This is a genomic window from Bradyrhizobium sp. SPXBL-02, assembly GCF_051853065.1.
Lineage (GTDB): Bacteria > Pseudomonadota > Alphaproteobacteria > Rhizobiales > Xanthobacteraceae > Bradyrhizobium.
Genome location: NZ_CP182474.1, coordinates 6,257,191 through 6,314,547, shown reverse-complemented (window position 1 = coordinate 6,314,547; position 57,357 = coordinate 6,257,191). Strand labels below are relative to the sequence as shown.

46 protein-coding genes and 2 pseudogenes (2 of these 48 cut by a window edge) are annotated in these 57,357 nt (G+C 64.6%); 25 read left to right on the top strand and 23 right to left on the bottom strand.

The window, feature by feature from the left end; genetic code table 11:
* The 10 genes from ACNJYD_RS29520 to pqqA all read right to left on the bottom strand — a co-directional run.
* Positions 1–475: the 5' portion of a 2-oxoacid:ferredoxin oxidoreductase subunit beta gene (locus ACNJYD_RS29520; RefSeq protein ID WP_025034408.1), read on the bottom strand. It extends 581 nt beyond the left edge of the window; 475 of the gene's 1,056 nt are visible here — the first part of the coding sequence; the start codon lies at positions 473–475; its stop codon lies off the left edge, out of view.
* A 186-nt stretch (positions 476–661) separates the two neighbouring features.
* Complete coding sequence (locus ACNJYD_RS29515; RefSeq protein ID WP_172786867.1) at positions 662–2,509, bottom strand: 2-oxoacid:acceptor oxidoreductase subunit alpha; 1,848 nt, start codon at positions 2,507–2,509, stop codon at positions 662–664.
* Complete coding sequence (locus ACNJYD_RS29510) at positions 2,479–4,278, bottom strand: FAD-dependent oxidoreductase (protein ID WP_439364098.1); 1,800 nt, start codon at positions 4,276–4,278, stop codon at positions 2,479–2,481. The genes ACNJYD_RS29515 and ACNJYD_RS29510 overlap by 31 nt, the downstream gene beginning before the upstream one ends.
* Positions 4,279–4,633: 355 nt before the next feature.
* The gene (locus ACNJYD_RS29505) at positions 4,634–5,311 is read right to left on the bottom strand and encodes a hypothetical protein (protein WP_439364097.1); all 678 of its coding nucleotides are present in this window, start codon (positions 5,309–5,311) and stop codon (positions 4,634–4,636) included.
* Between the two features lie 13 nt (positions 5,312–5,324).
* On the bottom strand, positions 5,325–6,311 hold the full coding sequence (pip, locus tag ACNJYD_RS29500) for a prolyl aminopeptidase (protein WP_439364096.1): 987 nt from the start codon (positions 6,309–6,311) through the stop codon (positions 5,325–5,327).
* The gene (pqqE, locus tag ACNJYD_RS29495; RefSeq protein WP_439364095.1) at positions 6,301–7,482 is read right to left on the bottom strand and encodes a pyrroloquinoline quinone biosynthesis protein PqqE; all 1,182 of its coding nucleotides are present in this window, start codon (positions 7,480–7,482) and stop codon (positions 6,301–6,303) included. The genes pip and pqqE overlap by 11 nt, the downstream gene beginning before the upstream one ends.
* On the bottom strand, positions 7,479–7,790 hold the full coding sequence (gene pqqD / locus ACNJYD_RS29490; protein ID WP_172786862.1) for a pyrroloquinoline quinone biosynthesis peptide chaperone PqqD: 312 nt from the start codon (positions 7,788–7,790) through the stop codon (positions 7,479–7,481). Before pqqD ends, pqqE begins: the two co-directional genes overlap by 4 nt.
* A gap of 11 nt (positions 7,791–7,801) precedes the next feature.
* A complete protein-coding gene (gene pqqC / locus ACNJYD_RS29485) occupies positions 7,802–8,557 on the bottom strand; it encodes a pyrroloquinoline-quinone synthase PqqC (protein ID WP_439367528.1) in 756 nt (251 codons plus the stop codon).
* Positions 8,558–8,577: 20 nt separating this feature from the next.
* Positions 8,578–9,507, bottom strand: a complete 930-nt coding sequence (gene pqqB, locus ACNJYD_RS29480; RefSeq protein ID WP_439364094.1) for a pyrroloquinoline quinone biosynthesis protein PqqB — start codon at positions 9,505–9,507, stop codon at positions 8,578–8,580.
* A gap of 127 nt (positions 9,508–9,634) precedes the next feature.
* Entirely contained in the window at positions 9,635–9,715 is an 81-nt protein-coding gene (gene pqqA, locus ACNJYD_RS29475; RefSeq protein ID WP_007595659.1) for a pyrroloquinoline quinone precursor peptide PqqA, read from the bottom strand.
* A 260-nt stretch (positions 9,716–9,975) separates the two neighbouring features.
* Here pqqA and ACNJYD_RS29470 point away from each other — a divergent pair, with 260 nt between their 5' ends.
* The 6 genes from ACNJYD_RS29470 (at position 9,976) to ACNJYD_RS29445 (ending at position 14,554) form a co-directional block, all read left to right on the top strand.
* Positions 9,976–10,233 (top strand): DUF6894 family protein, encoded by a 258-nt coding sequence (locus ACNJYD_RS29470; RefSeq protein WP_036007354.1) that lies wholly within the window; start codon positions 9,976–9,978, stop codon positions 10,231–10,233.
* 231 nt (positions 10,234–10,464) lie between these two features.
* Complete coding sequence (locus tag ACNJYD_RS29465; protein WP_439364093.1) at positions 10,465–11,865, top strand: amidase family protein; 1,401 nt, start codon at positions 10,465–10,467, stop codon at positions 11,863–11,865.
* A 2-nt stretch (positions 11,866–11,867) separates the two neighbouring features.
* Entirely contained in the window at positions 11,868–12,344 is a 477-nt protein-coding gene (locus ACNJYD_RS29460; RefSeq protein WP_439364092.1) for a glutathione peroxidase, read from the top strand.
* An 11-nt stretch (positions 12,345–12,355) separates the two neighbouring features.
* Positions 12,356–12,598, top strand: a complete 243-nt coding sequence (locus ACNJYD_RS29455; protein WP_029674077.1) for a DUF3297 family protein — start codon at positions 12,356–12,358, stop codon at positions 12,596–12,598.
* Between the two features lie 196 nt (positions 12,599–12,794).
* Positions 12,795–13,964, top strand: a complete 1,170-nt coding sequence (gene tarD, locus ACNJYD_RS29450) for a D(-)-tartrate dehydratase (RefSeq protein ID WP_439364091.1) — start codon at positions 12,795–12,797, stop codon at positions 13,962–13,964.
* Positions 13,965–14,266: 302 nt separating this feature from the next.
* A complete protein-coding gene (locus ACNJYD_RS29445) occupies positions 14,267–14,554 on the top strand; it encodes a GIY-YIG nuclease family protein (RefSeq protein ID WP_212254521.1) in 288 nt (95 codons plus the stop codon).
* A 145-nt stretch (positions 14,555–14,699) separates the two neighbouring features.
* Here ACNJYD_RS29445 and ACNJYD_RS29440 read toward each other — a convergent pair whose 3' ends face one another.
* Both ACNJYD_RS29440 and ACNJYD_RS29435 read right to left on the bottom strand, forming a co-directional pair.
* The gene (locus ACNJYD_RS29440; RefSeq protein WP_271499723.1) at positions 14,700–16,052 is read right to left on the bottom strand and encodes a malonyl-CoA decarboxylase; all 1,353 of its coding nucleotides are present in this window, start codon (positions 16,050–16,052) and stop codon (positions 14,700–14,702) included.
* 282 nt (positions 16,053–16,334) lie between these two features.
* Complete coding sequence (locus tag ACNJYD_RS29435; RefSeq protein ID WP_212254523.1) at positions 16,335–17,135, bottom strand: AraC family transcriptional regulator; 801 nt, start codon at positions 17,133–17,135, stop codon at positions 16,335–16,337.
* Between the two features lie 61 nt (positions 17,136–17,196).
* On the opposite strand from ACNJYD_RS29435, the gene ACNJYD_RS29430 reads away from it, so the two are divergent.
* Positions 17,197–18,369 (top strand): MFS transporter, encoded by a 1,173-nt coding sequence (locus ACNJYD_RS29430; protein ID WP_439364090.1) that lies wholly within the window; start codon positions 17,197–17,199, stop codon positions 18,367–18,369.
* A 303-nt stretch (positions 18,370–18,672) separates the two neighbouring features.
* Here the strand turns inward: ACNJYD_RS29430 and ACNJYD_RS29425 are convergent, their stop codons facing one another.
* From ACNJYD_RS29425 to ACNJYD_RS29400, 6 genes are all read right to left on the bottom strand, one after another.
* A complete protein-coding gene (locus ACNJYD_RS29425; protein WP_439364089.1) occupies positions 18,673–21,825 on the bottom strand; it encodes an efflux RND transporter permease subunit in 3,153 nt (1,050 codons plus the stop codon).
* 12 nt (positions 21,826–21,837) lie between these two features.
* Positions 21,838–23,031, bottom strand: coding sequence for an efflux RND transporter periplasmic adaptor subunit (locus ACNJYD_RS29420; protein ID WP_439364088.1), 1,194 nt, complete (start codon positions 23,029–23,031; stop codon positions 21,838–21,840).
* Between the two features lie 174 nt (positions 23,032–23,205).
* Positions 23,206–24,186 (bottom strand): NAD-dependent epimerase/dehydratase family protein, encoded by a 981-nt coding sequence (locus ACNJYD_RS29415; protein WP_439364087.1) that lies wholly within the window; start codon positions 24,184–24,186, stop codon positions 23,206–23,208.
* Positions 24,187–24,253: 67 nt separating this feature from the next.
* The gene (locus tag ACNJYD_RS29410) at positions 24,254–25,327 is read right to left on the bottom strand and encodes a hypothetical protein (protein WP_439364086.1); all 1,074 of its coding nucleotides are present in this window, start codon (positions 25,325–25,327) and stop codon (positions 24,254–24,256) included.
* A gap of 82 nt (positions 25,328–25,409) precedes the next feature.
* Positions 25,410–26,900, bottom strand: coding sequence for a flavin-containing monooxygenase (locus ACNJYD_RS29405; protein WP_439364085.1), 1,491 nt, complete (start codon positions 26,898–26,900; stop codon positions 25,410–25,412).
* A gap of 99 nt (positions 26,901–26,999) precedes the next feature.
* Positions 27,000–27,449: a cupin domain-containing protein gene (locus ACNJYD_RS29400; RefSeq protein ID WP_024339447.1), complete on the bottom strand. Its 450-nt coding sequence runs from the start codon at positions 27,447–27,449 to the stop codon at positions 27,000–27,002.
* Positions 27,450–27,636: 187 nt separating this feature from the next.
* Here ACNJYD_RS29400 and ACNJYD_RS29395 point away from each other — a divergent pair, with 187 nt between their 5' ends.
* Positions 27,637–28,662, top strand: coding sequence for an AraC family transcriptional regulator (locus tag ACNJYD_RS29395; protein WP_439364084.1), 1,026 nt, complete (start codon positions 27,637–27,639; stop codon positions 28,660–28,662).
* 8 nt (positions 28,663–28,670) lie between these two features.
* Here ACNJYD_RS29395 and ACNJYD_RS29390 read toward each other — a convergent pair whose 3' ends face one another.
* Both ACNJYD_RS29390 and ACNJYD_RS29385 read right to left on the bottom strand, forming a co-directional pair.
* Positions 28,671–30,530, bottom strand: a complete 1,860-nt coding sequence (locus ACNJYD_RS29390; RefSeq protein WP_439364083.1) for an ATP-binding protein — start codon at positions 30,528–30,530, stop codon at positions 28,671–28,673.
* 121 nt (positions 30,531–30,651) lie between these two features.
* Positions 30,652–31,284: a cupin domain-containing protein gene (locus tag ACNJYD_RS29385; RefSeq protein WP_172786844.1), complete on the bottom strand. Its 633-nt coding sequence runs from the start codon at positions 31,282–31,284 to the stop codon at positions 30,652–30,654.
* A gap of 219 nt (positions 31,285–31,503) precedes the next feature.
* Between ACNJYD_RS29385 and ACNJYD_RS29380 the strand changes: the two genes are divergently transcribed.
* From ACNJYD_RS29380 to ACNJYD_RS29330, 11 genes and pseudogenes are all read left to right on the top strand, one after another.
* Positions 31,504–33,195, top strand: a complete 1,692-nt coding sequence (locus ACNJYD_RS29380) for a peptide ABC transporter substrate-binding protein (RefSeq protein WP_439364082.1) — start codon at positions 31,504–31,506, stop codon at positions 33,193–33,195.
* Between the two features lie 27 nt (positions 33,196–33,222).
* A pseudogene (locus ACNJYD_RS29375) lies at positions 33,223–34,172 on the top strand (ABC transporter permease).
* Between the two features lie 4 nt (positions 34,173–34,176).
* Positions 34,177–35,052, top strand: coding sequence for an ABC transporter permease (locus tag ACNJYD_RS29370; protein WP_212254534.1), 876 nt, complete (start codon positions 34,177–34,179; stop codon positions 35,050–35,052).
* 53 nt (positions 35,053–35,105) lie between these two features.
* Entirely contained in the window at positions 35,106–36,434 is a 1,329-nt protein-coding gene (locus tag ACNJYD_RS29365; RefSeq protein WP_439364081.1) for an NAD(P)/FAD-dependent oxidoreductase, read from the top strand.
* Between the two features lie 7 nt (positions 36,435–36,441).
* Entirely contained in the window at positions 36,442–37,368 is a 927-nt protein-coding gene (locus ACNJYD_RS29360; RefSeq protein ID WP_439364080.1) for a 2-hydroxyacid dehydrogenase, read from the top strand.
* A 195-nt stretch (positions 37,369–37,563) separates the two neighbouring features.
* Complete coding sequence (locus ACNJYD_RS29355; protein WP_439364079.1) at positions 37,564–39,420, top strand: ABC transporter ATP-binding protein; 1,857 nt, start codon at positions 37,564–37,566, stop codon at positions 39,418–39,420.
* Positions 39,421–39,864: 444 nt separating this feature from the next.
* Positions 39,865–40,380, top strand: a complete 516-nt coding sequence (locus ACNJYD_RS29350) for a hypothetical protein (protein ID WP_172786837.1) — start codon at positions 39,865–39,867, stop codon at positions 40,378–40,380.
* Positions 40,381–40,682: 302 nt separating this feature from the next.
* A complete protein-coding gene (locus ACNJYD_RS29345) occupies positions 40,683–44,012 on the top strand; it encodes an adenylate/guanylate cyclase domain-containing protein (RefSeq protein WP_439364078.1) in 3,330 nt (1,109 codons plus the stop codon).
* 241 nt (positions 44,013–44,253) lie between these two features.
* On the top strand, positions 44,254–45,534 hold the full coding sequence (locus tag ACNJYD_RS29340; RefSeq protein ID WP_257187566.1) for an HlyD family efflux transporter periplasmic adaptor subunit: 1,281 nt from the start codon (positions 44,254–44,256) through the stop codon (positions 45,532–45,534).
* Between the two features lie 12 nt (positions 45,535–45,546).
* Complete coding sequence (locus ACNJYD_RS29335) at positions 45,547–47,730, top strand: glycosyltransferase (protein ID WP_439364077.1); 2,184 nt, start codon at positions 45,547–45,549, stop codon at positions 47,728–47,730.
* A gap of 171 nt (positions 47,731–47,901) precedes the next feature.
* A pseudogene (locus tag ACNJYD_RS29330) lies at positions 47,902–49,805 on the top strand (diguanylate cyclase domain-containing protein).
* Between the two features lie 31 nt (positions 49,806–49,836).
* Here the strand turns inward: ACNJYD_RS29330 and ACNJYD_RS29325 are convergent.
* The gene (locus tag ACNJYD_RS29325; protein ID WP_172786833.1) at positions 49,837–51,060 is read right to left on the bottom strand and encodes a polyhydroxyalkanoate depolymerase; all 1,224 of its coding nucleotides are present in this window, start codon (positions 51,058–51,060) and stop codon (positions 49,837–49,839) included.
* Positions 51,061–51,215: 155 nt separating this feature from the next.
* Here ACNJYD_RS29325 and ACNJYD_RS29320 point away from each other — a divergent pair, with 155 nt between their 5' ends.
* Complete coding sequence (locus tag ACNJYD_RS29320) at positions 51,216–51,872, top strand: glutathione S-transferase family protein (protein ID WP_212254542.1); 657 nt, start codon at positions 51,216–51,218, stop codon at positions 51,870–51,872.
* A 281-nt stretch (positions 51,873–52,153) separates the two neighbouring features.
* Here the strand turns inward: ACNJYD_RS29320 and ACNJYD_RS29315 are convergent, their stop codons facing one another.
* Positions 52,154–52,378: a hypothetical protein gene (locus tag ACNJYD_RS29315; RefSeq protein WP_172786831.1), complete on the bottom strand. Its 225-nt coding sequence runs from the start codon at positions 52,376–52,378 to the stop codon at positions 52,154–52,156.
* Between the two features lie 182 nt (positions 52,379–52,560).
* On the opposite strand from ACNJYD_RS29315, the gene ACNJYD_RS29310 reads away from it, so the two are divergent.
* Positions 52,561–52,917 (top strand): hypothetical protein, encoded by a 357-nt coding sequence (locus ACNJYD_RS29310; protein ID WP_439364076.1) that lies wholly within the window; start codon positions 52,561–52,563, stop codon positions 52,915–52,917.
* Between the two features lie 9 nt (positions 52,918–52,926).
* Here the strand turns inward: ACNJYD_RS29310 and ACNJYD_RS29305 are convergent, their stop codons facing one another.
* On the bottom strand, positions 52,927–54,030 hold the full coding sequence (locus tag ACNJYD_RS29305) for a mandelate racemase/muconate lactonizing enzyme family protein (protein WP_439364075.1): 1,104 nt from the start codon (positions 54,028–54,030) through the stop codon (positions 52,927–52,929).
* A gap of 173 nt (positions 54,031–54,203) precedes the next feature.
* Between ACNJYD_RS29305 and ACNJYD_RS29300 the strand changes: the two genes are divergently transcribed.
* From ACNJYD_RS29300 to ACNJYD_RS29285, 4 genes are all read left to right on the top strand, one after another.
* Positions 54,204–55,037: an AraC family transcriptional regulator gene (locus ACNJYD_RS29300; RefSeq protein ID WP_439364074.1), complete on the top strand. Its 834-nt coding sequence runs from the start codon at positions 54,204–54,206 to the stop codon at positions 55,035–55,037.
* 136 nt (positions 55,038–55,173) lie between these two features.
* Positions 55,174–56,100: an SMP-30/gluconolactonase/LRE family protein gene (locus ACNJYD_RS29295; RefSeq protein ID WP_439364073.1), complete on the top strand. Its 927-nt coding sequence runs from the start codon at positions 55,174–55,176 to the stop codon at positions 56,098–56,100.
* Between the two features lie 138 nt (positions 56,101–56,238).
* Positions 56,239–56,832 (top strand): GNAT family N-acetyltransferase, encoded by a 594-nt coding sequence (locus ACNJYD_RS29290; RefSeq protein WP_172786826.1) that lies wholly within the window; start codon positions 56,239–56,241, stop codon positions 56,830–56,832.
* Between the two features lie 16 nt (positions 56,833–56,848).
* A protein-coding gene (locus ACNJYD_RS29285) for a GMC family oxidoreductase (protein ID WP_439364072.1) crosses the window boundary here: on the top strand, positions 56,849–57,357 show its 5' portion. Its footprint extends 1,138 nt past the window's final position; the window shows 509 of its 1,647 coding nt (coding positions 1–509); its start codon is at positions 56,849–56,851; the stop codon falls past the right edge of the window.

Sequence of the window (57,357 nt, the reverse complement as noted above, 5' to 3'; positions counted from 1 at the left end):
TCGAGCCGCGGTCGGCGGTCGCCGAGAACTGGCCCTTGGTCAGGCCGTAAACGCCGTTGTTCTCGACGATGTAGGTCATGTTGACGCCGCGCCGGATCGAATGCGCGAACTGGCCGAAGCCGATCGAGGCGGAATCGCCGTCGCCGGAGACGCCGAGATAGATCAGATCGCGGTTGGCGAGGTTGGCGCCGGTGAGCACGGATGGCATGCGGCCGTGCACGGAGTTGAAGCCGTGCGAATTGCCGAGGAAATAGTCCGGCGTCTTCGACGAGCAGCCGATGCCGGAGATCTTTGCCACCCGATGCGGCTCGATCGACAGCTCGTAGCACGCTTCGATGATCGAAGCCGTGATCGAATCGTGACCGCAGCCGGCGCACAGCGTCGAGATCTTGCCCTCGTAATCGCGATGCGTGTAGCCGAGCGCGTTCTTCTTCAGGCCCGGATGATGGAATTTCGGTTTTGCGATGTAGGTCATGAACGTTTCTCTCTGCTCCCTCTCCTCGCGGTATCTTCTCGCGAAGAGAACGATCGAATAGTCCCCCGCTGTATCCACATCGTCATTGCGAGGAGCCCTTGCGACGAAGCAATCCAGAGTCTTTCCACGGAGGCAGTCTGGATTGCTTCGCTGCGCTCGCAATGACGATGTGGATGCGATTTACCATCATGACACGGCCTTGCGGAGCGGGGTCACCTTGAGGTGGTCCTGGTGGTCGCCAATGGCTTTGGCGATGAAGCGGGCGGTGATCGGCGTGCCGTCATAATGCACGATCGGCACCAGACGGACGGGATCGATGCCGTTCTCGTTGACGATGAGCTGGCGCAGCTGGCTGTCGCGGTTCTGCTCGACGACATAGACGAAATCGTGCTCGGCGAGGAAGCTTGCCACACTCGAATGGAATGGGAAGGCGCGGATGCGCATCCGGTCGAGCTGATGTCCGCGCGCCTCCAGAAGCCCTATTGCCTCGTCCATCGCCGGCGAGGTCGAGCCGAAATAGATCACGCCATACTTGGTCGGCCGTTCCGCATTGGCCTGCAGCGGCCGCGGGACGAGGTCCTGCGCGGTTTCGAACTTGCGCACCAGGCGCTGCATGTTGTCGGCGTAGACCGTGCCTTCCTCGGAATAGCGCGCATAGCGGTCGCGCGATGTGCCGCGGGTGAAGTAGGAGCCCTTGGTCGGATGCGTGCCGGGATAGGTGCGGTAGGGAATGCCGTCGCCGTCGACGTCGAGATAGCGACCGAAGTCGCGGCCTTCCTCCAGCATCTCCGCCGTCATCACCTTGCCGCGGTCATATTGCCGCGCATCGTCCCACTTCAGCGGACGGCAGAGCCGGTGGTTCATGCCGATGTCGAGGTCGAGCATCAGGAAGATCGTGGTCTGCAGCCGTTCGGCGAGATCGAAGGCGGCCGCGGCGAACTCGAAAGCTTCGGCAGGGTCCTCGGGGAACAGCAGCACATGCTTGGTGTCGCCATGCGAGGCATAGGCGCAGGCGATGATGTCGCATTGCTGGGTGCGGGTCGGCATGCCCGTGGAGGGGCCGGCGCGCTGGATGTTCATGATCACGGCGGGGATCTCGGCGAAATAGGAGAGGCCGATGAACTCCGTCATCAGCGAGATGCCGGGCCCCGAGGTCGCGGTGAAGGCGCGGGCGCCGTTCCAGGAGGCGCCGATGACGATGCCGATCGAGGCCAGTTCGTCCTCGCCCTGCACGATCGCGTATTTCGCCTTGCCGGTTTCAGGATCGTGCCGGTACTTCTTGCAATGGGCGGTGAAGGCCTCCGCCACCGAGGATGACGGCGTGATCGGATACCACGCACACACGGTGGCGCCGCCATAGACCGCGCCGAGCGCGGCGGCGCTGTTGCCTTCGATGAAGATGCGGTCGCCGACCTTGTCTGATTTCTTTACCCTGAGCCCGATCGGGCATTTCAGATTCTGCAGCGCCCAGTCACGGCCGAGATGCAGCGCGTGGACGTTGGAGGACAAGAGCTTCTCCTTGCCCTTGTACTGCTCGCCGATCAGCTGCTCGATCAGCTTGGGGTCCATGTCGAGCAGTGCACTGAGCGCGCCCAAATAGATGATGTTCTTGAACAGCTGGCGCTGGCGCGGATCGGTATAGGTCGAGTTGGTGATGGCGGTCAGCGGCACGCCGATCACGGTGATGTCGTCGCGGAATTTGGTCGACGGCATCGGCTTGGTGGAATCGTAGAACAAATAGCCGCCGGGCTCGATACCGGCGACGTCCTTGTCCCAGGTCTGCGGGTTCATCGCCACCATCAGGTCGACGCCGCCGCGGGCGCCGAGATGGCCTTCTTCCGTCACGCGCACCTCGTACCAGGTCGGCAGGCCCTGGATGTTGGAGGGGAAGATGTTGCGCGGGGACACCGGCACGCCATGGCGCAGGATCGCACGCGCGAACATCTCGTTGGCGCTGGCCGAGCCCGAGCCGTTGACGTTGGCGAAGCGGACGACGAAGTCGTTTACGCTGCTGAGCGGCTTTTTGTCGGACATGTCGAACCTGCGTGGGTCATATCGATGAAATATTTCTGCATGTCCCAGGCTCCGGTGGGACAACGCTCGGCGCACAGCCCGCAATGCAGGCAGACATCCTCGTCCTTCACCATTACGCGCCCGGTCTTGAGATCGCTGGACACGTAGAGGTCCTGGTCCGGCCGCGGCGAGGGCGCCTTCAGGCGCAGGCGCAGGTCGCTCTCTTCGCCATTGTCAGTGAAGGTGATGCAGTCCATCGGGCAGATGTCGGCGCAGGCGTCGCACTCGATGCAGAGCGAGGTCGAGAACACGGTCTGCACGTCGCAGTTCAGGCAGCGATGCGCCTCGCCCAGCGCCAGCTTGACGTCGTAGCCAAGCTCGACCTCGGCGCGGATGTCCTTCAGCGCGATCACCTTGTCGCGATGCGGCACCTTGAAGCGCTTGTCGTTGGAGATGTCGTTGTCATAGCTCCATTCGTGGATGCCCATCTTCTGCGAGGAGATTTGCACCTCCGGCAGCGGGCGCTCGGTGATGTCCTCGCCCGAGAGCATCTTGTGGATCGACAGCGCGGCGTCATGGCCGTGCGCGACCGCCCAGATGATGTTCTTCGGGCCGAACGCGGCATCGCCGCCGAAAAACACCTTTGGATTGGTCGAGGCGAAAGTCTTCGGATCGACCTTGGGCATGTGCCATTTGTCGAACTCGATGCCGCAATCCTGCTCGATCCAGGGGAAGGCGTTCTCCTGGCCGACCGCGACCAGCACGTCATCGCAGGGAATGGTCTGATCGGGATCGCCCGACGGCACCAGATTGCGGCGGCCCTTGGCGTCGTATTCGGCTTTGACGTGCTGGAAGGTGACGCCGATCAGCTTGCCGGCGACATGCTTGAATGACACCGGGACCATGTAGTTGAGGATCGGGATATCCTCGTGGATCGCGTCCTCCTTCTCCCAGGGCGAGGCCTTCATCTCCTCGAAGCCGGAACGCACGACCACCGTGACTTTCTCGCCGCCGAGCCGGCGTGCGGTGCGGCAGCAGTCCATCGCGGTGTTGCCGCCGCCGAGCACGATGACGCGCTTGCCGATCTTGTCGACATGGCCGAACGACACGTTGGCCAGCCATTCGATGCCGATATGGATGTTGCTAGCTGCTTCCTTCCGGCCGGGAATGTCGAGCTCGCGGCCGCGCGGCGCGCCGGAGCCGACGAAGATCGCGTCGTATTTCTCCGCGAGCAGCGCCTTCATGCTGTCGATGCGGTGACCGCCCCTGAACTCGACGCCGAGGTTCAGGATGTAGCCGGTCTCCTCGTCGATCACCGAATTGGGCAGGCGGAATTTCGGGATCTGCGTGCGCATCATGCCGCCGGCTTCCGGGTCGGCATCGAACACGGTGCAGTGATAGCCGAGCGGCGCAAGATCGCGCGCCACCGTCAGCGAAGCGGGACCGCCGCCGACCAGCGCAATGCGCTTGCCGTTCTTCGGGCCGGGCTTCGGCAGTCGCTGCTTGATGTCGTCCTTGAAATCCGCGGCAACGCGCTTGAGGCGGCAGATCGCGACGGGGGTTTCCTCGACGCGTCCGCGCCGGCACGCCGGCTCGCATGGACGGTCGCAGGTGCGTCCCAGGATTCCGGGAAACACGTTCGATTTCCAATTGATCATGTAGGCGTCGCTGTAGCGGCCTTGGGCGATCAGTCGGATGTATTCGGGAACCGGGGTGTGCGCAGGACAGGCCCATTGGCAATCGACCACTTTGTGAAAGTAGTCGGGGGCCGCGATATCGGTCGGTTTCATTCCTACCCTGTCCGCGCAGGCTCAAAGACCCCGCGGCCTTTTTTGTTGAGCTTGGCGAGCGCTTAACGCGCTTCGATCTGGTTTCTGAATGACGTCATTGGGTTAGCTTATTAGAACCGTTCCGAAGTACAACGGCAAATTTGCCCGCTTCCCCGCTTTCATGGGAGCTGCGCGTGCACGGCATTAATGACCGCGCGCGGATGTGCGTGCGGTGCAGCATCGCACTCTGCTCCATCCCCGTCATTGCGAGGAGCACTTGCGGCGAAGCAATCCAGACTGCCTCTGCGGGAAGATTCTGGATTGCTTCGCTGCGCTCGCAATGACGGCGTTGGCGGCAGCGCAGCAATTTCCAACGTCAGCTCTGTGCGATGTCGCTCTTCGCGAGGTCCCACATCAGGCAGTAGGTGCCGACGGAGATGGGGAGCGGGAAGGGCGCCGCAGCCGGGCCGGTGAAGCGCTCAGCGATGACGGCGGAGACCGCATTGACGTGTGTGCCGTCGATCAGGACGAACCAGTCGCGCGCGCCCTCGTTGCGCACCGCCGGAAGTCCCGCCGTTGCGCCCGACAATTCCGGCTCGGTTTCGAGCAGATGCATCGAGATGATGCCGTCGCATTTGTCCGGCACGAGCTTCTCTTGCAGTGCATCACGCCAGGGCGCGGCATTATCAGGCGTCGGCCGCAGCCGCACCACGCCGAGCGCAGTGCCGCGCCCGGTGCCCTCGCTGATGGTGATGCGCGCGACCACGCGCAGCATGTCCTGAAAGCGCGCCATGGTCTGCCGCGACCAGTCGGTCGGGCTCGCGAGGCGCGCCTTGTAAGCGGGGCCGTCGAGCACGTCGAGAGCCTCGGTCGAATACAGGCACAGATATTTGGGATTGGCGGCGTGCGCGACATAGCGCCGCGCTTCGAGGAATCCGTCGATCGCGACGCGCTCTTCCAGATGCTCGCGATCGTACCAGCGGTTGAAATCGGCTTCATCCGAAGCGTCGATGTTCATCGACGTCAGCAGCATGCCCTTTCCGGCGAGCGGCATTCTTCTTGTCCTCTCATCGCCCGATCTTCGACGCAAGGTCCGCGATCGACTTCATGACCGCATCCCTCACGCCGCCATCATAGAGCGAATGGCCGGCTTCTTCCACGATGCGAAGCTCGGAACCGGGCCAGACTTTCGCAAGGGCCTGGGAGGTCGCGGGAGGACACAGCAGGTCATAGCGACCCTGCACGATGATGCCGGGAATGCCGGCGAGTCTTCCCGCATTCTGCAGCAGCTGGTTCTCTGTCATGAAGCTGTCGTTGACGAAATAATGCGCTTCCATGAACGGCGTCGCCGGCAATGTGCGCCAGACGTTGAGCGCGGCGAGGTCGAGCCGCGTCCTTGCGGGCTTGTGCTCGGACAAGGTGCGCTCGGTGTCGTGCCAGGCCTTCGCCGCCGGGCCATGCACGGCGGGGTCGGCATCGAGGATGCGGCGCCAATAGGCATCCACCGGCCGGTCGCGCTCCTCGGGCGGCAGCACGCTGAGGAAATCCTCGTACAGCGCCGGATGGAATTGCGACAGGCGCGAAGTGAAGGCGGTCTCGACCTCGGCCCGCGTGCCGAGAAACGTCGCGCGCAGCGCAATGCCCGAGACGCGCTCGGGATGCGCCTCTGCATAAGCCAGCGCCAGCGTCGCGCCCCAGGAGCCGCCGACCAGTATCCACCGCTCGAAGCCGAATTTTTCGCGGATCGTCTCCATGTCCGCGATCTGATGCGCAATGGTGTTGTGCTCGCGCGATCCCTTGGGCCGGCTGCGGCCGCAGCCGCGCTGGTCGAACAGCACGGCGCAGAAACGATCGGGATCGAACAGGCGGCGATGGTCGGGCTGGCAACCGCTGCCGGGCCCGCCATGGAGATAGACCGCGGGGATTCCGACGGCGCGGCCGACACTCTCGACATAGAGCTCATGGCCGTCGCCGACGTCGAGCATGTCGGAGGTCAGCGGCGCAAAGGGATCGGCGCGTTTGGCCGCTGTGCCTGCGTCCGCGTCAGGCGTCATTCTCGGGTTCCAGGGTGCCGCCGGCGAAGTTGCGGTAGAGGAAGCGGTTGGTTTCGCCCTCGGCTTCGGCTTCCGCCTGCTTGAAGATGGTCTCGTGCAGCGGCGACAGCGCGCAGGCCGGGTCGGTGTTGGCGGCGTCGCCGGTCAGCGCAAAGGCCTGGCAGCGACAGCCGCCGAAATCGATCTCGCGGAATTCGCAAGACTTGCACGGCTCCTTCATCCAGCCGGTGCCGCGATAGCGGTTGAAGGCCTCCGAGTTCTGCCAGATCCAGGCGATCGAATGGTTGGAGCGCACCGATTCGAAATCGAGCCCGGTGATGCTCTCGGCGGCGTGGCAGGGCAGCACCTTGCCGGCGGGGGAGATGTTGAAGAACTGCCGGCCCCAGCCGCCCATGCATTTCTTCGGCCGCAGCGCGTAATAGTCAGGCACGACATAGTCGATGGTCAGCCGGCCCTTCAGCCGCTCGCGCGCCTCCTCGACGAGGCGGGTGCATTCCTCTAACTGAGCGACCGTCGGCATCAAGGCGGCGCGGTTCTTCAGCGCCCAGCCGTAATACTGGACATTGGCGACCTCGAGCCGGTCGGCATCGAGATCGAGCGCCATCTGGATGATGTCCGGCAGCTGGTGCAGGTTCTGCCGGTGCATCACCGCGTTCACGGTGAGCGGCAAATCGAGCTCGCGCGTCCATTTCGCGACCTCGAGCTTCTTGCGGTGAGCGTTCTTGTAGCCGGCGACACGATCGGCAAGGCCTTCCTCGATGCCCTGGAAAGAGATCTGCACATGGCAGAGCCCGGCATCTGCGAGATCGCTGAGCTTCTCGCGCGTCAGCAGCACGGCCGATGTGATCAGGTTGGTATAGAGCCCGGCGTCGCTGGCATGCTTGACCAGCTCGACCAGGTCCTTCCGCGCGGTCGGCTCGCCGCCGGAGAAATGCACCTGGAGCACGCCGATCTCGGCGAGCTCGCTCAGCACCTTCTTCCACTCGTCGGTGGTCAGCTCCTTGCCCGAGCGGTCGAGCTCGACCGGATTGGAGCAATAGGGGCATTGCAGCGGGCAGCGATGGGTGATCTCGAGCAGCACGGCGAGCGGGATGCCGAACGTCTCCGCCGTCGAGCGCTGCTTTTCCAGCACCGCGAGGCTGTCGCTGGGCGGGATGGTCACGTCGCTCATGACGTCTTCTCCCTGATCTCGGTGAGAAAGCCCTTGTCGGCGAGGTCCTGCAGCATGACGATGACGTCGGCGAGGATCGCTTCGCGCGGCGCGGCGTATTTCGCGGCGAGCTGATCGGCGACGTCGCCGACATTGCGCTCGCCGTTGCAGAGCTGCAAGACCTCGACCGCGATCTCGTCCGGCGCCAGCACCCGCTCCGGCGCCAGGATCACCCAGACCTTCCGCGTCTCGTCATATCTGAGCTTGGCATGCCGCGGCAGCACGGGGCGGCTTGCCTCGCTGACGCTGATGTTCCGCGGCCCGGCCATTGCTGTTCCTCTTAACTCGCTTTGGGCACGAACGCGCCCGGCGGAATGTGGCCCTCGACATAGGCATGCTGGAGCGCATCCAGCTGCACCCATAGCACGTTGGTCTTGAAGATCAGCGCGTTGCAGACCTGCGCGCGCTGCTCCGGCGTCGTGGCGTGTCTCTTGACATAGTCCAGCGCGAAATTGGCATCGCGCGGCGCCTGGGTCAGGCGGCGCTTGAAGTAGCTCATGATGTCGGGGTTGACGAAGTCGTAGTGCTCCAGCATGCCGGCGATGCGCTCTTCATGCAGGTTCGGCGCGAACAGCTCGGTGAGCGAGGAGGCGATCGCCTCCAGCGGGCTTTTTTCGCGGCAGAAGTGGACATAGGCCTCCACCGCGAAGCGCGTCGCCGGCAAGATGCCTTCGGTGGATTCGACGTATGCGGTGTCGAGCCCGAGCCCTTGCGTCAGCTTCAGCCAGCGCTCGATGCCGCCTTCGCTGCCGACATCGCCGTCATGGTCCTCGATGCGGTGGCGCCATTCCAGGCGCGTGGCGCGGTCGCGGAAGCGCGAGATCACCACCGCGTCCTTGATCGGGATCGTGCTCTGGTAATAGTAGCGGTTGAGCGCCCAGGCCTGCACCTGGCCCTTGTTCAGCTTGCCGCCATGCAGCAGCCTATGGAACGGATGCAGGCTGTGATAGCGCGTGGCGCCGATGTGGCGCAGCGTCGCCTCCAGTTCCTCGGCCGAGTTGAGCCTCAGATCCTTGCCGATCGAGAGCGCGGTCATTCCAGTCAGTGATGCGGCGTTCACAGCACGATCTCCGTTCCATCCGCGGGTATCTGCCAGCCCGCCTGTTCTACCATTTTCCGCTCCGGGGAGGCGGGCAGCAGCGCCGGATTCGAGTTGTTGATATGCAGAAACAGTTTCCTGTCGATATTGAGGTCGGCCAGCCGCGCGATGGCGCCGTCCGCGCCGGACATCGCGACATGGCCCATGCTCTTGCCGGTCTTGTGGCCGAGGCCGGCCCTGATCATCTCGTCGTCGCGCCAGACCGTGCCGTCGAAGAACACCAGCGCGGCGCCGTCGATCTCGGCCTTGAGCGCATCGGTCACCTCGGCGCAGGCGGCGATGAAGTAGAAGAACTTGCCGGTGGCCTTGTCGGTGACCTTCAGGCCCAGCGTGTCGCCGTCGCCGCTCACCCCGCCCGGATGCACCTTGCCTTCGAGATACCAGGCCGACTTGCCCGGCACGGCAAAGGGCAGCACCTCGAGCCCTGAGCGGGTGCCGTCCGGCAGCCGCGGCTCGAACGGCTCGCGGATCGCGATCGGCTGGCGCCGCACGTTCTTCTCGTTCAGCACGTTGAAGATGCTGTTGCTGGCAAGGATCGCCAGCACCTTCTCGTGCGCATACACCGTAAACGGCGAGCCCTCGCGCATCGACAGCAGGCCTGCCACGGCATCGACTTCGCTGTTGGTCAAAATCACGCCCGCAACCGGCGTGTGGCGCAGCGCGCCCGCCTTGGGATGCAGCTGCGGCGTGGCATTCAATTGCTGGCGAAGATCGGGCGAGGCGTTGATCAGGAACCAGTGCTCGCCGTCGCCGCTGAAGGCGACCGAGGCCTGGGTTCGAAAGAGCTCATGTCCATTCGCACGAGCCGCGCGGCAGCCTTCGCAACCGCAATTCCACTGCGGAACTCCGCCGCCGGCCCCGGCGCCCAGGACGACGACGCGAAGCATGATCCGTCTCCTGGAGGCGATTCGCGAGGTGGATCTCAGGCCGAGACCGTTTCGGACAAGGTTTCTGTCTGCCGGAAACGTATCGTGACCAAGAACCACCTGCGCAGAACGCGATCTCGCCAGCCGCTTACTTGCGGGTGGCGCTCACATACATGTTGATTTCCATGCCGCAGGGCACTTCGACGATCTTCGGGGCTTTCCAGGCCATTTGGCTCTCCATTTTTTGCAAATTCGGACGCATCCGCCCGCAGATAAATTAGTGCGGGCGGAGAACTTCGCCAGTGAAATTTTCCCGACCTAGGTAGTAGGCTGAGGAATGTTGCACTGCAAAGATGGCGTATTGCGGCCGCAAAGATGAGCGGATCAGATACGCAAAATTGCCGATAGGTCGTGATCCCTGTCGGGATAAACCAGTTGTGAGTATGGACCGGCTTCTCATCGGCGACAGACGACCCCATTGGATCAGGCATGCCCAGATATTTCTTCAACACCCGCATCGGCGACGAACTGATCGTGGATCCTGACGGCGAGGACCTGCGCAACCCCGACCGCGCCTGGGAGGTCGCGCGCCAGATGATCCTCGAGGTCGTGAAGTCGGAAGGAACCCAGCCGGCGCTGCTGGAGGCGGTCATCGAGGTCACCGACGCCGACGGCGAGATCGTGCTGGAGTTTCCCTTCACCGAGGCGCTGCTCGACATGCCGGACCAGTCCGCGACAAGGCATTAGCCGGACGCGACGCGGCGAGAGAAGCCCGCGCCCCCTCAACGTCATTGCGAGGAGCCCTTGCGACGAAGCAATCCAGACTGCCTCCGCGGCGGCAGTCTGGATTGCTTCCGCCTTCGCCAAGGCTTCGGCGGACAAGTCGCTGCGCTCGCAATGACTGAGGTACCCCCGCGAAATCCGCATGGCTTTGCCCCGTTCCCGGCGCTAAAAGACGCCGGTCATACGGAGCAAGCCATGCAAGATCTCTGGCGCCTGTCGGCCGCCGACCTCGCCACCCTCGTCAAATCCCGGAAAGTCTCCGCCAGGGAGGCCGCCAAGGCCGGTCTCGCGCGGCTCGATGCCGTCAATCCCCAGCTCAACGCGGTGATCGACCACCGGCCGGAGGACGTGCTCAAGCAGGCCGATGCCGTCGATGGCGCCATTGCCAGGGGCGAGGACCCCGGCGTTCTCGCTGGCGTGCCCGTCACCATCAAGGCCAATGTCGACCAGGAAGGCTTTGCCACCACCAATGGCCTCAAGCTGCAGCGCGACCTGATCGCGCGCGAGGACAATCCGGTCGTCGCGAATTTCCGCAAAGCCGGCGCCATCCTGCTCGGCCGCACCAATTGCCCGGCCTTCTCCTACCGCTGGTTCACCACCAATCTGGTCCACGGCGACACCAAGAACCCCCGTGACGCTTCGCTGACGCCGGGCGGCTCCTCCGGCGGCGCCGGCTCGGCGGTCGCGGCCGGTATCGGCCACATCGCCCACGGCACCGACATCGCCGGCTCGATCCGCTATCCCGCCTATGCCTGCGGCGTACACGGATTGCGCCCGACGCTCGGCCGCATTCCCGCCTTCAACCCGGCGCTGCCGGAGCGACCGATCGGGCCGCAGATCATGGCGGTCTCGGGCCCGCTGGCGCGCACGGTCAATGATCTCAAGCTCTCGCTCGAAGCCATGGCGGCCCGCGACATCCGCGATCCCTGGTTCGCGCCGGTGCCGCTGCAAGGCCCCACTCGGGACAAGCGCGCCGCGCTCTGCCTCAATCCGGGCGGCCTTGCCACCGCGCCGGAGGTGAAGGCGGCGGTGAGCGATGCCGGCAAGCGGCTGGAGCGCGCCGGCTGGACCGTCGATGTGATCGAGGACACGCCGCCGATGCGCGAGGCGGTCGAGTGGCAGATCAAGCTCTGGCTCGGCGACGGCTATGAGGCGCAGCTGGAGATGGCCGAGCGCGAAGGCGATCCCGGCGCGCTGGCCTGTCTGCGCGGCAACCGCGCCAGGGTCACGCCGATGGACCAGGCCAATTACGCCAAAGCGCTGACCCGGCGCGCCACGCTGACCCGCGAGTGGATGCTGTTCTTCGAAAAATACGCCGTGCTGCTGACGCCGGTCTCCGGCGAATTGCCGTTCCCGGATCATCTCGACCGCAAGGACGAGGACTCCTTCAAGCGCGTCTGGGAAGCGCAGCTGCCGCAGATCGCGATCCCCTTCATGGGCCTGCCGGGCCTCGTGGTCTCCACAGGTCTCGTCGGCAAGGCGCCGGTCGGCGTGCACATCGTGTCGGGGCGTTATCGCGAGGATTTGTGCCTGCTCGCGGGCGAAGCGATCGAGGCCGGCGGCGTGCCGCCGTCGCCGATCGATCCCGTGGGCTAGCGATGACGGCCATCTACGACTTCAAGGCCAACTCGCTCGCCGGCGAGGAGGTCCCGATGCGACGTTTCGAGGGGCAGGTGCTCTTGATCGTCAACACTGCGAGCAAATGCGGCTTCACGCCGCAATATCGTGGCCTGGAGGAGCTCTATCGCGATCTCTCGCCGCGCGGCTTCTCGGTGCTCGGCTTTCCCTGCAACCAATTCGGCGCGCAGGAGCCGGGGCAGGCGAGCGAGATCCAGGAATTCTGCTCGACCCATTACGACGTCACCTTTCCCCTGTTCGAGAAGATCGACGTCAACGGGCCGAAGGCGCATCCCTTGTACGAGTACCTGAAACGTCAGCAATCCGGGCTTCTCGGCGCCGCCATCAAATGGAATTTCACCAAATTCCTGGTGAACCGTGAGGGGCGCGTGGTCGCGCGCTACGCGCCGACCGCCCGGCCCGAAGGTTTGCGCAATCAAATCGAAACACTGTTGTGAGCGAGACAATCATGAGCGACGAATTTCCGGACCGCCTGTCCGTCGACCCGAACAGCCCTTATTACAACGCGGACATTCTGGCGCGCGATGTCGGCATCCGCTTCAAGGGCATCGAGAAGACCAATGTCGAGGAGTACTGCATCAGCGAAGGCTGGGTCCGCGTCACCGCAGGCAACGCCAAGGACCGCCACGGCAATCCGCTGACCATCAAGGTGCACGGTCCGGTGGAGCCATATTTCAGGGATAAGAAATAAGCCACTGTCATTCCGGGGCGTGCGATAGCGCGAACCCGGAATCTCGAGAGTCCCCGGTGCGCTATTGCGGGGAACGCACACTCTCTCCTCGTCATTGCGAGGAGCCCTTGCGACGAAGCAATCCAGACTATTTCCGCGGTGACGGACTGGATTGCTTCGCTGCGCTCGCAATGACGAAAGTGAAAGGCCCAACCCCATGTCCGTCCGCATCGTCGACATCCGCGAGATCACCAAGCCGATCTCATCGCCGATCCGCAACGCCTATATCGACTTCACCAAGATGACGACCAGCCTCGTTGCCGTCGTCACCGACGTCGTCCGCGACGGCAAGCGCGTCGTCGGCTATGGCTTCAACTCCAACGGCCGCTACGGGCAGGGCGGCCTGATCCGCGAGCGCTTTGCCGCGCGCATCACGGAGGCCGATCCGAAATCGCTGCTCAACGCCGCCGGCGACAATCTCGATCCCGACAAGGTCTGGGCCGCGATGATGACCAACGAAAAGCCCGGCGGTCACGGCGAGCGCTCGGTCGCGGTCGGCACCATCGACATGGCGGTGTGGGATGCGGTGGCGAAGATCGCCGGCAAGCCGCTGTTCCGCCTGCTCGCCGAACGCCACGGCGTCGAAGCCAATCCGCGCGTCTTCGTCTACGCGGCCGGCGGCTATTACTATCCCGGCAAGGATCTCTCGATGCTCCGGGCTGAGATGCGCGGCTATCTCGACCGCGGCTACAACGTCGTGAAGATGAAGATCGGCGGCGCTGATATCGACGAAGACCGCACCCGCATCGAGGCGGTGCTGAAGGAGATCGGCAAGGACGCGCAGCTCGCCGTCGACGCCAACGGCAGCTTCAACCTGGAGACCGCCATCGCCTACGCCAAGATGCTCCGCGACTATCCCTTGTTCTGGTACGAGGAGGCCGGCGATCCCCTCGACTACGCGCTGCAGGCCGCGCTCGCCGAGTTCTATCCGGGCCCGATGGCGACCGGCGAGAACCTGTTCAGCCACCAGGACGCCCGCAACCTGATCCGCTACGGCGGCATGCGCCCCGACCGCGACTGGCTGCAATTCGACTGCGCGCTGTCCTACGGCCTGTGCGAATACCAGCGCACGCTGGAGGTGCTGAAGACCCATGGCTGGTCCCCCAGCCGCTGCATCCCGCACGGCGGCCACCAGATGTCGCTCAACATCGCCGCCGGCCTCGGCTTGGGCGGCAACGAAAGCTACCCCGACCTGTTCCAGCCCTATGGCGGCTTCCCCGACGGCGTCTGCGTCGAGAACGGCCACATCACCATGCCCGAGTTTGCCGGCATCGGCTTCGAAGGCAAGTCGGATCTCTACAAGGAGATGAAGGCGCTGGCGGAGTAGGCCCCCGCTGTGGCGCCACTCGCCGTCATTGCGAGCGAAGCGAAGCAATCCAGAGTCTCTCCGCGGAGCCAGTCTGGATTGCTTCGTCGCAAGGGCTCCTCGCAATGACGGTGGAGAGAGTTGCGCAAGGAGCCGCCGCACACTCCGTCATTGCGAGCGCAGCGAAGCAATCCAGAGTCTTTCCGCGGAGACAGTCTGGATTGCTTCGTCGCAAGAGCTCCTCGCAATGACGCTGTGGCGAAAGTCTCGTAATCATCTCTTGGTTGTGCTATCGTAGAAGCTGTCCTCAGCCGAGTACGATCATGAAGCAACCCTGCGTGTACATGTTCGCCAATCGTCGCAACGGAACGATCTACACGGGTGTCACCTCCAATCCGCCGCGTCGCGCGTTCGAGCATCGCGAAGGACTGGTAAAGGGTTTCTCCTCAAAGTACGGCTGCAAGCTTCTCGTCTGGTACGAGCTGCACGCCACCATGACCGACGCGATTGTGCGCGAGAAGCAGATCAAGGGTGGCAGTCGGGCCAATAAGCTTGCCCTAATCGAGAGCCTCAATCCGAATTGGGACGATTTGTACGAGACGCTGATCTGACTCTAGAGGATGTGCTGGCAGTTGGCTGCCACACACTCCGTCATTGCGAGCGCAGCGAAGCAATCCAGAGTCTTTCCGCGGAGACAGTCTGGATTGCTTCGTCGCAAGGGCTCCTCGCAATGACGATGTGGTAAGCGTCCGCCCCTTACGACAGCCGCATGTCCAGCAGCCTTCGCCCTTCACCCTTCAGCAGCTTCTTCACCGCACTGGACGCCACCACCTCGCCGTCATTCGCATAGGCCTCGTGGTTCTTCTCGATGTCGTCGAGGCGGTAGAGGTAGTTGACCATGACGCCGGCGGACTCGCGCAGGCCCTTGGGCGAGAGGTCGCCCAGCCAATTGATGCGCTCCAGCCGCGCGCCGTTGCCGAGATGGAAGCGGGCGACGGAATCGATCAGCTTGCCCTTCGGCGTGCGCGCCTTGAGGAAATAGTGCGCCGCGAGCGGCTCCAGTACGGCGCGGAGCAGCGCCGCCGTCTCCGGGCTTTCGAACCATTTGGGATCGTCGAGGCGCTTGAGCACCTCGCGATCCTCGTCCGACAGCGGCAGATCCCTGTCCTGCTTCACCCAGGCCATGAAGCCGGGCACCGGTGACAGCGTGACGAAGGTGTCGAGCTTCGGCAGCTCGCGGCGCAGCTCTTCCACCACCTGCTTGATCAGGAAGCTGCCGAAGGAGATGCCGCCCAGGCCGCGCTGGGTGTTGGAGATCGAATAGAACACGGCGGTGCGCGCGCGCTCGATCGGCAGATGCTGGCGGTCGACCGCGAGCAGGGGCTGGATCGCGCCGGGGATCGTCTCGGTCAGCGCCACCTCGACGAAGATCAAGGGCTCGTCCACCATCGCGGGATGGAAGAAGGCGTAGCAGCGCCGGTCGACCGGATCGATGCGGCGGCGCAAATCGTCCCAGTCCGAGATCTCGTGCACGGCTTCATAGCGGATGATCTTTTCGAGGATGTTGGCCGGGGTCGACCAGTCGATCCTGCGCAGCACGAGAAACCCCCTGTTGAACCACGAAGAGAGAAGATGCGAGACGTCGCGGTCGAGCGCGGCGAGATCGGTGTGCCCGTTCATCATGCCGAGCAGATCGGCGCGCATGTTGACGAGATCGCCGGTACCGCCCGGCGCGCGGTTGAGGCGGCGGATCAGCTCCTGCCGCCGCGGCTCGGAGGCGAAGTGCAGGGCGCTGGCATCCTCGTCGCTCGGCTTGGCGCGCCATTGCTCGATGGCCTTGGACAATCGTTCCCGGTCGGGTCCGAAAAAACGTACCAGTCCTTCGAAGAAGGTGCGGCGTCCCTCCGCATCCAGCTCCTGATAGAGATCGAGCACCTCGCGCGCCATGGCTGTGCCGGATGCTTCGCCGCGGCCGGACAGCAGCGCGCCGCAAAGCTCCAGCAGTCCATCGGCATCCCGTTTGGTATTCGAGGCGTCCCCTCGGCGAAGCAACGTGCGGCCGCGCTCGGAGATGGTGGCAAGCAGGTCGGAGAAGAAGGCGTTGGCCATCTGGGCTTTCGTATCGGGTCGGTGTGATGCGGGAGCTTACACGGGATTTGGGTGCAAGCCGATCACAATCAAGCAGGCGAATGCGGCATCTTTAGTTGGGTCGTGCGTTTGGAGAATGGCGGCATGTCGGACGGAGGGGACGGAGCATGCGGTGGCATTTGGGAACGAGGCGGCAGCCACATTCTCCGTCATTGCGAGCGAAGCGAAGCAATCCAGAATCCCTCCGCGGCGGCATTCTGGATTGCTTCGTCGCAAGGGCTCCTCGCAATGACGAGATTGGGGCTACCCCTTCCCCGCAAACTCCGTCGGCGTCCGCCCCGTCACCTGGCGGAACGCGGCCGAGAACGCCGGCACGCTGGCATAGCCGAGCTGGGTCGCGAGCTGCTTCACTGACACGCTCGCATCCGTCGATATCCGCTCGATCGCCGCTGCAATCCTCGCGCGCTGGCACCAGCTCTTGAAGCTCAGCTGCGTCTCGCTCGAAAACAGCCGCGACAGCGTACGCCCGGAGGTTCCGACCTCGCGCGCCAGCGTGTCGATGTCGTGCAGGCCGGTGGGATCGTCGAGCACGATCATCGCGGCGCGGCGGCAGCGTGGCTCTCGGGGCAGCGGCACGAAGGTCGCGGAATCCTCGGCCTGCTGCAGTTCCAGCATCACCAGGCGCACCAGCAGCTCGGTGCGCTCCTCGGTGCTGCGCCCGTCGAACAGGGCAAGGATCGCCTGATTGAGCAGCGGTGACACCCGCACCACGAATTCCCGGGACAGGCCGTCATAGCGCTGCTCGCGTTCCAGCCAGGGCAGGTCGAAATAGAGCGTGCGCATTTCGATGTCGGCGAGCAGGTCGATGGCATGCTGGAGCCCGGCCGGCACCCAGACCGCGCGGTCCGGCGGCACCAGCCAGCGTCCCCCCGGCGTCGTCACCTGCATCGTGCCCTTTGCCGCATAGATCAGCTGCGCCTCGCGGTGCATGTGCAGATCGATCCGCATCCCCTTGGGATAATCGCGAGCGACCAGATGCACGCCCGCGGGCGAGCGGTGATTGCTCCGGACCTCCCGCAGGATTGGCGTTTCCAAGACAGTCATTGGCGGCATCCCGTCATGGCGAGGACATATAACTCATTTCGGAGCAGGAGAGGATTCGGGAATGAACAGCCCCAGCCGGGTCATCGGTTTCGTCAATGCCGGCCATTTCATCGACCATTATTCGATGCTGATCTTCGCCGCCGCGGTCATCATCATGGGCCCGGCGCTCGGCATGGCCTATTCGGAACTGTTGCCTTACGCGACGCCGGGCTTCGTCGCCTTCGGCGCCGGTTCGCTGCTCACCGGATGGCTCGGCGATCGCTGGAGCCGCCGCCACATGATGCTGATCTTCTTCGTCGGCATCGGCCTCTCCATGATCGCGGTCGGCTTCGTGCAAACGCAGGTCCAGCTCGGCGCGGCGCTGCTCGCGATCGGCATCTTTGCCTCGATCTATCACCCCGTCGGCACCGCCATGATCGTGTCCTATGCCGACCGGCTCGGCCGCGAAATGGGCATCAACGGCGTCTGGGGCAATCTCGGCGTGGCCTCGTCGGCCCTGGTCACCGGCGTGATCGGCCAATATCTCGGCTGGCGCTTCGCCTTCATCGTTCCCGGCGTGGTCACGGTCCTGATCGGAATCGCCTTCGCGCTGGGCGTCGTGCACGAGGACCGCAAGGGCTCGAAGCAGGCCGCAGCGCAGGCGCGGGTGGCCAAACGGGACATGTGGCGCGTGATCCTGGCGCTGTTGATCGTGGTGATCGCGATCTCCACGACCTTCAACGCCGTGACCGTCGCGCTGCCAAAGCTGTTCGCCGAGCGCCTTGCCGACCTGACCAGGAGCCCGGCGCTGCTCGGCGTCATCGCCGCCTGCGTCTACGTGTTCGGCGCGATGACGCAGTACACGATCGGCCGGCTGCTCGACCGCTATTCGCTGAAGACGGTGGCGCTGCCGCTGTCCTTCATGCTGGCGCCGTTCCTGTATCTGGCGGCGAGCCTGTCCAACCTGCCGTTGATCGTCGTCTCGATTGGCATCGTCATGGGCGCGTTCGGTCAGGTCACGGTGAACGATGCCATGGTCGGCAAATACACCACGGAAGAGTGGCGCTCGCGCGCCTATGCCGTGCGCTATTTCGTCGGCTTCACCGCGGCCGGCGCCTCCGTCGGTCTGGTCGCCTGGCTCTACGAACAGGGCGGCTTCGTCACCATGCTGCACGCCTTCGCCGCCCTCTGCCTGCTCGCCATCGCCGCCGCGCTGATCCTGCCGCGCGAGATCCGCACGCCGCAGGCGGCGTGAGCCGAACTCTCTCCAAGCGTCATTGCGAGGAGCCCTTGCGACGAAGCAATCCAGAGTCCCTCCGCGGAGCCAGTCTGGATTGCTTCCGCCTTCGCCAAGGCTTCGGCGGACAGGTCGCTGCGCTCGCAATGACGAGGGGGGCGCGGACGATCGCCCATTCGCCCATGATGCCATTCTGCCAGTGTTTTGCCCGACGGAGCAAGTCGATTCGGCAAGACCGAAATTTTCGTAAGCCTTTTCAACCCCATCCCTACTGTGCATGGGGTTGTTTTCGCGCTTTTGTTTCGAGCGGACCAAAAGCAGCTAAGGCTTCACCTCCGCCACCACCTTCACCGCCTTCTTGCTCGCCCGCCAGTTCTCGAAGCGTTGCACCACCACGAAGAACGCCGGCACGAACAGCACCGCGAGGCAGGTCGAGGCCAGCATCCCCGAGAACACGGTGATGCCGATCGACTTGCGCGCGCTGGCGCCGGCGCCGGTCGCGAGCACCAGCGGCACAACGCCGAGGATGAAGGCGAACGAGGTCATCAGGATCGGCCGGAAGCGGGCACGCGCCGCTTCGATCGCGGACTCCAGGATCGGCTTGCCGTCGCGGCCGTGCAGCTCGAGGCCGACCTCGACGATCAGGATCGCGTTCTTCGCCGACAGCGCGATGAGCAGGATCAAGCCGATCTGGCAATAGAGGTTGTTGTCGATCTTGAGGGCGGAGAGGATCAGCATCGGCCCGAGCAGCGACAGCGGCACGGCGAGGATCACCGAGATCGGCGCATACCAGCTCTCGTACTGGCCGGCGAGCACGAGATAGACCAGCAGCATGGCGAGCCCGAACACCCAGTAGATCTGGTTGCTGACCGCCTTCTCCTGATAGGACATCGCGGTCCATTCATAGCCGGTGCCCGGCGGCAGCGTCTTGTCCGCGATCTCCTCCATCAGCTTCAGCGACTGGCCGGAGGAGTAGCCCTGCGCCGGCAGGCCGATCACGGTCGAGGACGGATAGAGGTTGTAGAGGCTGATCAGCGACGGACCCGTGGCCGGCGTGATCTTGGCGACGGTGCCGATCGGGATCATGTCGCCGTTCGAGTTGCGCACCTGCATGTTGGCGATGTCGCGCTCGGTGACGCGGAACGCCGGATCGGCCTGGGTGTAGACCTGGAACACGCGGCCGAACTTGTTGAACTGGTTGACATAGGACGAGCCGAGATAGGTCGACAGCGCCGAGAACACCTGATCTGTCGTCACGTGCAGCGTCTGGGTCTTGACGCGGTCGATCTCGACGTTGAATTGCGGCACCGACGAGCGGAACGAGGACTGCACGCGCTGCAGCGCGCTCTGGCTCTGGCCATTGCTGACCATCGCGCCGGTGATGGCCTGCAGCTTGGCGAAATCGCTGTTGCCGTCGCGCAGCTCGACCTGCATCGAGAAGCCGGCGGCGTTGCCGATGCCCTGGATCGGCGGCGGCGGCAGCACGATGGCGCGGGCCTCCATGATGGCCGCGAGCTTGTCGTTGAGGCCAAAGACCAGCGAGCGCAGATCCTCGCCTGGCCCTTTGCGCGCGTCCCAGTCCTTCAGGATGATGTAGGCGACGCCGGCATTGGCGAGGCTGGCGCTGTTGTCGAGCGCGGAGATGCCGGCGATGGTGATGACCTGCGCCACGCCGGGCGTGTCCTTGATCAGCCCGCTCGCTTTGTCGAGCACGGCCTGCGTCCGCTCCAGTGCGGCACCGTCGGGCAGCTGCACGGCAGCGATCAGATAGCCCTGGTCCTCGATCGGCAGGAAGCCGGTCGGCACCCGCGACAGGCCGTAGCCGCTGGCTGCGATGACCAGCAGCGCGAACGCGACCGAGATGGTGGCGTGCTTGACCAGAAACGTGATCAGCCTGGTGTAGCCGCGCTCGAGGCGGTTGTAGACCGCATTGAAGCCCCGATAGAAGAAATTTCGCTGCTCCGGCGGCACCGCCGGCCGCAGCCACAGCGCACATTGCGTCGGCTTCAAGGTGGCCGCGTTGATGGCGGAGAGCAGCGCGGTGGCAGCGATCACCAGCGCGAATTGCGAGTAGATGCGTCCCGTCAGTCCTGCGAGGAACGAGGCCGGCAAAAACACCGAGATCAGCACCAGCGTGATGCCGACGATCGGCGCGAACAGCTGGTCCATGGCGCGGATCGCGGCGTCGTGGCCGTTCATGCCCTGCTCGATGTTGTGGGCGGCGCCTTCGACCACGACGATGGCGTCGTCGACCACGATGCCGATTGCAAGCACGATCGCAAACAGTGTCGACATGTTGATGGTGAAGCCGAGCGCCGCCATCGCGGCGAAGGCGCCGATGATGGTGACGGGCACGGTCGTCGCCGGCACCAGCATCGCGCGCCAGTCCTGCAGGAAGACGAGGATCACGACCAGCACCAGCAAGCCGGCCTCGATCAAGGTCATGTAGACCTCGTGCACCGAGGCCTCGACGAACTTGGTGGTGTCGAATGGCGTGTCGTACTTGATGCCTTCGGGAAAGCGCTTGGCGAGCTCGGCCATCTTCTTCTCGACGGCCTGCTCGACCTGGAGCGCGTTGGCGCCGGGCGACTGGAACACGCCGATGCCGGTGGCCGGCTGCTTGTTGAGCGAGAAGATCTGGCTGTAGGTCTGCGCGCCGAGCTCGACCCAGCCGACGTCGCGCACCCGCGTGACGTCGCCGCTCGAGCCTGTCTTGACGATGATGTTCTCGAACTGGCCGGCGTCGTCGAGCCGTCCGTTGACGTTGAGCGTGTACTGGAACGCCTGTCCCGGCGGCGTCGGCGGCGCGCCGACCTGGCCGGCGGAGACCTGCTGGCTCTGCTGCTGGATTGCGTTGATGACGTCCTGCGGCACCAGGCCCCGCACCTGCAGCTTGTTGGGATCGAGCCAGATCCGCATCGAATATTGGCCGGCGCCGAACACGGTGACGTTGCCGACGCCGGGCAGGCGCGAGAGCTCGTCGCGGATGTTGATGGTGGCGTAGTTGCTCAGGTAAAGGCTGTCGTACCTCGCATCCGGCGAGGTCAGCGTCACGAACAACAGGATCGAGGTCGACCGCTTCTGCACGGTGACGCCCTGGTTCTGCACGGCTTGCGGCAATTGCGACAGCGCGCTGGAGACACGGTTCTGCACCAGCACCTGCGCGAAGTTGAGGTCGGTGCCGATCTTGAAGGTCACCGTCAGCGTGTAGGTGCCGTCGGAGCCGCTGTAGGACTGCATGTACAGCATGTCCTCGACGCCGTTGACCTGCTGCTCGATCGGCAGCGCCACGGTGTCGATCACGGTCTTGGCGCTGGCGCCGGGATAGCGCGTGGTGACCTGCACGGTCGGCGGCACCACATCGGGATATTGCGCGATGGCGAGATTGAACAGCGCGACGCCGCCGATCAGGATCATCAGGAGCGCGATGACGTTCGAGAGGACCGGCCGCTCGATGAAGAACTTTGAGATCATGGCTGGCAGCCCTTACTTGCTCGAGGCCTGCGACTGCTCGATCTTCGTCATCTGCGGATCGATCTTCTGGCCCGGGATGACGCGCAAGAGCCCCGCGGTCACGACGCGGTCCTCCGGCTTCAGGCCGCTTTCGATCACGCGCAGGCCGTTGTCGACCGGGCCGATCTGCACCTTGCGCTGCTCGACGATGTTGTCGCTGTTGACCACCAGCAGATAGCGGCCGCCCTGGTCGCTGCCGAGCGCTGTGTCGGGAACGAGCAGGGCACTCTTTTCCTGGTCGAAGGGCACGCGGACGCGGACGAAATAGCCGGGCAGCAGCACCCGCTTGTCGTTGGGGACGAGGCCGCGCACCGCCAGCGTGCCGGTCGATTGATTGAGGGTCGGCGAGACGTAGTCGAGCTTGCCCTCATGCGGATAGCCGGTCTCGGTCTGCAGCCCCACTTGAATCGGGAATTGCTTCATATCCGTGGGCGTCAGTCCGCGGCGGGCCGCCTCGGCGCGGATGCGCAGCACGTCCTGCTCGTTGACGGTGAAGTTCACATAGATCGGGTCCATCGCGACGATGGTGGCGAGCTGGGTCGGCGAGGAGACGCCGACCAGTTCGCCGACCGAGACCATGTGCGCGCTGACGACGCCGTCGAACGGCGCGGTCACCCTGGTGTAGCCGTAATTGACCTCCGCCAGCCTCGTATTGACCTGGGCCTGCTGGAGGTTGGCCTGAGCGTTGTCACGGGTCGATGTCGAGGTGTCGAGGGTGGACTGCGAGACCGCCTGGCGCTGCACGAGTTCGACCTGCCGCTTGTAATCGGCTTCGGTCTGCTTGACCGTGGCTTGCGCGCCGACCTCCGCGGCCTTCGCCTGCTCGACCTTGAGCTTGTAGGTCTCAGGCTCGATCGTGAACAGCTGGGTGCCCTGCTTGACGAACGTGCCGTCCTGATAGTCGATCGTTTGCAGGAAGCCCTGCACGCGCGCGACGAGATCGACGCTCTTGATCGGCGCCGTGTTGCCGGTGGCCTCGACGTAGCGCGTCACCGGGCGCTGCACCGGCGTCGCGACGTCCACCTTGGGCGGCGGCGGCGCCACGAACGTGTTCTTGTCCTCGCAGCCGGCGAGCATGATCACGGCGGTCGCGGCGGAAAGGACCTGCCCGATACGCGTCCACGCTTCTTTGCGTCGTGCGGGAGAGGTGGGATTCGCGCGCGTCATTCGGTGGTCCCCGATTGCTGTCTGTCGGTGCGGCAGGCTACCAACAAATGCGCGGCCGTGAAACACCATAGCCATGGCGGTCACAGGTCTTGCACTGCAAACGGCGGCGTGCCCTTTGGCAGATTTGTCGTGACAAGGCGCTTTTTCGTGGGGCGCACGATCGGCCCGTCCGCACTAGGGCTGGTGCGCATGCCACGCCGCGAGCACATCCTTCTCGTCTTCGGCGGTGAGACCGACGACCGGCCCGTTGCTGGCGTTGAGCCAATCAAGCGTATCGCGCGCGGTGTCTCCCGCCGGTCGCGAGGTCAAGCCGGCCTCGCGCGCCGGCGAGGTGTCGCGCGTCATGAAGCCGGCGAAGTCGGGCAGGGGCAGCCACATCGGCAGCGACCGCGGGCCGGCCCAACGCCTGACGTCATGCGCTTCCAGAAAGGCGCGATCGACCCAGGTGAAGGTGCAGGACGCGTTCAGCGCAGATGCGCATTCGCTCAGGAATTCGCCGCGCGTGCGGATCGGCCCGATCCCGTCATAGATGCCGGTGAGACCGGTCTCTGCCGCATGCACGATCCACTGCGCGAGATCGCGCACGTCGATGAACTGCACCGCATCCTCCGGCGATCCCGGCGCCAGCACCTCGCCGCCGCGCGCAAGCCGCGCCGGCCAGTAGGCGAACCGTCCGGTCGGGTCCTCGGGCCCTGCGATCAGTCCGGCACGGCAGATGAAGGCACCATCGCCGACCGCCTGTTCGCAGGCGACCTTGGCGGCGCCGTAGATCGCCTCGGTGCTGTGCTCGATCTCCGCCGCAACAGGCTCGCGCAGCGGTGCGGTGTCGGCGCGTTGCCCGGGGATGCGGTTGTCCGCATACACGCTGATCGTCGAGACGAAGGTCCAATGCACGCCCGGCCGCTTCATCGCGGCGACCGCACGGCGGACCTGGCCGGGATGACGCGCGACGTCGACCACGGCGTCGAATGTCTCACCGGCGAGCGGCGCAAGTCCGTCGATTACTTCGCGGTCGATCCGCACGAAGCGGGCTCCGGCGGCAATCGGCCCCGCAAGGCCGCGGACGGCGCAGGTCACGTCATGACCGCCAGCGCAAGCATGGCTTGCGACCGCCCGGCCGAGAAACTGGCTGCCGCCGAGAACGAGAATGCGCATGGAACGGTCCGTGTGGCCGATGCGATCGCGAGACTACAACTTGCGCGGGCAGTTGCAACCCGCCTCCTCAGCGGCCCCTGATCTCCGCGTATTTCGCCATCGCCTTCTCGAACTTGCGGTCGAACAGCCACATCGCAGCGAGGATCTCGCGGTAGCTTGCCGAGGTTTTCGCCCGGTCGGCCCGTCCGAAGGCAAAGATGCTGTTGTTGCGCAGGTGCTTCATGATCGTGGGGCTGGAAACCCCATAGTTCAGGAGATCGCCGGATTTGAGCGCCGACCGCGTCGGGGTGGGAACGATCTGGATCAGCTCGAACAGCTTCATCTGGTCGATCGGGTCGGGCAGCGTCTTCACGATCTTCGGGATCTCACGAAACAGATCGGCGTGCGCGTTCATCAGGCCGTCGCGCACATTGGTCCAGTGGTTGAAGCGGTGATCTGTGCCGCGGGCGCGCGCCTCCTCCTTGTCGTCGCGTGCGCTCAGGTGCGGATCGATCGCGGCGATGTCGCCCTTGATGGCCTCCCATTTCCGCCTGCCGTTGCGGTCTTCGGAGGGGCCGGTCTGGAAGCTGCCCATATAGGTGTTCGAGCGCGCATTGCGGACATTCTGCTTGCCGTTGGTCTCCGCAAAGAACAGCCCGAGGCTGATCCGCCCGGCAGCTTCGGCATGTTCGGGGGCGAGGCCCTTGGCGCGCGCAATCGCAACGGCAAGATCGACGACGTCCCTGAATGGTGTCGGCGAGCTCTGCGCGCTCGCAGGCGGCGCCTCCATGAGGTCGAACAGCCTGCCGTATTCGTCGACCAGCGGCTCGATCTCGGCATCGAAATAGGCCGGAGGAATCTCGAACTTGTTCGGCCGGCCGATCCGCGACGGCATGACGTCGGTGAGGTCCTTGTAAGCACTGATCACGGCGACGCGCGCGAGATAGAGCGCCTGTCCCGGCAGGTTCGGCAGCGGCTCCTTCGCCTCGATCTGGCGCCGCCGCTCGGCGAGGATGGATTTGAAGTCGCCGAGCGCGCGCTCGTAAGCCGCGAGCGCCTCCGATTGCTGTGGCGTCGGCGCCGCCTTCTGCGCAACGGTGGGCGCCGCGACGAGGAAGGCAACAGCCGCAAGGGCCGCGGCGGCAAGTCGTCTCGATCCCATGGCCGATCCTATGGCTGGTTCCCGTCGATTCGATAACCAGCGAGATCGTAAACGTCGGACGCGAGCTGCCGCAATTCTCCTCTCACGCCGCCCGGTAATCCGGCGCCGTCGCCAGGAACTTGGCGTAAGCATCCGCATCCGGCGGCTGGAAGCGCCCCGCGAGCCCGCCGCGCTTCTGCTGCTTCGTGCCGATGTCAGCCATCAACTCGTCGAAATGGCGGTAGTGATAGGGCGCAACGCAGAGGCCGCCATAGACGCCCGCGGCCGGGCGCTCGACACGCTTGAAGTGCAGCATCATCTCGATGTTGTCGCGCATCGCCTGCGCGGTCGGCTGGTTGGCGAGCTGGCCGTCGGCATAACGCACCAGCCAGTTGGCCGCGAGGTCGGCGCACAGCACGGTGCAGAACGAGGAGTTGAAGCCGACGAAGCCGAGCTCGGGCAGATCAGGATTGGCGATCAGGCGATAGAGCCGGTACTGCCCGTCGGCATCGACCAGCTTCGCTTGATAGGCCTCGGGCAGGAACGGCACGCCGAGCTTGTAGCCAATCGCGAGCACCGCGACGTCGGCGCCCACGCGTTCGCCGCCGCTCATCACGATGCTGTCGCCCTCATAATGGTCGAACGTGCCGAACACGGCCTTGATGCGGCCGTCGGCGACCATCGGATAGAAGCCCGGCGTTGCGATCGGAACCGAGCAGTTGACGCCGTCCTCGATCCGCTCCTTCGGCACCATGTTGCAGCGGCCGAGCTTGAGCTGCGCCTTCAGCAGGCTTTCCAGCCCGCGCCAGTTGGCCCAGACCAGCGGCGCGGCGATGCGATGCGCGAGCCGCCCCATCGCGCCGATGCCCCAGCCCGGAAACATCTCCTCCTGCGCGCGGATGTAGAGGATGCGCTTGAAGTTCACGAGACCGCCGATGAAATAGGGAATGCGCCAGACCGGCTCGCGCATCACGATCGTGACCTCGCGCGCGCCTGACTTCACCGCGTTCACGGCGATGTCGGTCGCGGACTTCGAGCCGCCGAGCACGACGACGCGGCGTCCTTTCGCCAACGTCGGATCGCCGTATTTCGACGAGTGCAGGATCTGGCCGCCCTGCGCCAGAAAGCCGTTCTCCCCAGGGCAATGCAGCTCGCGCGGCTCGTTGAATTGCCCGGTGCAGACCGCGACGAAATCGAAATCCTCGTTCGTGCCCGTGCCGTTCTTGTCCTTCAAGGCCAGTGTCCATCCCGGTCTGCCGTCGGCACGGCGCGCCATGCCGGCGACTTCGGTGTTGAGCCGCAGCATGTGGTCGAGGCCGAAGCTTTTGGCATAATTGGCGAGATAAGCGTGCACCTGCGGCCCGGTCGGCCATTCCGGATAGGCGTCCGGCATGGCGCGGTCGGTGTAGCGATAGAGCTCCTTCGGGCTCTGGGTCTGCACCTCTGGGTAGGAGCGCGCCGGCTCCCAGACGCCGCCGAGATCCGAGCTGCGCTCGACGATGGTGACGCGGTGGCCACGGGTGGAGAATGCTTTCGCGGCGGCAAGGCCGGAGACACCGGCGCCGATCACGCAGACATGTTTTGGGCTGACCATGGGATTGCTCGATGTGTTTGGCGCGCAAGCGACCGCGTTCGGCCGCAAGGCGCGGCCGGCCGGGCTGCGAGCAGATGGAAGCGGAGGAAGCGGCGACGGCTAGTCGTTGGCCTCGGGCGGCAGGAAGTCGACCTCATGCAGCGCCGAGATGCGCACGACTTCCGCGGGGTCGGTCAGATTGTGCAGCTGGTTGAACAGCGCCTCCAGCTTCTGCATCGGCGAGACCCAGAACAGCGCCCGGCACGGCTTGTCGGACTTGTTGAAATAGCCGTGCGGAATGCCGCGGGGCATTCGCACGAGGTCGCCGGCATGGGCCTTGACCCATTGACCGTCGAGCTTGAGATCGAGCGTGCCTTCCTGCACCAGGATGAACTCGTCCTGGGTCGGGTGGATGTGCACCGGCACGAACTGGCCGGGATCGCTGTTGGTTTCGAATGCGAAGGTGGAATCGGTCACGGCCTTGGGGAAATAGACCTGGCCGAGGATGTTCCAGCTCTTGCCGCCATAGCCCGTGCCGTTGGCGGTAATGCCTTTTTCGAGTGCAGTCATGGCTTGCTCCTCATGGATTCCGGCGGGGACGGAGCATCGGCCGGGGACGTGCCGCCTGTCTATCCGCTAAACGAATCCGGAGCGCCTATTGCCGTGCAGCACGATGATTTTGCGAGTTGCGCCCCTTTTCGCGCCCGCGGAACTATTATAGGCTTAAAGTAATTCCGGGCGCGAAGCATGGTCGACGATGTCCGCAGCCGAGCTGGAAATGAGCGCAACAGCCTCTGCAGCCGAACGGCTTGCGGCCTTCGCCCGCGTCACCACCGACGACGTCGACGAGGCGGCCGAGCAGATCGGGCGCATCTTCTGCCCGCATGATCTCAAGCCGACGCAGGCGCGGGCGGCCGGCTTCTCGGCCCGACACAATTGCGCGGCCTTCGACGGCTTTTCCATCAACTACGTCGCCTATGGCGGATCGGTCAGCATCGATCCCGGCTGCCTCGAGCGCTTCTTCCTGGTGCAGGTCCCGCTCGCGGGCGGCGCCCGCATTCGTGCCGGTCATCGCGAGCTCGATGCGGCGCCGGGCCGGACGGCATCGCTGCTGTCGCCGACCATTCCGACCCGGATGATGTGGAGCGATTGCGCACAGGCGATCCTGCTGCTCGACCGCCGCATGGTCGAGCAGCGCGCCGCGGCCTTGTCGGGCAGGGCGGCCCGGGCGGTCGAGTTCGATCCGGTGATCGAGCTCGATGCGCCGTCCGGGCGGGCCCTGCAGGCCCGGCTCGCCGAACTGATGACGCTCGCCGAGCGTCTCGGTCCATCGGGCCGGCTGTCGCCGGTCGCAATGGCCGATCGGCGCGAAGCGCTGCTCGATCATCTCCTCAACGGGCAGCGGCATAGCCACTCGGATGCGATTGAAACCTTCTCGGGCCAGGCCGAGCGCCTGCCGCGCGCGCTCCGCGCCGCACGCGACCATCTGGCCGACAATGCCGGCGAGCCGCTCGATCTCGCGCAGCTCGCCTGCGCCTCCGGCATCGGCATCCGCGCGCTGCAGCTCGGCTTCCGCCGTCACTTCGGCCTGTCGATCTCGCAGATGTTGCTCGACATGCGCCTCGCCGGCCTTAACGCGCGCCTCGCGCAGGCCGCGCCCGATGCCTCCATCACCGAGATCGCGTTCGATCTCGGCTTCACCCATCTCGGCCGCATGGCCGGCGCCTACCGCGAAAAGTTCGGCGAGACGCCATCGGCGACGCTGCGCCGAAGGATGAGCTAGCGCGGACGCTACTTCCGCGACCGCGTCGTGCCACTATCTTCCGCGGCCTGCCTGCGCAGAAACGCCTCGACGTCGGCCTGCACCGAGTAGGGCGTCGGGATCGCGTCGCCGGCGGAATCGACTGCGGTGTCGAGGCTGCGCCGCAGCAGGCGTGCCAGCTCGGCCTTGCGGTAGGGCTTTCGCAGCAGCGGCGCACCCATCGTGGCGCGTCCCTGTGTATGCAGGGAATCGTAGGCGTAGCCGGAGGTAAAGAGGACCCGCAAGGACGGTCGTGCGGCCACCATCTGCTCGGCGAGCTCGCGTCCGTTCATGCTGCCGGCCATCACGATGTCGGTGAAGAGCAGGTCGAACGGGGTGCCTTCGGCCGCGATGGCGAGGGCCTCGGTCGCATCGGCGGCGGGGATGACCTTGTAGCCGAGCCCTTCGAGCTGGACCGTGACGTAGTGTCGGACCTCGCGGTCGTCCTCGACACAGAGGATGGTTTCGGTCCCGCCGACGATCTTGCGATCGTCGTAGCCGGTCGGGCGCAGCGTGCTCGCCTCCGCCTTCGGCAGGTAGATCGTGAAGATGGTGCCGCGTCCTTCTTCCGAGGCGACCTTGATGCCGCCGCCGGACTGCTTGACGAAGCCGAACACCATGCTGAGCCCGAGCCCCGTGCCTTTGCCGACCTCCTTGGTCGAGAAGAACGGATCGAAGATGCGTTCGAGAATGGCCTGCGGAATGCCGGTACCGGTGTCGGCAATCTCGATCTCGACATAGTCGCCGGCATAGCCGGCACCGACCGCCAGGGCCTCGCGCACGCCGAACACGACGTTGCGCGTCGTCAGCGTCAGCCTGCCGCCGTCCAGCATGGCATCGCGGGCATTGATGGCGAGGTTGAGCAGCGCCGAGCTCAATTGCCCGCGGTCGGCGTAGGCCAGCCAGACGTTGCCGCCCAGCTTCGTCACGATCTCGATCTTCTTGTCGAAGGTTGCGAGCAGCAGCTTGGCGAGCTCCTCGATGAGCTCGTTGACGTCGATCTCGGCCGGCTGCAGCGCCTGCTTGCGGGCAAAGGAGAGCAAGCTCGACGTCAGCGCGGCGCCGCGATCGGCGGCCTCACTGATCAGCTTGGTGATGGTCGCGAGCGGCGGGTTGTCCTTGACGGCGTCGGCGAGGATCTCGATCGTGCCTGTTATCACCGTGAGCATGTTGTTGAATTCATGCGCGATGCCGCCGGTGAGCTGTCCGACCGCGTCCATCTTCTGGGATTGGATCAGCTGCTCCTCGGCAGCGCGCGTCTGGGTGATGTCCCTGACGAAGGTGTTGATGATGGAGCGCTCTTCGATCCGCAACACCGTGCTGGACGCCTCGACCAGGATATTCTCGCCGTTCCTGTGCACCAGGGTGACTTCGAAGCGCATGCCGGCCGGCGCGGCGGACAATTCCGGAACGAGACGCGCCATGCGTTGCCTGAAGCCGGCGCGCAGCGGCTCGGCGACGAGAAGATCGACGACGTCGGCGCCCCGCGCCTCCTGCCGCGTCCATCCGGTCAGCGCCTCCGCCTGAAAGCTCCACTCCAGCACGGTGCCGCTCTCGTCGATCTGAATGTAGGCATCGAGCGCGGTCTTGATGACGGCTTGCATCATGTGCGTGTTGGTCTGCGCCTGCCCGGCCAGCAGCTCAGCGGTGCGTATTTCCCGCGACGTCTCGATCGCACGCGCGCAGAGAAGGACGAGCAGCACCGCCACGGCGGCGCTGACCAAGAGCGCGAGGAGCTGGGCCGTGCCGAATTCGGCACTGCCGGTCGCCAGAGAGGAGGCGAGGAAGGCTGCAGCAGTCATGATGGCCTGTGCGGCCAACGCGAGGGTCAGAAGCCTCCTGAGTTTCATGGTCTCACACCAAAGACGCCGGCCGCCCCCGCCGCTTCGCGAGCTGCGGGCATCATGTGAGCTACAGACTAGGCGCGGCAGCGTCGAGGGGCAATTTCCGGTGGTGCGGGACGGGGCCGCTTCAACCCGCCGGCGAGTCGGTCTGGCGCAGCGTCGTCACCCAGATCACGCGCGCCACCTGCTGGGTCGGGTTGTCGAACATGTGCGGCACGATGCTCGGAAAACGAAAGCTGTCGCCGGCTTCCAGCACATGGGCCTGACTGTCGAGCCACAGCCGCAGGCTGCCCGAGAGGATGTAGCCCGCCTTCTCGCCGGTGTGCTGCAGGAAGTCGGTGCCGGAGGAGGCGCCGGGGTTGAGCGTGAGCTCGTAGAGCTCGAGCTGGCCTTTGCCTTCCGGGGTCAGCGCTTCCTTGACGACGCCGCTGGCGGTGAGCCGCAGCAGCCTCCGGTTGCTCTTGCGCACGATGTAGCGCTGCCCGTCGGCGGGATCGCTGCTCTCGAAGAAATAGGAGATGGGGACATCGAGCGCGATGCCGAGCAGGCGCAGGGTGCGGATCGAGGGCATCGCGCGTGCGCGTTCGAGCTGGCTGATCATGCCGGTGGACAGGCCGGTCTTGTTGGCGACGTCCTGGATCGAAAGGCCGGCGCGCTGCCGCAGCAGCCGCACGGTTTCACCCAGGCGCTGATCGACCGCATCGTCAGCTTCGATCGTGGAAGCGTCCTTGGTGCCGTTGGTATCGCCGCGACCATCCATGTCGCTCTCCCATGCATCATCTCAGCCTCGGGCATCGCGCCTCGTGGCTTCAGTCGGATTGAAAAGCGAACGCATTCTAGCAATGCGATTGACAGCTGTATTTAGTCGTGATGAACTTTTGGAAGAAAAATTTAGAAGCACTAAAGCCCACTCCTGTCCCTTTGCCGGGGTCTCGGGGGCGCGGGAGACGGTGCCGCGTGCGGAAACGGAGAGTGGGTCATGGCAGACGACACCGGCAAGTTCGGCGTTGGGGCAGGGCATCTCGGCATTCCGAATCGTCGTCAATTCTTCCAGCTCGGCGTAGGCGCGGCGGCGGGATGGACGCTTTCGAGCAGTGCGTTGGCCCAGACTGAACGCCCGACCGCTCCGCCGGACAAGCCGCGCGGGCAGGTGATCGCGGCGCTGTCGCAGGAGCCGACCGTCTTCCATCCGCTGATGCCGGGCATCGAGGTCGATCTGGGCATCTGGTGGCAGGTGTTCTCGCCGCTCTGGTACATCGATCCCGACGGCAAGTTCGTCCCCGACCTAGCCCGCGAAGTCCCGACCCTCGAGAATGGCGGCCTGTCGGCCGATGGGTTGACCTGGAAGATCAAGCTCCGCAGCGACGTGAAGTGGCACGACGGCACGCCGTTCACGGCGGAGGATGTCAAATTCTCCATCGAGCTGATCAACAATCCCGGCTTCCGCGCGCGCAGCCGGGTCGGCCATAGCCTCGTCAAGGACATCACCGTCGTGGCGCCCGACGAGATCCATTGGCGGATGGAAGCGCCCTATTCGCCCTATATGTCGATCCTGGCGTCGTTCACCTTCATCGTGCCCAAGCACATCCTGGAGAAGGTATCCGATCCGAACGCCTCACCGTTCCACAATGCGCCTGTCGGGACCGGCCCGTTTCGCTGGGGCGAGCGCGTGCCCGGCGACCATATCCAGTTGAACGCCCACACCGGTTATCATGGCAAGGGGCCGTACCTCGAACGCGTGGTCTTCAAATACATCCCTGATCTCACCGTGCTCTACACCCAGTTCCGCACCGGTCAGGTCGACTACACGGGCCTGCAAGGCATCTTGCCGAACTTCGTGCAGGAGGCAAAGACGCTGAAGGGCCGCAAGATCTTCGTTTCGTCGACGTCCTCGGTAGAGCATATCGCGCCGAACCTGGATTTTGGCCCTTTCACCGATCGTGCCGTGCGCGAGGCGCTCTATCTCGGCATCAACAAGCAGGCGATCATCGACGCGCTCTATTACGGCCTGCCGACGCAGACCGAGAGCTTCGTGCCGCAGCAGGCCTGGTCGTTCCAGCAGGGGCTGCCGCAGCACAAATACGATCCTGCCAAGGCCAACGCGCTGCTCGACGCCGCGGGCTGGGTTCGCGGCGCCAGCGGCATTCGCGAGAAGGGCGGCGTCAAGCTCGAGTTCGCCAACTCGACGACGGCGGGCAGTGCCGTGCGCGAACAGTGCCAGCAGCTCCTGATCCAGGACTGGCGGGCCATTGGCGCGGCGATGCGCGTCAACAACATGCCGGCGGCCGTGATCTGGGGCGACTTCTGGCAGCAATCGAAGTTCAATTCGGTGATCGTCGGCGTGAACTTCATGCTGGGCAGCGACCCCGACGTGACGCCGCGCTTCGGCTCCGGCGCCATTCCCGCCAAGGGCGGCCGCGGCTACAACACGTATCAATATCAGAGCGCGGAGGCCGACCGACTGCTGTCTCAAGGCGCCCAGCAATTCGACCTTGCGCAGCGCAAGGCGACCTATGGCGAGCTGCAAAAGCTGATCCGCAACGACCTCGCCATCCTGCCGCTGTTCCAGGGCTTCATCGCCGAGGGCATCAAGGAGGGGCTGCAAGGCTTCCGTCCCAACATCAACATGTCGATCAACAGCTGGAACATGCGCGAATGGTATTGGGCGTGATGCGTCCAATGCGCTGGATCGCCTGAGATGGCCCGTTACGTCGTCAACCGCCTCGCCCAGGCGATCATGCTGCTCGTGATCGTCTCGGGAATCGGCTTGCCATCCTGCATCTGGCGCCCGGCGGCCCGCTGTCGCAGTTTGCCGTCTCCGGGCAGATGACGCAGGAGGATCTCGACCGCGTCACCAGGCAGCTCGGTCTCGATCGGCCGCTGCCGATCCAGTATCTCGACTGGTTCGGCCGCATGGTGCGGGGCGATTGGGGCAAATCCTATCGCGACGGCGAGCCGGTGCTGTCGGTGATCTCCTCGCATCTCGGCGCCACGCTGGAGCTGATGGCGACGGCGACCATCATCGCGGTGCTGCTCGGCTGCTGGATCGGCATCCTTGGCGCGCTGCGCCGCTACTCGTTGTTCGATACGCTCGCCACCGTCGGCGCCATGATCGCGCTGTCGATCCCGACGTTCTGGTTCGGTCTCGTCACCATCTACGTCTTCTCGGTCAAGCTCGGCTGGCTGCCGGCGGGCAATCGGCACACCATTGGCGACGGCTCCTTCCTCGACCTGCTGCATCATCTGATCGCGCCGGCCGTGGTGCTGGCGCTGGTCGAGACCGCGATGTGGGGCCGCTTCATGCGCTCCTCGATGCTCGAGGTGATCAACCAGGACTACATCCGCACCGCGCGCGCCAAGGGCATGCCGGAATGGCGCATCCTCACGGTGCACGCGCTGCGCAATGCGCTGTTGCCGATGATCACGGTCGCCGGCCTGCAGTTTCCGACCCTGCTCGGCGGCGCGCTGGTGGCGGAGACCGTGTTCACCTGGCCGGGCATGGGCCGGCTGTTCCTCGATTCCATCGGCTACCGCGATTATCCCGTGGTCATGGGTATCCTGATGTTCTCGGCGACGATGGTGCTGATCGGCTCGCTGCTCGCCGACATCCTCTATGCCGTCGTCGATCCGCGCATCCGGGTGGGCTGAAGCGATGGCGACCGCAACCCTCTCCACCGTTCAGCTCGCGCCCGGCCAGGCCGCGTGGCGGCGCTTCCGCCGGCATCGGCTGGCGCTCGCGGGCGCATTGATCATTCTGGTGCTCGTGCTCGGCTCGGCCTTCGGTCCCTATCTGCTGCCGTTTGACGACACCTATATCGACATCATGAAGCGGTTCGCGCCGCCGCTCTCCGGCGCGCATATCCTCGGCACCGACGAGCTCGGCCGCGACGTGCTGGCGCGGCTGTTGATGGGCGGGAGGGTCTCGCTGTCGATCGGCATCGTCGCGATGGTGATCGCGATGGCGGTCGGCATCGTCGTCGGCGCCTTTGCCGGCTTCTATGGCGGCGCCGTCGGCGCGGTGCTGATGCGGCTCGTCGACGCCGTGTTGTGCTTTCCGACCATCTTCCTGCTGCTGGCGCTCGCAGCGCTCACCGAGCCCGGCCTCGTCACGACCACCGTGCTGATCGCGGCGACGGCCTGGATGGCGGTCGCGCGCGTCGTCGAGGCCCAGGTGCGCTCGTTGCGCGAGCGGGAATTCGCGGTGGCCGCGCTCGCCTTCGGCTCCTCGAACCTGCGCATCATGTTCCGCGAGCTCGTGCCCAACGCGATCGCGCCGATCGTCGTTGCCGCGACGCTCAACGTCGCCAAGGCGATCCTGCTCGAATCCTATGTCAGCTATCTCGGCTACGGCATCCAGCCGCCGGCGGCGAGCTGGGGCAACATGCTCAACAATGCGCAGATCTATCTGACCAGCGCGCCCTGGCTCGCGATCGCGCCTGGCGTCGCCATCACGCTCGCGGTGACCAGCTTCAACTTTCTCGGTGACGGCCTGCGCGACGCGCTCGATCCGCGAATGAACATCCCCTGACGCGCAAGACTGTCTGACGCGCAAGACCTCGAACTGAACTCCAGGAGTGCCCCATGTCCCCGCCGCTCAACCGCATCAACAGCGACGAACGCCTGCCGGCGCAGGTGGATGTCGTCGTCATCGGCGGCGGCGTGATCGGCGTATCCGCGGCCTATCATCTGGCGAAGAAGGGCCACTCCGTCGCGCTGGTCGAGAAGGGCCATGTCGGCGGCGAGCAGTCGAGCCGCAATTGGGGCTGGTGCCGCCAGCAGGGCCGCGCCCGCGAGGAGATCCCGCTCGCGCGCGAGGCGCTGCGGCTATGGGAGGACATGCAGAACGATGCCGGCGTCGATGCCGGCTTCCGCCGCACCGGCGTCTTGTTCCTCACCAAGAGCAAGGACGAACTCGCCGGCTGGGAGCGCTGGGCCGCGGTCGCGCGCGAGCAGCAGGTCCACTCCACCGTCCTGACGCCGGCGGAGGTCGCCGAGCGCATGCCTGGTAATGCCGACACATGGGTCGGCGGCCTGCACACGCCGAGCGATGGCCGCGCCGAGCCGTCGATGGCCGTCCCTGCGCTCGCCACCGCCGCGCGCAAGCACGGCGTCACCATCCATCAGGGCTGCGCCGCGCGCGGGCTGGAGACGACAGGCGGGCGTGTCAGCGCCGTCGTCACCGAGAAGGGTACCATCCGCACGCAGTCGGTGCTGCTGGCGGGCGGCGCGTGGTCGTCGCTGTTCTGCCGCCGCCACGGCATCGAGCTGCCGATCGGCCTCGTCAACGCCACCGCGTGCCGGACCACGCCGGGACCGGAGATCACCTCCGGCGCGCTCGGCACCGATTTCTACTGCATCCGCCGCCGCCTCGACGGCGGCTTCACGCTGGCGTTGCGCAACCGCGGCACGGTCGAGCTGTCGCCGGACCTGTTCCGTTACGCGCGCACGTTCTGGCCGACCTATCAGCACCGCAAGAACGGATTGAAGCTCTCGTTCGGCAAGACGTTCTTCGACCAGCTCATGCGCGGCACCAGCTGGAGCTTCGACAAGCCGTCGCCGTTCGAGGCCGAGCGCGTGCGCGATCCCGCGCCCGACATGTCGCTGGTCAATGCGGCGCTGGCGGCGCTGATCAAGTCGAACCCCGGGCTGAAGGACATCGAGATCGCAGAAGCCTGGGGCGGCACCATCGACTGCACGCCCGACACCATTCCGGTGATCTCGCCGGTCGACGCGCTGCCGGGCTTCTTCCTCGCCACCGGCTTCTCGGGCCATGGCTTCGGCATCGGTCCCGCGGCCGGCAAGCTCGCCGCCGACATCGTGACCGGCTCGACGCCGCTGGTCGATCCCGCCGCTTACAGCCACAAGCGCATGATCGACGGCCGTCGGCTCGCGCCGGTCAGCCCGTTCTGAGGCGGGCATGACGGTTCTCTACAAGGCCAACATGGTGCGCGGCGCCGAGTGGGCGCGCTTCTTCGCGGAACGCGCGCCCGACATCCCGTTCCGGCTCTGGCCCGACATCGGCGATCCCGCCAATGTGCGCTATCTCGTGGCCTGGGTGCCGCCGGACGCCATCGCGACGACGTTCCCGAATCTGGAGCTGGTCTTCTCGGTCGGCGCCGGCGTCGATCAGTTCGACATCACCAAGTTGCCGCCGCATGTTCCGCTGGTCCGCATGATGGAGCCCGGCATCACCGATCGCATGGTCGAATATGCCTGCATGTCGGTGCTGGCGCTGCATCGCGATCTCGTGCAGTTCATCGCCCAGCAGCGCGATCAAGTCTGGCGCGAACTGCCGGCGACGTACACGAGCGAGCGGCGTATCGGCGTGATGGGGCTCGGCCAACTCGGCCAGGCGGTGCTGGAACGGCTCAAGACGTTCGGCTTTCCGCTCTCGGGGTGGAATCGTTCGCCGCGCGAGATCGAAGGCGTCACCTGTTACGCGGGCGCCGACTCGTTACCGGATTTCCTGGGGCAGAGCGACATTCTGGTCTGCCTGCTGCCGTTGACCTCGGAGACGCGCGGCATCCTCAACGCCAAGCTGTTCGTGCGCCTGCCGCGCGGTGCCCGGCTGCTCAATGTCGGGCGGGGCGGGCATCTGGTCGAGGCCGACCTCATCGCTGCGCTGGACAGCGGTGCGCTGTCGGCTGCCGTGCTCGACGTCGCCGAGCCCGAGCCGCTGCCTGCGGGCCATCCGTTCTGGAGCCATCCGCGCATTCTCCTGACCCCGCACATCGCCAGCACGACAAAGCCGGAAACGGCGGTCGGCTATGTGCTTGATACCATCGCGCGACACCGCCGCGGCGAGGCCTTGCCGGGGCTGGTCGATCGCAAGCGGGGGTACTGAGGTCATGATGGGAACACCGGTGCAGCCACGAGCGAAGTTCACTTCTCCCGCTTGCGGGAGAGGTCGGCGCGCAGCGCCGGGAGAGGGCTCTCTCCTCTTGGGGGTTCTCGCTTGCGGAGACACCCTCTCCCCAACCCTCGCCCGCAAGCGGGGGAGGGAGCGCACCTTCTTCGCGGCAGGCCTTGAGGTCTACCTATGACCAGCGCCGCGACCAAACCCATCGTTGCCCAAGCCCCCGTGCTGTCGGTCGCCGGCCTCACCACCTCCTTCATGCTCGAGCGGCAATGGCTTCCCGTCGTCCGCAATGTCTCGTTCGACATCGCGCCCCGGGAAACCGTGGCGATCGTCGGCGAGTCCGGTTCGGGCAAGAGCGTGACCGCGCTGTCGATCATGCGGCTCATTCCGAAGGAGATCGGCCGCGTCGAGGGGCGGGTCATGCTGTCGGGGCGCGATCTGCTCGCGCTGCCCGAGGCGGGCATGAAGGACATCCGCGGCAATGACGTCGCCATGATCTTCCAGGAGCCGATGACGAGCCTCAATCCGGTGCTCACCATCGGCTTCCAGATCGCCGAAGCGCTGATCCAGCATCGCGGCCTGTCGCGCGCGGCGGCGGAGGCGGAGACCATCCGCCTGCTCGATCGCGTCCGCATCCCGGCGGCGGCATCGCGCTTCCACGAGCATCCGCATCGCTTCTCCGGCGGCATGCGCCAGCGCGTGATGATCGCGATGGCGCTGGCCTGCAAGCCGAAGCTCCTGATTGCGGACGAGCCGACCACCGCGCTCGACGTCACCATCCAGGCCCAGATCCTCGAGCTCTTGAAGGAGCTTCAGCAGGAGGAGGGGATGTCGATCCTCTTCATCACCCACGACATGGGCGTAGTCGCCGAGATCGCGGACCGCACCGTGGTGATGTATGGCGGGCAGGCGGTGGAGACGGATGCCACCGCGCGCATTTTCGCCGCGCCTGCGCATCCCTACACGCGCGCGCTGCTCGCGGCCGTGCCGCGCCTCGGCTCGATGGATGGGCGGCCGCGGCCGATGCGGTTTCCGATCGTCGACAAGGTGACGGGCACATCGGACGAGCCGTCCGAGACGCCTGACACGGTCTCACCCGCCGCGCGGCCTTTGCTCGAAGTCTCAAATCTCACCACGCGCTTTCCGATCCGCTCGGGCCTGTTAGGCAAGGTCTCGGGCCGCGTCCATGCGGTCGAGAACGTCTCCTTCACCTTGCGTGCCGGCGAGACATTGGCCCTGGTCGGTGAATCCGGCTGCGGCAAGTCGACCACCGGCCGCTCCATCCTGAAGCTGACGGAGCCGGACAGCGGGACGGTCCTGATCGACGGCCAGGATGTGCTGGCCATGAACGGCCGAGCCTTGCGCGATGTGCGCAAGCACATGCAGATCGTGTTTCAGGACCCGTTCGCGAGCCTCAATCCGCGCATGTCGGTGGGAACGGCGATCGCTGCGCCCTTGCTTGCCAACGGACTCGCGACGGCGTCGCAGGCGCGCGACAAGGTTGCCGACCTGCTCGTCCGCGTCGGCCTCTCAGCCGACATGGCCGCGCGCTTCCCGCACGAATTCTCCGGCGGCCAACGCCAGCGCATCTGCATCGCGCGCGCGCTCGCGCTCGGGCCGAAGCTGATCGTCGCCGACGAAGCGGTCTCGGCGCTCGATGTCTCGGTGAAGGCGCAGGTCGTCAACCTGATGCTCGACCTGCAGGCCAGCATGGGCCTCGCCTATCTCTTCATTTCCCACGACATCGCCGTGGTCGAGCGCATGAGCCACCGCGTCGCCGTGATGTATCTCGGCGAGATCGTCGAGATCGGCCCGCGCGCATCGGTGTTCGGCAACCCCCAGCATCCCTACACCAGGAAGCTGATGGCCGCCGTGCCGGTGCCCGACCCGTCACGCCGCGGCACGCGACGCCAGGCCTCCAACGACGAGATCAGAAGCCCGGTCCGCGCGCCGGATTATCAGCCGCCGGTTCGGCAATATCGCGAAGTGACGCCCGGCCACGTGGTGCAGGTGTGGGGCGAGGAATGGTCGGCCTGAGGCTGCGAGCTTCACGAAACCAAGCGCGGATCTTTGATTTCGGCCAGACGTGATCAGCTTGCTGACCAACCGCGCGTTGCAGATCCAGCGTGTTCGCCTTCCGTTATCGCACAATGCAGACGCGTCCTCCGGAAATTGTGACCGAATAGAGCGACAGGGAGGAGCCGTGTGTGAACCGCTTCATACGCGATCGCTCTTTTTCGGAATTACCACTCATCCAACGAAATTGCCGCACCCGGATCATTTCAAACACGGGTGAGACGCAATGCCTGCGCAGCCACATGCTCGCAGCTTTGGATTGGCTCCGTCTCGTTCACGAGCAAAGCCGGTCCCATCACTCAGCAAAGATCCTTCAGTAATTTGGAATGAAAGGGCATCGCGCAACTCATGCAGCTTCTGTTCGGGGTCGGCCGGTAGGCTGCTACTTACTCAGAAGGAGCTCCTATGAAGATAAGCAGCGCAATTTCCAGCGCCTTCTCTGCAACAAGGCGCGTCGGCAATCTTCGGATCGCCCGTTCCAGTCTGATTAAATCGGCCCATCTTCTTGAAAGAATCGGGCTGGCCGCCGTTGGGGCCTCTGGCGGCCTCTATGTTGGAGCGACCCTGTTACGTCAGAAAGCCGGACTGTTTGAAAGCGGCTGGATCGTCCTGATAACGATGCTCTACGGAGCGCTTGGCTATTACGTGGGGATTGATTTGTCCGGCAATGGTGCACAGAAGCCGACATCGAGTATCTCGGAAGAATGGAACGGTTCCGAGCCGGTCGAGATCATGAGTGCGGCGGGAACGTTTGGCGCGGCAATCGCTGCAACTCTCTCCGTCAGCATCCTTGTCCTTGATCAAAATCTGCCTAACGGCCTGATCGGCTTTGTTGCCGGCTGCTGGGTGGTTGGTTCTTCGCTTCAGGTTGCGGCGGGCACGATGGCTCGCAGTTATGAAGCGCCTATCAGCGAGCAGTGAAGGAAGCTGCGGTCGCGGAGAACGTCCGCTTGGCACAAGCCGCAGTGCTGGTTCGGCTCTGGTTCGAAACGACCGCGACGATTCTTCGCAACCTCTGCCGTCCAATGCTGCGTGCCGACGATGTTTGGTAGCAAGCCTGTTCGCATCGAGCAGCGTCACCGCTTGAACGCAATATCGGTATTGAGAAACCTAGGTTATCGCGCAACAAACAAAACGTGCCATCATGGTGGTGTTGGTATATTGTCCCCGCGCGCCGTGGTCCAAAATTCTGCTAACCGCCAACCACACGATCGGTGGAGCCAATGCAGATTGCGGAGTGGCTCGATAAGCTGGGGCTTGCGCAATACGCGCAGCGCTTCGCCCAAAATGGGATCGACATAGGCGTCCTTCCCGAACTGATGGACGAGGACTTCGAGAAGCTCGGAGTCCTGCTCGGCCATCGCCGCAAAATGCTCCGTGCTATCGCTGACCTCGATCCGGCCGCGTTGATCGCATCTCCCGCTCGTCCCCAGGACGCCGAGCGGCGTCACCTCACCGTCATGTTCTGCGATCTGGTCGGCTCGACTGCGCTCTCGGCGCGTCTCGATCCCGAGGACATGTGGGAGGTGATCCGCGCCTATCGCGCTGCCTGCGCGAGCGTGGTTGGTGCTTATGATGGCAGGATCGCCAGATTCGTCGGTGACGGAATACTGGTCTATTTCGGCTATCCGCGCGCCCACGAAGACGATGCCGAGCGCGCGGTGCGCGCCGGCCTCGACATGATCGCCGCGATACGCCAGCTCAAGACGGGGACTGACGAACGAGCCGAACTGCGGATCGCAATTGCGACCGGACTTGTGGTGGTCGGCGACCTCATCAGCGGAGATGCGTCGGAGGAGCACGCAACCATCGGCGACACGCCAAACCTCGCCGCCCGGCTCCAGAGCCTGGCGGAGCCGGGGGTCGTCGTCGTTGCTTCATCGACGCGCCGGCTGCTTGGCGATCTCTTCTCCCTGCGCAATCTCGGCCGCCGGGAGGTCAAGGGAATGGCAGACCCCATCGCAGTCTGGGCGGTGGAAGGAGCAACCGCATCCGAGAGTCGCTTCGAGGCAGTCCGTGCCGCGCGCTCGATCGGCTTTGTCGGTCGCAAGAACGAGATCGAATTCATCCTCTCGCGCCAGCGGGAGGCATGGCTGGGCCGGGGCCAGATCGTGTTGATTTCCGGCGAAGCGGGCATTGGCAAGTCGCGTATTGTGGCAACGCTGTCGGAAAGCCCCTCGTTGGGAACGCACCGTCGCGTGCGATATCAGTGTTCGCCTTACCACACCAACAGTGCGCTTCATCCCTTTGTTGCGCAGCTCGAGCGCGCCGCCGGAATTCGCTCGCACGACACGCCGGATCAAAAGCTCGACAAGCTCGAGGCAATGCTGGCGATAGGAACCCAGCAGGTCGCCCGGGCAACACCGCTGATTGCGGCGCTGCTTTCGATTCCGACCGGCGACCATTGCCCGCCCCTCGGCTTGAGCCCGGCGCAGCAGCGGCGCCAGACATTTGCCGCCCTTCTGGATCAGCTTGAGGGACTGGCGCGAGACCAGCCGCTGCTGATCATCTGCGAGGATATGCATTGGGCCGATGCGACGACACTTGAGCTGTTCGATCTCGCGGTCGATCGGATCAGAGGACTGCCGATCCTCGTGCTCCTGACGTCCCGGCCGGAGTTCGAGCCCTCCTGGTCGGGCCTTGCCAACGTCAGTCTGTTGCGGCTCGACCGGCTCGATCGGCAGGACACGCGCGCGCTCGTCGAGCAGATTGTCGTCGGTCGCCAGCTGCCACGCGAGATGATGGAGCAGATCATCGACAAGACCGATGGCATTCCGTTATTCGTCGAGGAATTGACCAAGATGGTGCTGGAGTCCGGGCTGCTCGTCGAGGATGCCGGGCGCTACCGCCTGAACTGTCCGCTGCCGCCGCTTGCTATCCCTGCGACGCTGCAGGATTCGCTGATGGCGCGGCTCGACCGGCTCGCTCCGGTCAAGGAGGTGGCTCAGATAGGCGCCGCCATTGGCCGCGACTTCTCGTACGCGCTGTTGAAAACCGTGGCGGGACGCGACGATCTGACGCTGGGCGCGGCGCTGGGACAACTCGAAGAGGCCGAACTGCTGCTGCGTCGTGGGACGCCGCCCGAAGCAAATTACAGTTTCAAGCACGCTCTTGTTCAGGAAGCGGCCTACGAGAGTCTGCTTAGGAGCAAACGGCAGGTGCTTCACACACGGATTGGCGATGTCCTGCGCGAGAAGTTTCCAGTTGTCGCCGAGACCGAGCCGGAAGTCCTGGCGCACCACTTCACCGAGGCGGGGCTGAGCGAGATCGCACTCGAGTGGTGGCGCAAGGCGGGCCAGCAGGCGTTGAAACGCTCGGCCTATTCCGAGGCGATCGCGCATCTCGGCAAGGCCATCGCGATCGCCGATCAATTGCCTGACGAACCCCGCCGGATGATGAGCAGGCTGCATCTTCAAATCGCATATGGCCGTGCCTTGCGGGGCAGCCTCGGCCACAGCGCTCCGGAAACGGTCGCGGCATGGACGCGCGCGCGACAATTCGCGGCTGGTATCGATGATCCCGTTGAACTTGCGCCGGTCCATTCCGGCCTCTTCAATGCCTGCCTGACGCATGGCGAACTTGCTCCGATGCGGGAGCTGGCAGATGCCATCAGAAACGCCGCTGAGCGACGGCCGGACTCGCCGGTGGCCGCCGTCGTGGCCCATTGGACCGGCGGCGTGACGTGCTGGTTCGCCGGCGAGTATTCGAATGCGCGTACGCATCTTGAGCGGGCGCTGGCGATCTATCGGGCCGAACCGGATCCCGCGACTTTCAGGGCTTCGGCGCTGGATCTTCCGTTCGTCATCATGCGATTTCTCGCCCTGGTGCTCTGGCCGCTCGGCGACATCGCTCGTGCGCGCAGGCTCGCCGCGGAAGCGGTGGGTACTCCGGGAGAAAAACGGGCGCTGTCCCAGGCCAATGCGCTGGTTCATCGCGCCGTGTTCGACGGAGTATGCGGGGGCATGTTGCAGCAGACAGAGACGATCCTGGCGCTCGGTCTCGCGCGCGACCATACGATGCCGTTGTACGTGGCCGCCGGCACCTACCTGAATGGCCTCGCCAAGTGGCGTGCCGGCGATCGAATGGCCGGACTGGCGGACATGCGTCACGGCTGGACCTTCCTGCACGAGAACGATTGCTACCTCTGCGAACCGTTCTGGGGGATGCATGTCGCCCTGGCGATTGCAGATGTCGGCGAAGTCGAGACCGGGCTGGAAATCCTGGACGAATTGATCGCCGGGACGGGACAATCCGGCCAGCATTGGCTTGACGCCGAGCTGCACCGTGTCCGCGGTAAACTCTTGTCACGCGAAAACCCTTCGGACGAATCCAGTGCCGAAGACGCCCTCAAGCGAGCGCTGGACATCGCACGACATCAGCAGACCAGGACTTTCGAGCTGCGCAGCGCCCTTGAACTTGCACGCCTGTACAAGACAAATGGCCGAGCGGGTGCGCTATCCGAAGTGCTCGCGCCCGTGCTCGCTCAATTCGAGGCGGAGCATGGTCTTCCCGAATTCGCGGAAGCGAAAGCGCTGCTTAGGAATGGTCGTTAGCCGCGCCGTCATTCGATCGGTACAAGCGCCGCGCCGACTTGAAGCCAGAATAGGTCGGCTTCTTGTTATCGATCCCGAGCCGTAGTTCTCCGGTTTTGACACGTCTTAACCTGTTGTGGTGAAAGCTAGATATGCTTCTCTTGGTTGCGGGGAGGAGTCTGCTGCTGCGGCGGCCACGCGGCGATTGGCTTGCCTTCGCAGGGGCAGGCGGAGCGACCAAAGCCCATTTGGAGATCCAGTCGTGGTTCGCTTGCATGTCGAACGTTTCATTCGCAGCCGGATCGCTCGGCGGTCCCTGGCACTCGGGATCATCGCTCTCAGCGGATGGGCCCTGCTGCCGTATGTGACTTACCGAATCGCCCCCTCCGCCTATGTCAATGCCGAGCTCATGCGGGTGACTGCACCGATGGCGGGTCAGCTCTCGTCAGATCTTCCACGCAAGGGTGAATATTTCGAGCACAACCGGATGGTGCCGCTGGTCGAGGCGCGTTCGCCGGATCGCCGCCACCTCATGGACCTTGATCAGCAGCTGGCCATGTCCACCAAACGCGCCGAGCTCGCACGCCGGCAACTCGAGGAAATCGCCGAGCTCGATCGCAAGCTCCGCGAGCGAAGCGAGGACTATCGTTCGGGGATGTTAGCGCGCCTGAGCCACGAGATAAGTGAAACGGAAGTTGAAAAAGGCGGCTGTCTCGCTGAGGCGCGGCAGCGCAACGATGTCGCGGGCCGGATGGAGAGGCTCGTGAAGCTCGGCATCAGTTCGCAGATCCGCTCCGGTGAGGCCCAGGCCTCACAGGAGGCAACCGCAACGCGGTGCCAGATGGCCGGTGAACGCCTGCAGCGCCTCAAGACGGAATTGGGGGCGGCCGAGAAGGGCATTTATCTTCGTGGCGATGCCAACGACGTGCCCTATTCCCAGCAGCAGCGCGAGCGGCTTGTCCTCCGCCGCCAGGAGCTCGAGACCGACCTGTTGCAAAACAGCTCACGTGCCGCGCAGTTGGCCGCGGAAATTGCAGAGGAACGCACTCGACTTGATCGTCTCGATCACTACGATCTGTCCTTGCCCGCAGCCCATGTGGTCTGGTCGGTCGCGGCCAGCCCGGGCTCGATGGTCACGGAAGGGCAGTCGGTCTTCGATTTCGCAGATTGCAAACGCCGGTTTATCGTCGTTGAACTACCCGAGCGCGATTTCGAGAAGATCAAGGCCGGAGATGCGGCTACCGTCCGCCTGATTGGGAGTCGCGAATGGAAGAGCGGCCAGATCCGGCAGGTCCGCGGATCGGCCGCGTACGGCGATGATCGGCTGCTTGCGGCTCGGGTGCCGCGGCCTGATCCGGGCAACATTACAATTGAGATATCGCTTCCGCCCAATGAGACGTCGGCCGACCGCAACGGCTCCTGCGATATCGGACGGTTGGCTGAGGTGCGCTTCGAGCGCAGAACCGACGGCCTGCTGCGATTGGTCGGCTCGAAGTTGAAATGGCTGACCGCTCGCCTGGAGCTCGACCAATCGCCCCTGTGAGCGAGATGTTCCATGCAAGCCATGACTCTGCCTCTCTCTCAGCTGTTCGCGCCGATGCTGGGCATCTTTGCTGCGATGTATCTGTTGGCGCCGACCTTCCCAGTCGCGCGCTCTTGGGCGCGTCTTGCGGTCTTTGTCGTGGTGTGGCTTGTGGTGGCCCGCTATCTCGAATGGCGTATTTTCACCACCGTGCTGCCGGCAAGCGGGACCTGGTATCAGGTCGGCTGGATCTGGTTCTGTCTGTTCGTCGAGCTTCTGACTTTCACAGATCAGTTCATTCTTTATCTGACGTTCCTTCGCAGGACCGATCGCCGAAGCGAAGCAGATCAGCACGAGCGTCGGCTTCGCAGCCTGCCGGATGATGAGCTGCCCTCGGTCGACGTCTTTATTCCGACCTATGACGAGCCATTCGAGGTGCTGGAAAAGACGATCACCGGCGCGCTGTGCCTGGACTATCCGAACCTCCAGGTCTGGGTCTTGGATGATGGTCGCAGGCCTTGGCTCAGGGCGCTCTGCACGCAAAAGGGCGCCGGCTATCTCACACGCGCCGACAATTTGAATGCCAAGGCCGGCAATATCAATCATGCCCTGACCAAGACGAGTGGCGAGTTCTTCGCGATCTTTGATGCGGACTTCGTGCCGCAGCGCAATTTCCTGATGCGCACGATGGGCTTCTTCGCTGATCCAAAGGTCGGAATCGTTCAGATCCCGCACGCCTTCTACAATGAGGACCCGATGCAGGCGAATCTCGGCCTGCACAGGGGACTGCCGGATGAACAACGGTTCTTCTTCGATTCCATCATGCCCGCGCGCGACGGCTGGGATGGTGCCTTTTGTTGCGGTTCCAACTCCGTCACGCGTCGCGCAGCACTCCGCGCGGTAGGCGATGCCTTGCCGACCCAGTCCATTACGGAAGACATCCTGCTGACGCTCGTCCTGCTGCGCAAGGGATACGTCACCCGCTATCTCTGCGAACCGCTGGCGATTGGGCTGGCGCCGGAAAGCCTTGATGCCTTTTTCGTGCAGCGGCAACGCTGGGCGCGTGGCGCGATCCAGACGCTGTACCTCGCCGCCGGCCCGCTCGGCCCCGGACTGGGCTTGATGCATCGGCTCCTCTTCTTTCCGACGCATTGGCTCTCATTGGGCTTGCGGGCGCTCATGGTCGTGGTGGTTCCGATCGTGTTCATGTGGACCGGCTTGGCGCCTGTCGTCGATGTCACCCCCGAATCGGTGTTCTACTACTTGTTCCCCGCGATTCTGGCGCTCAACGGCGGCATCTCCTGGTTCGCGCCGCACGTGCATTTTCCGCTCGCCGCTCAGGTGTCGGCGACGATCCAGAGCTTCAAGATACTGCCGACGGTGCTGGGGACTCTCGTCAAGCCGGCGGGACATGCGTTCAAGGTGACGCCGAAGGGCGCTGCCGCGCGGCGCGCAACTTACGCTGCGGAGATATTCTGGCCGTCGGCGGTCCTGATGGCGTTGACGGTTGTCGGTGTGGTTCTGAACACGATTCCGGAATGGCGCATCATCGATCATCCGGCGGCTCTACCGATGGTCGCCTTCTGGTCGGTCGTGAACATCGTCGTGCTTTTCTTCGTCTGCATGACCTCGCTGCAGGCGCGGATGGGGCGTACCGAGGAGCGTTTCGACATCGACGAAACTATCTTGATCCAGACCGGGACCGGCGAGCAGCTTTCTGGACGCGTGAGCAACATCTCCCTCTCTGGCGCCGGCGTTCTGCTTGGCTCCGGCATTGACTGTCCTCGCGCCGGAGAACCGCTGCGCGTGCACATCATGCAGGTGGGATGGATCGATGCGGTGATTGCGCAACAAAGGGGCCGGCTCATCGGGGTGCAGTTCAAATTGCCGCAGTCGCTGGAACGAGACCTGCTGATCCGCAAGCTCTTTACCGTCGCCCGTCTGAAGCGGAACGGTGTCATCGCGTGCTCGGTGAATAGGGCGATGCTTAAGAACATCTGGTCGATGGCCGCGCCGTTGCCCCACATTGTTGCAGGCGGCGCGAAGCCCGCGTCGGTCTCGCCGACCGAGCGTCTGCCGGCAGAGAGCATGGTCATTCGGCCTCAACCCCGGACAGACGATTTTGCACATCTTGCCGGAGCTCGAAGCCTGCATCCGACGAGTTTCACTGAACCTGGCTTTGGCCGGGTGGCCGGCACAGTGCTCGAGGCGAGTTGATTGCTGTGTTGTCCTTCTCGTCGGACCAGTCCATGGGCTATCGATCGACGGTCAAGCCGCTCATCGATGCCGTCAGTCTCCTTCCGGTGCTCCGCCAAAAATCACAATCGGAACGAGCAACCATCCTTCAGCCCAAGGCGTTTACGGGGTTGAGGGTGCAGGGAGCATCTCTTGATCGATCACCGCAGCGATCTTCGGAAAGGGCGTCTGACGCTCTGGGCCTCCGCATTCGTGGCGGTCGCTTGCTTGGCGATTGTCGCGCTCAGCGGCTGGCGGGAGTGGTCCTCGCGACAGACGCTGCTGAAGGGCTCCGAAACAGACATGGCCAATCTGGCCCGGTCGGTGACGCAACACGCGGACGATACGTTCGAGCTCGCGGACACCGTTCTCAATGTGTTGGTCGGCCAACTCGAACTCGAGGGAACCAGCCCGGCGGCGATCGCCAAGATTCAGACCTTTCTTTCCCGGCGCAAAGCCGCGAACCGGATTCGCGCTGTGTTCGTCTATGACGAGACCGGCCGCTGGCTCGCAACCAGCGAGCCCGTGGATTTCGCCGGCCTCAACAACAGCGACCGCGAGTATTTCCAGCATCATCGCGCCGTGGCTGAGCGAGGAACCTTCATTGGGGGGCCAGTGAGGAGCAGGTCGGGGGGCAATGGATCATCACAGCGTCAAGGCGCTTCGATCATCCTGACGGCAGTTTTGCCGGAGTGGCTCTTACCACGATCGATGTCGACTATTTTTTACAGTTCTATCGCGGATTCGACGTCGGCCAGAACGGCTCAATTGCACTGGCGACCGCGAAAGGCGTTGTCCTCGCGCGTAGCCCGGACAACGGATATACGGGCCGCGATCTGTCGAATGCACCGCTTTTTAGGAATTTCCGCGAGCGGCCAACTGCGGACGTCTACTACTTCACGTCGCCTCTCGACGGCGTTCGGCGTCTGAGCTTTTATCAACTAAGCAGTCGCTACCCCGTTGTCGTGGTTGCGACGGAATCGGAAGACGACGTCTTGGCCCCCTGGCGCAGAGCGGCGCTGACGCGCGTGGCTGCGGTGCTGGGACTGATAGGAGGGCTCGCTGTTGCGGGGGGTTTGCTGGTGCGCCAGTTGCACATGCGGCAGAAGATGGCCGCTGCTCTGATCGCCAAGGAGGCGGATTTTCGTCTCCTCGCGGAGCAGTCGGGAGACATGGTCATGCGCATAGCGGTCGATGGACGGATTCTCTATACGTCGCCGTCCAGCGCGCGAGTTCTCGGCTGGGCTCCGAACGAATTGGTGGATACGTCGGCCCTCGCCGGCATAAATCCGGCGGATCTGGCGCGGGTTGAGGAGACGATCTCCGCGTTGATGAACGGTGAAGCCGAGGAGGCAAGAATCACTTATCGCACTCGGCATCGCGAGAAAGGCGAGGTCTGGATCGAAACCGCGCTGCGCGTCGCCAGGAGTGCGCAGAGTGGAGACATCAACGGCGTGGTGGCGATCTCGCGCGACATGACCGAACGTAAGGACCTGGAAGATAAGCTGGCGGCTCTCGCCAGTTCGGATGGCCTGACGGCCTTGGCAAACCGCAGACACTTCGACGAGCGGCTAGAGGCGGAATGGGACCGGGCCAGGCGCGAAGGAAGGCCTCTGTCACTTTTGCTGATGGACGTCGATCATTTCAAGAGTTTCAATGATCAGTACGGGCATCAGGCGGGCGATGCATGTCTCCGCTCGGTGGCCGAGGTCCTGGCGGAGCAGGCCAGGCGGCCGGCAGACTTGGCCGCTCGGTATGGTGGTGAGGAATTCGCCTTGCTGCTACCAAATACCGACACGGGAGGGTGCGAGCAGGTCGGCGAGCGAATCCGGCAAGCGATTCAGGACCTCGGCATCCTGCACGCGCTCAATCCGCCATCCAAGCAGGTCACCCTCAGTATTGGTGGCGCCACACATATGTCGTTCGGCGATAAGGCTGATTGCACGTCGTTGATAGCGGCTGCGGATAAGGCGCTCTACGCCGCCAAGGAGAGCGGGCGCAACCGCCTTGTGATGTCAGGGCAAGTCATCGCGTGGCCCAGCGCGATACGAGCTTGAAGAGCAGCTCTAGTGCGCGGCGGCGTGACCCTCACGAATTGACGTGCACGAAATCGCGCAGCAGCGGATAGATCTCGTTGTTCCAGCGCTTGCCGGAGAACACGCCGTAATGGCCGACGCCGGCCTGCATGTGGTGGACGCGGCGATAGGCGCGCACGCCGGTGCAGAGGTCCTGGGCGGCCAGCGTCTGCCCGATCGAGCAGATGTCGTCCTTCTCGCCTTCGACCGTCATCAGGCCCATGCGGCTGACGGCTTTGGTGTTCACGGGACGGCCGCGATGCATCAGCTTGCCTTGCGGCAGGAGATGCTCCTGGAACACGTCGCGCACGGTCTCGATGTAGAACTCGGCCGGCAGGTCCATCACGGCGAAATATTCGTCGTAGAACGTCTTGATCGTCGCGGCCTTCTCCTTCTCGCCCTTGGCGATGTGGTTGGCGAGATCCATGTGCTGCTTGATATGGCGCTCGAGATTCATCGAGACGAAGGCCGTGAGCTGCACGAAGCCGGGATAGACCTTGCGCAAGGCGCCGCGGCATTGCACCGGCACGTAGTTGATCAGATTGCGCTCGAACCATTCGATCGGCTTGCTCTTGGCGAACTCGTTGACCCTGGTCGGCTGGATCCTTGTGTCGATCGGGCCGGCCATCAGCGTCAGCGTCGCCGGGCGCGAGGGATGGTTGTCCTCGCACATGATCGCGGCGGCCGCGAGCGCGGAGACGGACGGCTGGCAGATCGCCACCATGTGCGGGCGCGGCCCGAGCTGTCCGAGGAAGTCGATCAGGTGCTCGGTATAGTCGTCGAGCCCGAAACGGCCCTCGCTGCGCGGGATGTCGCGCGGATTGTGCCAGTCGGTGATGTAGACGTCGTGGTCCTGCAGCAGCGTCTTCACCGTGCCGCGCAGCAGCGTCGCGAAGTGTCCGGACATCGGCGCCACCAGCAGCATGCGCGGCTGCTCGCCGACGCCTTCTTTCCTGAAATGCAGCAGCGAGCCGAACGGGGTCGCGTAGGCGATCTCCTCTCTGACCGCGACCTCGCGGTTGCCCACCATGACGCTGTCGATGCCGTAGGCGGGACGGTCATAGGTGAGGGTGGAGCGCGAGATCAGCTCCAGCGCGGCCGATACCCGGCCGACCACCTGGTCCGATAGGCCCTGAGGCACCAGATGGAGGAATTTGAGCGCGGACGAAGCCCCCGCGCGCCAAGGCGCGGTCAGGTCCATGTGGTTCTGAAAAGCCTGATAGTACATCGACATCATACTGAATCGCCCACCCCGTCCCGTGCTGCTATGCAATAAGGACGCCAGACGGCGATCGGGCCTCGCGTAAAACTGGCACGTCGCTTGCTGTTCATGCCGTGGAAGCAGAGGCCACGGGCAGGCCGGGCCGATGTCGGGACCAGGGAAAGGGTCATATGGCGAAGGCGACACTGACCATCAGCAGCAAGAATTACTCGTCCTGGTCGCTGCGTGGCTGGCTGCTGACGAAATTCTCCGGGCTCGATTTCGAGGAGATCGTCACCGCGCCGGACGATCCGTCGGCGCGGGCCGAGATCCTGCTGCTGTCGTCCTCGATCCTGGTGCCGTGCCTGCGGCACGAGGGCGCCGTGGTCTGGGACACGCTGGCCATTGCCGAATATCTCAACGAGGTGATGCCGGACGCCGGCCTGTTGCCGGCCGACCGCATCCAGCGCGCCCATTGCCGCTCGATCTCAGGCGAAATCCATTCCGGTTTCACCACGCTGCGCGCCTCGCTGCCGGTCAACCTGAAGGGACACTTTCCCGGCTTCAAGATCTGGTCGCGGGCGCAGGCCGACATCGACCGGGTCTGGTTCATCTGGCGCGACTGCCTGGAGAAATCGGGCGGCCCCTTCCTGTTCGGCGACAAGCGCACCATGGCGGACGCGATGTACGCCCCTGTCGTGACGCGCTTCGTGACCTATGACGTCAAGCTCGCGCCGCCGCTGAAGGCCTATGCCGACACCATCATGGCAATGCCCGAGATGCAGGAATGGATCGCGGCGGCCAAGGAGGAGCCGGCCGAGATCGAGGAGCTCGAGGTCGAATATTAGGCAGGTGTCGCACGGCCTTGCCTGTTTCGGCGGCGAGGCACCGTCCGCTGCGACCGCAGCGCTATGTCTTTGCAACAATTAACCTTTGGTGCCGGTGAGAGGCGTCTGCGATCCTGCCGGCTGCGCAGATATTGTGCGCGCCTGTCGGACCCGCCGCGAGATCTAGCCGTGAACAGATGCGTACAGGGCGCTTCGGCTGATTCGGACGTGATTCGTTCGGGCCGCGTTCCGAAGGTTAAAGCGGAGCGCGGCTCCGTCGCATTTTGAAACAGAGAACGCCTTCAGGCGGCCCCGCGCTGCTTCACGCGCGGCAGGCGCCAGCCGATCACGGTTGCTTCCACCGCAATCCCGGCCTCCTGGTTTTGCCAGCGTCCCTCGACATAGCGGCAGGCGAACGGCAGTTGATACGTCCCGCTGTGATCCTCGCACAGCACTTCGAGTGGCAGGCCCGGCGGTGGTTCTCCGGCGCCGTCGAATTCCGCCAAACGTCTATCGCGCGTTGCCATTCTAATATTCTCCCCTAAACAAAGCCGCGGACAGAACGCCCACTTCTTCCGCGCGCGGATCATCGTTCCCGTCCAGGGAACGGACACAAGCTCAACGCGAGAATGCGGTGCCAGTGTGGTAGCCTCACGCGGCTGCGCACAAACAGCGCACATTGATGTGATCGACTGACCGAGGAACTTTCATGCTGCTTCGAAACGCCGGCATTTGTTTCGCGATATTGCTGCTCGCAGCGCTGGCGCCTCTGCCGGTGCTCGCGCAGGACGTGCCCGGCATCGAGATTTGCACGGTCGAGAAGACCATGGAGCGCCGCACCAGCTGCCTGCAGAGCAATGTCGACTTCCTGCAGAAGACGATCACCAAGCTCACCATCGACCATCAGCAGAAGCTGGATGCCGCGGGTCGTCAGATCGATGCGTTGAAGACCGCCGTCGCCGGCCTGCAGAAGACGCTTCTCGATCTCCAGGCCGCGCAGGCGAAGACTGCCGAGGATCTGAAGAAGAAACAGGACGCGCCGCCGGCGAAGGACGCTGCGAAATAACCGCGCTGGTCACATCACGCGATAGCGCTCCATCACGCCACGATCGGGCTCGTACCCTAGCCCGGGACCCGAGGGCACCGCGACGTGGCCGGTCGCATCGACATCGGCGCGGCCGCCCCAGAGGCAGGCTTCGCGTTTCAGATAGAACATCTCGACCAGCCCGTCGTCGCGCGTCGCGAGCAGATGCAGCGTCGCCAGCAGGCCCGGGCCAAAGTAAGGCGAGTGCGGCACGATCTTGATGCCGGATCGATCGGCCAGCGCCGCGACCTTCAGGAATTCCGTGATGCCGCCGACCTTGGTCACCGAGGGCTGGGCGTGGCTGACCGCGCCTGCCTCCATCATCTGGCGGAATTGATATTCGGTGCAGGCATTCTCGCCGGCGGCAATTCCGAGCCCGCTCTTGCTGCGCACCTCGGCTAGCGTCGCAAAGTCTTCCGGCGGCCAGACCGGCTCTTCCAGAAACATCGGCTGTGCGTCGCGGCATGTCGTCGCGAAGGCGATCGCCTGCTCGCCGGTCAGCGGGCAGTTCATGTCGACCATCAGCGGAATGTTGGGGCCGATCGCCGCGCGCGCGGCGAGCACCGCAGGGGTCGTGGTCTCGTGCAGCTTGATCGCGCCATAGCCGAGCGCGAGCGCCTTCCTGCATTCGGCGGCGATGTTGTCGGGCGAGCCGATCCGGAGCAGGCTCGCGTAAGCCGGAATCGCCGTGCGCCTCATCTCGCCCAGCAGGCGATGCAGCGGCACGCCGGCGACCTTCGCGGCTAGGTCCCACAACGCGATATCGAGCCCGGAGATCGCGAACATGGTGATGCCGTAGCGGCCGAACAGATGCAGGTTGCGCTGGATCTGTTCCATCACTGCGGCAATGCCGGCCGCATCGGGCACCTTCAGCCCGCGGGCCTGCGGCGCGATCATCTCCTCGACCGCGCTGCGGGTCGTGCGCGGGCAGACATAGGCGAAGGCATCGCCCCAGCCGGTCAGTCCGGCATCGGTCGTGACTTCGACGAGGACCATGTCGAGGGCCGTGATGGCGGAAGCGCCCTGACGGAAGCTCGCGACACCGGAATCATAGGGGATGCGGATATGGTGCGCCCGCACATCGGTGATTTCCATGACGCGGGTTCCTCTTTCTGGTGAGCGGTTTCGACGAGTGTAGCCACGAACACGGGGGCGTTGCCAGTGGCCGTTGGCCGGCTATCCTCGTGCGAAGGACAGCAATGCCGATCAAGCAGGGCGATGGAGACCGGCGCATCATCGCCGCGCTTCGAACGAGGGCCTGAACCGCCATGAATCCAGCCCAGCGCGCGCTCTGGTATATCGAGAGCCATCTGGCCGAGCCGCTGACGCTCGACGAGATCGCTGCGATCTCGGGCGTGTCGCGGTTCCACATCGGGCGTGCGTTTGCCGCAGCAGTCGGTCTGCCGGTGATGCGCTACGTGCGCGCGCGGCGGCTGACGGAGGCGGCGCGCTGCCTGGCAGAGGGCGCACCCGACATCCTGTCACTGGCGCTGGAGGCGGATTACGGCTCGCACGAAGCTTTCACCCGCGCGTTCCGCGACCAGTTCGGCACCACGCCCGAAGCGGTGAGGGCGGCAGCGTGCGTCAACCAGCTCAGGCTACAGGAGCCGATCCTCATGGATTCCACCATGCTCGACCATCTTGTCCCACCGCGCTTCGAGACGGCAAAGGCCTTCCTCGTCGCCGGTCCCGCCGAGCGCATCGCCTGCGACAACGGCGCCATGATCCCCGGTTTATGGCAGCGCTTCAATCGGGAGGTCGGCGACATTCCCGCGCCCATCGGTCAAGTCGCCTATGGCGTCTGCTGCAACGGCGATGATGCCGGCAATTTCGATTACATCGCCGGCGTCGAGGTCGCCGATTTCTCCGACCTGCCGCGCCGCTTCGGTCGCATCCGCATTCCGGAGCAGCGCTATGCGGTGTTCACGCACAAAGACCACGTCGCCTCGATCCGGCGCACCGTCAACACGATCTGGAATCAATGGCTGCCAACGTCTGGCCTGACAGCCGCGGACGCGCCGAACTTCGAGCGCTATGACGAGAAATTCGATCCCGCCACCGGCAACGGCGGCTTCGAAATCTGGATACCGGTCAAAGAATAACACGCAACGCTGGCATACCGTCCCGCTTGCTTGGCAAGCCCCAATGACTTTGCCATAACCGCAGGCAAATCTTGCCTGCGGGGGCCCGTGCCGGACATCCCGTGCAAGCCATAACAAGCAGCCGGGAGGGTCTCCAATGTCCAACGTCCGCGTTCTCGCCACCGACCTCGAATTTCCCGAAGGGCCGGTCGTGATGCCGGACGGTTCGGTGGTGCTGGTGGAGATCCGCGGCCAGCGCCTGACGCGCATTTATCGCGACGGTCGCAAGGACATCGTGGCGAAAATTCCCGGCGGTCCGAATGGCGCCGCGCTCGGGCCCGACGGCAAGATCTACATCTGCAACAATGGCGGCTTCTCCTGGATTCCGGCCGGCAAGATGATCATGCCGGGCCCGCAGCCGGACGATTATCTCGGCGGCGCGATCCAGCGCGTCGACCTGCAGTCCGGCAAGGTCGAGACCGTCGTGAGCAAATGCGGCGCGCACGATCTGCGCGGGCCGAACGACCTCGTCTTCGACAAGCACGGCGGCCTCTGGTTCTCCGATCTTGGCAAGCGCCGCGCGCGCGACATGGACGTCGGCGGCATGTATTACCTCAAGCCCGGCATGAGCGAGATCGTCGAAATCGTGCACGGCATATTGCCGGCCAACGGCATCGGCCTGTCGCCGGACGAGAGCACGGTCTACATCGCGGAGACGCCGACCGGGCGGCTCTGGGCCTATGAGCTCTCGGCGCCGGGCACGCTCAAGCCGCGCGATCCGATCTATCGCGGCGAGCGCGGCCAGCCGATCTGCGGCCTCGGCGGCTACCAGATGTTCGACTCGCTCGCGGTGGAAGCGAACGGTAATGTCTGCGTCGCCACGCTCGTCTCCGGCTGCATCTCGGTGGTCGCGCCCGACGGCACCCTGGTGGAACAGGTCCCGACCGGCGACCGCGTCACCACCAACATCGCCTTCGGCGGCCCCGAGCTCAAAACCGCCTACATCACGCTGTCGGGCAGGGGCGAGCTGATCGCGATGGACTGGCCGCGCGGCGGATTGCCGTTGAATTTTTTGAATAAGTGAGCCAAGCCGTCATTGCGAGGAGCCCGCGACAAAATTGCGAAGCAATTTTGCGCTGGCGACGAAGCAATCCAGACTGCCTCCGCGCTAAGACTCTGGATTGCTTCGCTTCGCTCGCAATGACAACGGAGAGAGACTTCAATGCCCTGGCCCGACCCCATCACCCTGCGCGGACAGCACGCCCGTCTCGAGCCGCTGTCGCATGATCATCGCGAGGGGCTGGTCGAGGCCGTCAAGGACGGCGAGCTGTCGAAGCTGTGGTACACCGCGATCCCACTGCCGGAGAACATGGGCAAGGAGATCGACCGTCGCCTCGGCCTGCAGGCTGCCGGCTCGATGCTGCCCTTCACCGTGTTCGACGCCGGCGGCACCATCGTCGGCATGACCACCTACATGAACATCGATGCCACGAACCGCCGCGTCGAGATCGGCTCGACCTGGTATGGCAAGAGCGCGCAGCGCGGCCCGCTCAACACGCAGTGCAAGCTGCTGCTGCTGCGCCACGCCTTCGAGACGCTGAACTGCATCGCGGTCGAGTTCCGCACGCACTTCTTCAACCACCAGAGCCGCCGCGCCATCGAGCGCCTGGGCGCCAAGCAGGACGGCATCCTGCGCAGCCACCAGATCGCGCCGAACGGCACGTTGCGCGATACTGTCGTCTACAGCATCACGGCCGCCGAATGGCCGACGGTGCAGGCGCACCTGGAATTTCAACTCAACGACAAGCCGCGCTAGGGGCGGCCGAGGGACCATGGATAGATTTGATTATGTGATCGTCGGCGCGGGCTCCGCCGGTTGCGTGCTCACCAGCCGGCTCAGCGAAGATCCTGACGTCAGCGTCTGCGTGCTCGAGGCGGGCCCTTCCGACTGGCATCCCTACATCCATCTGCCGGCGGGCTTCATCAAGACCTTCCACATGAAGAGCATCAACTGGGCCTACCAGCAGGAGCCCGGTCCGTGGACCGGCGGGCGCAGCATCTACGCGCCGCGCGGCAAGACGCTCGGCGGTTCGTCCTCGATCAACGGCCACATCTACAATCGCGGCCAGCGCATGGATTTCGACACTTGGGCGCAGATGGGCAATCGCGGCTGGGGCTATGCCGACGTGCTGCCCTACTTCCGGCGCTTGGAGAAGCGGGTCGGCGAGGGCGAAGACACCTATCGCGGCCGCGACGGCAACCTCATCGTCACCACCATGAACTGGCGCGATCCGCTCTGCGAGGCCTTCATGGAAGGCGCGGTCTCGCTCGGCATTCCCCG

What these genes read in the sequence shown, in the direction of transcription:
- ACNJYD_RS29515 (WP_172786867.1), bottom strand. Translation starts at nt 2,509, where the DNA reads ATGTCCGACAAAAAGCCGCTCAGCAGCGTAAACGACTTCGTCGTCCGC.
- ACNJYD_RS29510 (WP_439364098.1), bottom strand. Translation starts at nt 4,278, where the DNA reads ATGAAACCGACCGATATCGCGGCCCCCGACTACTTTCACAAAGTGGTC.
- ACNJYD_RS29505 (WP_439364097.1), bottom strand. Translation starts at nt 5,311, where the DNA reads ATGCCGCTCGCCGGAAAGGGCATGCTGCTGACGTCGATGAACATCGAC.
- pip (WP_439364096.1), bottom strand. Translation starts at nt 6,311, where the DNA reads ATGACGCCTGACGCGGACGCAGGCACAGCGGCCAAACGCGCCGATCCC.
- pqqE (WP_439364095.1), bottom strand. Translation starts at nt 7,482, where the DNA reads ATGAGCGACGTGACCATCCCGCCCAGCGACAGCCTCGCGGTGCTGGAA.
- pqqD (WP_172786862.1), bottom strand. Translation starts at nt 7,790, where the DNA reads ATGGCCGGGCCGCGGAACATCAGCGTCAGCGAGGCAAGCCGCCCCGTG.
- pqqC (WP_439367528.1), bottom strand. Translation starts at nt 8,557, where the DNA reads ATGACCGCGCTCTCGATCGGCAAGGATCTGAGGCTCAACTCGGCCGAG.
- pqqB (WP_439364094.1), bottom strand. Translation starts at nt 9,507, where the DNA reads ATGCTTCGCGTCGTCGTCCTGGGCGCCGGGGCCGGCGGCGGAGTTCCG.
- pqqA (WP_007595659.1), bottom strand. Translation starts at nt 9,715, where the DNA reads ATGGCCTGGAAAGCCCCGAAGATCGTCGAAGTGCCCTGCGGCATGGAA.
- ACNJYD_RS29470 (WP_036007354.1), top strand. Translation starts at nt 9,976, where the DNA reads ATGCCCAGATATTTCTTCAACACCCGCATCGGCGACGAACTGATCGTG.
- ACNJYD_RS29465 (WP_439364093.1), top strand. Translation starts at nt 10,465, where the DNA reads ATGCAAGATCTCTGGCGCCTGTCGGCCGCCGACCTCGCCACCCTCGTC.
- ACNJYD_RS29460 (WP_439364092.1), top strand. Translation starts at nt 11,868, where the DNA reads ATGACGGCCATCTACGACTTCAAGGCCAACTCGCTCGCCGGCGAGGAG.
- ACNJYD_RS29455 (WP_029674077.1), top strand. Translation starts at nt 12,356, where the DNA reads ATGAGCGACGAATTTCCGGACCGCCTGTCCGTCGACCCGAACAGCCCT.
- tarD (WP_439364091.1), top strand. Translation starts at nt 12,795, where the DNA reads ATGTCCGTCCGCATCGTCGACATCCGCGAGATCACCAAGCCGATCTCA.
- ACNJYD_RS29445 (WP_212254521.1), top strand. Translation starts at nt 14,267, where the DNA reads ATGAAGCAACCCTGCGTGTACATGTTCGCCAATCGTCGCAACGGAACG.
- ACNJYD_RS29440 (WP_271499723.1), bottom strand. Translation starts at nt 16,052, where the DNA reads ATGGCCAACGCCTTCTTCTCCGACCTGCTTGCCACCATCTCCGAGCGC.
- ACNJYD_RS29435 (WP_212254523.1), bottom strand. Translation starts at nt 17,135, where the DNA reads ATGACTGTCTTGGAAACGCCAATCCTGCGGGAGGTCCGGAGCAATCAC.
- ACNJYD_RS29430 (WP_439364090.1), top strand. Translation starts at nt 17,197, where the DNA reads ATGAACAGCCCCAGCCGGGTCATCGGTTTCGTCAATGCCGGCCATTTC.
- ACNJYD_RS29425 (WP_439364089.1), bottom strand. Translation starts at nt 21,825, where the DNA reads ATGATCTCAAAGTTCTTCATCGAGCGGCCGGTCCTCTCGAACGTCATC.
- ACNJYD_RS29420 (WP_439364088.1), bottom strand. Translation starts at nt 23,031, where the DNA reads ATGACGCGCGCGAATCCCACCTCTCCCGCACGACGCAAAGAAGCGTGG.
- ACNJYD_RS29415 (WP_439364087.1), bottom strand. Translation starts at nt 24,186, where the DNA reads ATGCGCATTCTCGTTCTCGGCGGCAGCCAGTTTCTCGGCCGGGCGGTC.
- ACNJYD_RS29410 (WP_439364086.1), bottom strand. Translation starts at nt 25,327, where the DNA reads ATGGGATCGAGACGACTTGCCGCCGCGGCCCTTGCGGCTGTTGCCTTC.
- ACNJYD_RS29405 (WP_439364085.1), bottom strand. Translation starts at nt 26,900, where the DNA reads ATGGTCAGCCCAAAACATGTCTGCGTGATCGGCGCCGGTGTCTCCGGC.
- ACNJYD_RS29400 (WP_024339447.1), bottom strand. Translation starts at nt 27,449, where the DNA reads ATGACTGCACTCGAAAAAGGCATTACCGCCAACGGCACGGGCTATGGC.
- ACNJYD_RS29395 (WP_439364084.1), top strand. Translation starts at nt 27,637, where the DNA reads ATGTCCGCAGCCGAGCTGGAAATGAGCGCAACAGCCTCTGCAGCCGAA.
- ACNJYD_RS29390 (WP_439364083.1), bottom strand. Translation starts at nt 30,530, where the DNA reads ATGAAACTCAGGAGGCTTCTGACCCTCGCGTTGGCCGCACAGGCCATC.
- ACNJYD_RS29385 (WP_172786844.1), bottom strand. Translation starts at nt 31,284, where the DNA reads ATGGATGGTCGCGGCGATACCAACGGCACCAAGGACGCTTCCACGATC.
- ACNJYD_RS29380 (WP_439364082.1), top strand. Translation starts at nt 31,504, where the DNA reads ATGGCAGACGACACCGGCAAGTTCGGCGTTGGGGCAGGGCATCTCGGC.
- ACNJYD_RS29370 (WP_212254534.1), top strand. Translation starts at nt 34,177, where the DNA reads ATGGCGACCGCAACCCTCTCCACCGTTCAGCTCGCGCCCGGCCAGGCC.
- ACNJYD_RS29365 (WP_439364081.1), top strand. Translation starts at nt 35,106, where the DNA reads ATGTCCCCGCCGCTCAACCGCATCAACAGCGACGAACGCCTGCCGGCG.
- ACNJYD_RS29360 (WP_439364080.1), top strand. Translation starts at nt 36,442, where the DNA reads ATGACGGTTCTCTACAAGGCCAACATGGTGCGCGGCGCCGAGTGGGCG.
- ACNJYD_RS29355 (WP_439364079.1), top strand. Translation starts at nt 37,564, where the DNA reads ATGACCAGCGCCGCGACCAAACCCATCGTTGCCCAAGCCCCCGTGCTG.
- ACNJYD_RS29350 (WP_172786837.1), top strand. Translation starts at nt 39,865, where the DNA reads ATGAAGATAAGCAGCGCAATTTCCAGCGCCTTCTCTGCAACAAGGCGC.
- ACNJYD_RS29345 (WP_439364078.1), top strand. Translation starts at nt 40,683, where the DNA reads ATGCAGATTGCGGAGTGGCTCGATAAGCTGGGGCTTGCGCAATACGCG.
- ACNJYD_RS29335 (WP_439364077.1), top strand. Translation starts at nt 45,547, where the DNA reads ATGCAAGCCATGACTCTGCCTCTCTCTCAGCTGTTCGCGCCGATGCTG.
- ACNJYD_RS29325 (WP_172786833.1), bottom strand. Translation starts at nt 51,060, where the DNA reads ATGATGTCGATGTACTATCAGGCTTTTCAGAACCACATGGACCTGACC.
- ACNJYD_RS29320 (WP_212254542.1), top strand. Translation starts at nt 51,216, where the DNA reads ATGGCGAAGGCGACACTGACCATCAGCAGCAAGAATTACTCGTCCTGG.
- ACNJYD_RS29315 (WP_172786831.1), bottom strand. Translation starts at nt 52,378, where the DNA reads ATGGCAACGCGCGATAGACGTTTGGCGGAATTCGACGGCGCCGGAGAA.
- ACNJYD_RS29310 (WP_439364076.1), top strand. Translation starts at nt 52,561, where the DNA reads ATGCTGCTTCGAAACGCCGGCATTTGTTTCGCGATATTGCTGCTCGCA.
- ACNJYD_RS29305 (WP_439364075.1), bottom strand. Translation starts at nt 54,030, where the DNA reads ATGGAAATCACCGATGTGCGGGCGCACCATATCCGCATCCCCTATGAT.
- ACNJYD_RS29300 (WP_439364074.1), top strand. Translation starts at nt 54,204, where the DNA reads ATGAATCCAGCCCAGCGCGCGCTCTGGTATATCGAGAGCCATCTGGCC.
- ACNJYD_RS29295 (WP_439364073.1), top strand. Translation starts at nt 55,174, where the DNA reads ATGTCCAACGTCCGCGTTCTCGCCACCGACCTCGAATTTCCCGAAGGG.
- ACNJYD_RS29290 (WP_172786826.1), top strand. Translation starts at nt 56,239, where the DNA reads ATGCCCTGGCCCGACCCCATCACCCTGCGCGGACAGCACGCCCGTCTC.